This is a genomic window from Defluviicoccus vanus (genome assembly GCF_014672695.1).
In the GTDB taxonomy this organism is placed as follows: Bacteria; Pseudomonadota; Alphaproteobacteria; order Rhodospirillales; family Defluviicoccaceae; genus Defluviicoccus; species Defluviicoccus vanus.
Window position 1 is genome coordinate 2,820,316 of record NZ_CP053923.1, and the last position, 57,671, is coordinate 2,877,986.

A 57,671-nucleotide genomic window follows, 5' to 3' on the forward strand; every position below is an offset into this window, starting at 1 on the left:
GAGGCTCACTTCGCCTCGATCTGCCGGTTCGGTTATTCCAACAAGCGCGCGCTGCACACGATCGGTTTCCGTGGGATCGGGTTCAAAAGCACGTTCAGCTTGGGCGATCGGGTCGAGCTTTTCACGCCGACCCTAGCAGTCGCCTTCGAGCGCACGCGGTTCACCCAGCCGCATTGGGTCGATAGCCGTCGCCTGACATCGGGAACTACGCGCGTTGAAGTGGCGATCGCCAACCCGCTGCTGTGCCGCGAGGTGGAGAAGAATCTCGACGAGTGGCTGAAGAGTCCGGTGTCGCTGCTGTTTTTCAAGAAGATTCGCCGCCTGCGGATCGGCGACAGCGAGGTGCATTGGCAGAGTCTCGGGCCTGGCCCCGTCGCCGAGAGCGAATGGATGGCTTTGGATGAGAAAGCGGACGATCCCTTTCTCCTCGTGCGGTCAGGGGAGGAAGCCTTCCCGGCCGAAGCGCTCGATGAGATCCGCAAGGAGCGGATGCTGGGGGCCGAGGATGGCGGCGATTTTCCGCCCTGCCGCGTGGAAATCGTGCTGGGCGCGAAGGGCCGGCTCTATGTCGTGCTGCCGACCGGCGTGGAAACGACGCTACCTTTCGCCTGCAACGCGCCCTTCATCCAGGACCCCGCTCGTCTCAAGATCAAGGACCCGGAAACCTCGCCGACCAACCGCTGGCTCCTGAACCGCGCTGGAGAATTGGCCGCCAGCGCCATGATGGAGTGGCTGGAGCAGACCAAGACCAGCGCGCGGGATCGGGCAGACGCCTATGGCTTGCTGCCTGACGTCGACCGTGAGGCGGCCACGCTCGAAGGGGCGTGCGGCGCGATTGTCGAGCTGGCGTTTGACGCGGCCATCGAAGGCCGACCGATGCTTCTGACTGAAGAGGGACGACTGGTCGACGCCAAGGCCGCGATCACCGTGCCGCGGCCTGTCTTCGACATCTGGCCGGCGGACCAGGCCATGGCGCTGCTCGACGTCAAATCCCGGCCGGCGCTGTGCCAGCATGTATCGGCCAAGAACCGGACCAAGCTCGTTCACTGGGGTCTGGTCGAGGAGTTCTCGAAGTCCGATCTGCTCGAGCGCCTGCGCAGCCATCATCTGCCGCGGCCTGCGACCTGGCGGCACCTGTTGAATCTGTGGGCCTATATCGCGCCCGAGGTGACGGGTTGGCAGTGCCACGACACCGACGGCCTGCGGATCGTGCCTGTGCAGGGCAAGGAGGTGCTCTACGCGGCGTCGGAGATCGTTCGGCTCGGCGAGAAGAAGCTGCTTCAGTCGGAANNAGAGGATTGGGAGTTTCTCGCCAGCCATTTGATCGTCCTCAACCAGAACTGGACCCGGTTCCTCGCCGAGCAGCGCCGTGACAAGGCGGAGGGAGAGAACCGCAAAGACCCGGTTGAGGCGGCCTTCGCGGTGCTGGAGGAGATCGGCCTCGACGGGACGAGCGACGTCAACGCGGTGATCGAGCGGGTCGCCGCCGACTATTTCGCGGCTGGCCAACCGAAGCTCGCCGAGTGTGTCCAGCTCGCCCAGATCGCGGCCAAGCTGGGCGTCACCATTGGCGACGCCTTCCGATATGCCTGCGCCGACTTGAAACTTCGGCCGATCGGCAAGGGGGTGTTGTTCGACGAGAATGGCGCGCTCGAGGAGTTGCTGCCGGAGTCCGTCCGAAAGACGCAGCTCCTGCACGGTGATTATGTAGCGAGCTTCAAATCCTGCACGCGGGAGGATTGGCTGCGCTGGGTATCGTCGGGCCGTTCGGGGCTTCAGACGATGGCGCCGCTCGCGCAGAAGCGGACCAGCCTTTACGGACGTCAGCGCGCGGTGACGGAGGCGCAGGCGCGCGGCCAGCGTCAGGGGCTTTACTACGCCTATGTCACGGAGAGCTTCGTTCTCGATGACTGGGACTTCTCGGCCGATTACTGGCGGCATTGGGAGGCGTTGTCGAAGGCCGATCCCGGCATCTGGGCCAAGGTGGTTGGAAAGATTCTGGAACAGCGTGACATCTATTGGTCGCGGGCGTCGAGCGCTCGCCTGTTGCAGGTGGCGACAACCGGATCGACGCGAGCAGTCAGCTCGGAACCGTTGCTGGCGGACTGGTTGCTGAAGTTGCGGGCCAAGCCCTGCCTTCCCGACACCCGCAACATCATCCAGCTCCCGGCCGACGTGGTGCGCAGGACACCGGAGACGGAGGCGCTGATCGACGTCGAGCCCTTCGTGCATGGCTTGCTCGATCGGGAAACGACGCGCCCGCTGCTCGATCTTCTCGGTGTCCGCAGCACGCCGAGCGGTCCCGGACGCCTGCTCGACCGGCTGCGCGCCTTGGCGAAATCCGACAAGGCTCCGGCGCATGAGGTGGAGAAATGGTATCGTCGCCTGGATCAGATGCTCGACGGGTGCTCGACCGCTGACGCGCAAAACATCAAGAACGCCTTCAAAACCGAGAAGCTGGTCCTCGCCCAGGACGGGACTTGGGTGACGTCGGCCGGCGTTTTCCTGGCCGGGGACGAGGAGGATGTTCCCGGCGCGGCGGTCGTCCGCGCCTCCGTGCTCGACCTCAGCCTATGGCATCGTATCGGTGTCGCCGATCGCCCGTCCGCGGACCTGGCGCTGCAATGGCTTGGGACGCTGGCCTCGGGGAAAGCGCTCTCGGCCGACGACGCCCGGCGTGTTCGCACCTTGCTGGTCCGATACCCGATCCGCATCTGGGAGGAGCGCGGGCACTGGCTGAACCTCGTGGGGGAGTGGGCGCCGGTCGAAACGCTTGCCTATGGCCTCAGCATGCAGACCCTGTTCCGGTGGAGCCATCTGCACGAATGGGTCAAGCGCAAGACCGCCGATTTTCAGCGGTTGTCGGGGGAGACGGTGCAGGCGCCGCCATTCTCGGCATTGCCGGCTTTGTCGGACCTCGTGGAGGAGCATTTCAACCAGCCGTCGCTGCTGGCCGGCATCGAAGATCGCCGCGCCTGGCTGACGGCGTTCGGAACCCAACTCGGGCGGATCGAGCTTGCCGATTCCACCGAGACCGAGCGCGTGCGGGCGCTGGCAGAAGCGATCGCGGCGACGAGCTGGGTCCAGACCCCCAAGCTGGAGGTCATTCCCTATCTCGACGGCGTGCCCGCCGGAACGGCGCGGCTCACCGACATCCTGTGGCTCGACGGCAAGCTGTTCGTTAGCCCGCTATCCAAGGCCAAGCTCGCGAAGCGGGTCCCGGAAGAGATCGGCAGGAATCTGAGCGCGGACATTCGCGCGGCGCTGGCCTATGCGTTCGAGCGCTCGTCCGAGGACATCAAGGAGTATCTCGAAGAGAATTTCACCCTCGGTCCTGAGCAGATCGTCGTCGCACCGATGGCCCAGCACGTCGTCGAAGCCGACGATGATGATGGTGTCGACGTGGTTGCCGAAGACGCGCACAGCGATGGTGAGCCGGTCGCTGCGAAAGATCTCCACCCCGACGAGGATGAGCCCGAAACGCAGCCTACAGCCGCGCCCTCGGCCGGGGAGCCAGATCGAGAGCTGATCGAAACGGAGGTGGCGACCAGGCCCCGGGCCGCGCCGAAACCGCCCCGTCCGAGCGTGATGGCGCGGTTTGCATTCGCCCAAGGCTATAAGGCCGATGGCGAAGATCGCTTTTTCCATGTGGACGGAAGCTGGATCGGTCGTGGCAACGGCGCGCGCTTTCCATGGGAGCGCCGCTCGGCCAGCGGCGAGATTCTGCGGCACTACTATCCCAAAGACCATTGCCTGGAGCACGAACCGCTCCAGCTCGAAGCTGACGTCTGGGGCCTGCTGGACCAGAAGCCGGATCTCTATTCGTTCATTCTCATCAACCCGGAAGGTGGTCCCGTCGAAATGACGGGCGCCCGCCTGCGCGCTCTACGCGACGGCGGCGAACTGACCATCCATCCCGCAACGTACAGGCTTGTTTATGACCTCGACGACTAACCCCAAGAAGAAACTGATCGAGGTTGCGATCCCGCTCGAAGCGATCAACGCCGCCTCCGCACGCGAGAAGTCGATCCGGCATGGGCATCCGTCCACGCTTCATCTGTGGTGGGCACGGCGGCCGCTGGCGGCCTGCCGCGCGGTTCTGTTCGCCCAGCTTGTCGATGATCCGTCGAGCGACCTCGACAAATTCCCCACGCACGAAGCTCAAGAGGCTGAGCGCAAGCGCCTGTTCGGCATCATTGAAGAACTGGTGAAGTGGGAGAACTCGACCAACGAGGAGGTGCTGGAGCGCGCCCGCGCCGAAATCCGCAAGAGCTGCGGCGGCGAGCTACCGCCGGTCTATGATCCGTTCTCGGGCGGCGGGTCGATCCCGCTAGAGGCGCAACGTCTCGGCCTGCCCGCCTATGGGTCAGACCTGAACCCGGTCGCGGTGATGATCGGCAAGGCGATGATCGAGATTCCGCCGAAGTTCAAGGACAAGGAGCCGATCCATCCCGGCGCGAAGGACCGGCAGTTCTATCGCAATGCCGAGGGGCTCGCAGAGGACGTCAAGTGCTATGGCGAATGGGTGCGTGAAAAGGCGTGGGAGCGCATCGGGCATTTCTACCCGCAGGTGGACCTGCCGAAAGAGCACGGCGGCGGCAAAGGGACGGTGATCGCTTGGATTTGGGCACGAACGGTGCCCAGCCCTGATCCTGCCTTCTCCAACGTGGAGGTCCCGATCGCGTCGAGCTTCCTACTCAGCGCTAAGGCTGGGAAGGAAACGTGGGTAGAGCCGATTGTCGACAAACAGGCGAAGACCATCTCCTATCGCATCAGGCATGGCGGTACAAAAGCCGAACTCGCTGCTGCAAAGGAAGGAACCAAAGCAGGTCGCGGTGCGAATTTCCGCTGCCTTATGTCGGATACGGCGATCACTCCTGACTATGTGAAAAGTAATGGTCGCGCTGGCAACATGGGTCAGACGCTGATCGCGATCGTTGCGGAAGGCAATCGTGGCCGGGCGTATGTCACACCTGCCGAAGCGCACGAGAATCTGGCCTTTTCGGCAAAACCCGACTGGAAACCGGAAACCAGCCTGCCGAACGACCCACGGAATTTCTGGACTGTGGACTACGGTTTGACGACCTTCGGTGATTTGTTCACCGACCGGCAATTGGTAGCGCTGAATACCTTCAGCGATCTGGTCCAAGCGGCGCGAACGCAGATCGAAGCCGACGCATTGGTCGCCGGGCTATCTTCTGATCCGACCCCGCTGCGCGATGGTGGCATAGGCGCCAAAGCCTACGCCGAAGCTGTCAGCGTGTATTTGTCCTTTGCGATTGACCGGCTTGCGGATGCTGGCAGTTCGATCGCCACATGGTCGTCATCAGAGTTCATCCGTTTCACGTTTGCTCGGCAGGCTATCCCGATGACTTGGGATTTCGCTGAATGCAATGTCTTCAGCGATAGTACCGGAAACTATCTCGGTGCCGTCGATTGGGTCTGGAAGGCTCTCTCTGGGCTAGTTCCAAACGCGGCTGGCACTGAGATTCAGCACGACGCGCAGAATGTACGTTTGCCGAGTGGAGCGGTCGTCTCGACTGACCCGCCATACTACGACAATATCGGCTACGCGGATCTGTCGGATTACTTCTATGTTTGGCTTAGGCGTAACATTAAGGATGTTTATCCTGATCTCGGGAGCACCATTTCAGTTCCTAAAGAAGAGGAACTGGTCGCGACGCCTTATCGACACGGCGGGAAAGCGAATGCTGAGGAGCATTTCCTGACGGGTATGACGGCGGCTATATCCAGCCTTGCCCGTCAATCGTCTTCATTGTTCCCTGCGACAATCTACTATGCCTTTAAGCAAAGCGAGGTCGAGCAAGACGGACTGAGTTCGACTGGGTGGGCAACCTTCCTACAGGCTGTGATTGAAGCGGGTTACGCTATTGTTGGAACTTGGCCCGTTCGCACGGAGCGCTCAGCTCGGACAATTGCTACTGGCACCAATGCTCTCGCGAATTCGGTCGTCTTGGTGTGCCGGAAAAAGGAGAGTACGGCCGAGGTCGTCACCCGTGCCGAATTCATCCGTGCTCTGAAACGTGAATTGCCGCCGGCGATCTCAGAGCTTCAGGCGGCCACCATCGCACCAGCGGATATGCCACAATCAGCCATCGGTCCGGGCATGGGCGTATTTTCGCGTTACAAGGCCGTGCTGGAGTCGGACGACAATCCGATGAGCGTGAAAGCCGCGCTCCAACTCATCAACAAGGAACTCGACGAATATCTGGGCGGTATCCAGGGTGAGTTCGACGCGGACACCCGGTTCGCCATCACCTGGTTCGAGCAGCACGGAAACGGCAAGGGGGACTATGGTGTCGCCGACAACCTTGCCCGTGCGCGCGGTATCGCGGTCGAAAGCGTCAAGCATGCCGGGATCGTCGACAGCGCCGCTGGCAAGGTCCGCATCCTCGCGCGTGACGAACTCGACGAGGATTGGGACCCGGAAGAGGACCGACACTTGACGGTGTGGGAGTGCCTCCAGCATCTGGTCCGTCTGCACGAGAAGGACGGTATCTCCCACGACACCGCCGTGCTTTTGAAGAAGATCATCACCCAGGCCGAGGCGGTAAAAGATCTCGCCTACTGCCTCTACGACATCAGCGCCAACAAGCGGAAGGATGCGAAAGAGGCCACGGCCTATAACGCCCTGATCGCCGATTGGACCGAGCTGACGAAGGCTGCGGCGGCCATCCACGACACAAGCGGCGATCGTCAGATCCGGCTGGATATTTAAGGGGAACGGAACGTGGCAAAAAGCACGCGCCAATATGTGTTTGAGGGAATGGANACGCTGCCTGCGGCGCTGATCCCCTTCGTCGAGAAGCGTCTCGAAACCTCGCTCAAGGGGCACTGGCAAGTCCAGGTGCTGGAAAAGCTGCCAAACCTGCGCCCCAACAGCAGCGGCGAGGTCGGTTGGGACCAGGCCGCGCTGTTCAACGCCATGGATCGCTTCTGGAGCGAAGCCTTCAAGGCAGTGCTCGGCCGTGCCGAACGCTCGCTGGTCAATGAACTGGGCGATGTCCGCAACAAGCTCTCGCACAACGAGACCTTCACCTACGACGATGCCGAGCGCGCTCTCGACACCATGCGGCGCCTAATGGAGGCGATCAGCGCCGGCGAGACGGCGGAGCAGCTCGGCAAGATGCGCGACACCATCCTGCGCACGAAGTTCACCGAGCTTCAGCGGAACGAGGAGCGGCGGAAAACCCAGCGTCTCGAAATCTCGGTCGAGACCGTGGCCGGCCTGTTGCCGTGGCGCGAGGTGGTCGAGCCGCATCAGGATGTTGCCACCGGCGAATTCCAGCAGGCCGAGTTCGCAGCCGACCTCGCCAAGGTGCATTCCGGCAGCGCGCCGCCGGAATACCGCGACCCGCGTCAGTTCTTCAGCCGCACCTATCTGACGGAAGGTTTGAGCGCGCTGCTGATCGGAGCCGCGAAGCGGCTGTCCGGCACGGGCGGCGATCCGGTCGTCGAACTGCAAACCAACTTCGGGGGTGGCAAGACGCACTCGATGTTGGCGCTCTATCATATGGCGGGGCCGACGCCGGTGCAGGACCTCTCCGGCCTGGACCAGTTGCTCGAAAAGCAGGGCCTCAGCGTGCCGAAGGCCATCAACCGCGCCGTGCTCGTCGGCACATCGCGAGGGCCGCAGGACGTGCTCCATGCCGAGGGCGACCGGAAAATCCGAACAACCTGGGGTGAACTCGCCTGGCAGCTCGGCGGCGCCGATGCCTACGCGATGGTGGCGGAGAATGACGCCAGCGGTATCGCGCCAGGCTCGAACCTGCTTGAGGCGCTTTTCAAGAAGTATGCGCCGTGTCTGATCCTTATCGACGAATGGGTCGCCTATCTGCGGCAGATCTACAAAGTCGAGGGGCTGCCGTCCGGCTCGTTCGATGCGAACCTGTCCTTCGTCCAGTCGCTGACCGAGGCGGTCAAGGCTAGCCCCGGCACGCTGCTGGTCGCCTCCTTGCCGGCCTCGCAAATCGAGGTCGGCGGTGAAGGTGGTCAGGAAGCGCTTGCGCGCCTCAAGCAGACTTTCAGCCGCGTGGAGTCCTCGTGGCGGCCGGCGAGCCAGGAAGAGAGCTATGAGATCGTCCGGCGGCGGCTGTTCAAAGACATCCCCGGCGACAAGTTCCATCATCGTGATAACACGCTGAAACAGTTCGCCAAGCTTTATCGGGAGAACGCCAACGATTTCCCGCAGGGCTGCGCGGACGAAGACTATCGGCGCAAGCTGGAGAAGGCTTATCCGATCCATCCCGAGTTGTTCGACCAGCTCTACACGAGCTGGGGATCGCTCGAAAAATTCCAACGCACGCGCGGCGTGCTGCGCCTGATGGCGCAGGCCATTCACGAGCTTTGGATGAACGCCGATCCATCGGTCATGATTATGCCCGGCAGCGTGGCCGTGAGTTCGCCGCGCGTGGAGCCGGAATTGCTCCACTATCTGGACGTGAGCTGGCAAGCGATCATCGCCGGCGATGTCGATGGCACGACGTCGACACCCTATAAAGTCGATCAATCCGCGCCCAACCTGAATCGCTATTCGGCTACCCGGCGCGTCGCCCGCGCGATTTTCATGGGAACCGCGCCCACCGCCCAGCAGCAGAATACCGGCCTCGACGACAAGCAGATCAATCTTGGTGTCGTGCAGCCCGGCGAGCGTCCGGCGATCTTCGGTGATGCCCTGCGGCGACTGACCAACCAAGCCAAGTTCATGCACGCCGATCTTGGGCGCTACTGGTATTCGATGTCTGCGAGCCTCAACCGCATCGCGGCGGACAAGGCGGCGCAGATCGAGGCGGCGCTGGTCGACGTGACGATTGACGCGGAACTCGGAAAATATGTGAACGGTCTCGCTGATCGCGGGCATTTCGACGCCGTGCAGGTCGCGCCGGCCTCGTCGGCCGAAGTGCCCGATGAAGCGGGTGGTGTTCGGGCCGTCGTGCTGGGCGTCAAATATCCGCACAATGGCCGCGACGGCTCGGAAGCGCTGGTCGAAGCGAAAGACATCCTCACGCAGCGCGGGAGCACACCGCGCGTCTATCGCAACATGTTGGTATTCATCGCCGCGGAAAGCCGTCAGCTCGATCATCTGAAAGACGCCGTGCGTGCTTCCCTCGCGTGNGGGGAGATCGTCCGCGACACCGAGCGGCTGAACCTCACCCAGAGCGACAGCGCGCTAGCCAAGACGAAGTTGGCCGAAGCCAACGAGACGATGAAGACGCGCCTCAAAGAGGCATGGTGCTATCTGCACTATCCGGCCCAGGAGAGCGCGCAGGCGGATTGGGAGTGGGTGTCCGGCAAGATTCCGGCGCAGGACGGGCTGTTGGCTCGCGCCAGCAAGAAGCTGGTGGCGGAAGAGGGCTTGCTAGTCGAGTTGGGGCCATCACGTCTTGATCGTGACCTTCAAAAATACATCTGGAACGACAAGCCGCACCTGTCGCTGAAAGATCTGCGGGAATACCTGAATCGCTACATCTATCTGCCGCGCCTCAAGGGCCAGGACGTGCTGGTGAAGGCGGTACAGGCCGCCGTGAGCGGGATGCTCCCCGGTCCCTTCGCCTATGCCGAACGGTGGGACGAAAAGTCGGACAGCTATCTGGGGCTGGCGATCGAACGTGCGGCAAACGCCGTGGTCGTGATCGACAGCGACAGTGTCATTGTGAAACCGGATGTGGCCGAGGCGCATCGTCCAGCGCCGGTGCAACCTGGCCAGGGTGACACGCCTGCTGGTTCTGGCGATGGCGCGCCACCCTCGGATGGACAGCCTTCAGAAAGCGGTGCGACCACATCTCCAGGGGAAAAGAAGCCGACACGCTTCACTGGGGCCGTGATGATCTCGCCGGAGCGGCCAGCCCGCGACATCCATCAGATTGTGGAAGCGATCGTTGAACAGCTTACGACGCTGCCCGGCAGTCAAGTGAGGCTCAGACTCGAGATCGAGGCGGACGTGCCCGGCGGTTTGGAGCGCGCCAAGGTACGGACGTTGGTGGAGAACGCCAATACACTCGGATTTATAGAAAAATCTGTGGAATGAGGTGTTGAATTTTTTGCCGTAAATGACCGTGCAGATTGAAACTATACTTATTCAGATACGGGGAACCATGGTGAGGTAAGGTGCTATTCGGCAAACTTGGAGAAAGGTGGCTCCAGTATGATCGAGTTGCGCCATATCCATTATTTTGTCGCAGCCGTAGAGCAGGGTAGCTTTCGCAAAGCGGCGAGGCTCTTGAATATTCAGGAGTCTGCGGTGAGCCGGCGCATCCGAGATCTCGAAGATCGGCTTGGAGCCTCCCTGTTTCACCGCCATTCCGGCGGCGTGGCTCTTACAGTGGCGGGGCAGCGCTTCCTTCGCCGTGTCCGCATCGCTCTCCAGCAGATCGAGGATGGCATTAATGATGTCGCTGCGATCGGCCGATCCGAGGATGGCATGGTCAAGATCGGCATCTTCTCATCGCTGGCATCCGGTTTCATGTTCGATCTGCTGAAGACGTTCGACGAGAAGCATCCACGGGTGTCAGTCGAGCTGATCGAGGGCAATCCGGCGGTTCATGTTGCCGCAATCCGCCAGCTTCAACTCGACGTGGCGCTCATAACCGGCACAGGCGATTGGCCCGGCTGCGAAACCGAACAACTTTGGACGGAAGGGGTATTCGCCGTCCTGCCAACCGAGCACGGCCTTGCGAAGAAGCAGAAGGTGCGCTGGCGCGATCTTGCCGAAGAGACCTTCATCGTCAGCGATGGGGCGCCGGGGCCGGAAATCCGCGACTATCTGGTCCAGCGTCTTGCAGACCTCGGCCGCCATCCGAACATCCACCCTCAATATGTCGGGCGTGATGTCCTTTTATCGATGGTCGCCGTCGGGCGCGGGCTCACTGTGGTCAGCGAGGCGGCGACAGGGGCGCAGTTTCCCGGCATCGTCTATCGGCAGATCGTGGATGAGGTCTTGCCCTTCAGTGCGATATGGTCGCGCAAGAACGATAACCCGGCATGCCGGAGGTTTCTCAGCCTTGCCCGAACATTGTCACGATCAGCAAGCGCGGCAATCACGCGGTTGAATGGGGCGTCGGAGACGACTGCCTCGCCTTCGCAAAGCCTCGATCTGTCGCCATGAAGCGCTCCAGCATGGGAACGATCAGGCGCACCGGATCGGCAGCTGGCTGTCCGGCCTCGCGGCCGAGGATTTCCGCGTAGGCGGTGAGATCCCGATGGAGCCTGGCGGGCAGCTCAAGCGTGATCTTGACCGGCTTGTCGTCAGTGATCGGACCAAGTTTCAGCTTCGCCATATCAGCCTCTGTAGGGTTCGAGCACCAGGTCGCGCGTAACGATGACGCGGACAGGAAAGCCGGGCCGGATAGTGAGTGTCGGCGCGATGTTGAGCTGGCGCTGGACGATCTGTTGGCCGGTCTGGCTGATGCTGTCAGAGGCGCCGTTGCGCAGAGCGCGCACGATGTCGCTTTCCTGCCCGGATGAGCCCGCCTCGGCGCCGACGCTGAGCAAGGTCGACAGCGCTGCGGCCTTGAACAGTTCACTCCAATGGTAATCGACGCCATCCTCAAGCCCGGCATAGCCTTCGGCGTCTGCGCCTGGCTGGCGCTCGAGAACGATGCTGCGGCCGTTCGGGAAGATCAGCCGGTTCCAGACCAGCAGGATGCGGCGCTGGCCGAAGCCGACGCCGCTGTCATATTGCCCGATGACGCGCGTGCCCTGTGGGATCAGCAGGATGCGCCCGGTCGGGCTGTCGTAAATGTTTTCCGTCACCTGCGCGGTGATCTGGCCGGGAAGGTCNNGAGCGCGGATGCCGGTGATGAGCGCCGCCGAGATCACCGCGCCGGCCTGAAGGACATTGGCCGATGCGGGGGCCGCGATCCGATCGGGCGAGACGGTACGCTTGTCGGGCGTCTGGTTGAGGAACGCGAGCTGGCGGTCCTGTGCCGAAGGCGTCGCCGGCTGTGGTGCGAGGCCGAGGCTGGTGAGGTCTGTGGCGGGTGTGGCTGCCGGCGCCGCCGTCGGCGTGCTGGCGGGTCTTGTCTCCGTGGTTGAAAACAGACGTGCAGTGCGCGCCGCCTCCAGTTCCTGTGCCCGGCGCTGTTCCTCCGGGCTGGGGCCGGCGGGCGCCGGGTTTGCTATGCCGGGTGTCGGAACCAGTTGGCCGCCGTTCTGCGCGTTGAGGATCGGTCGGCCGAGATCGCCGGGGAGCGGCGGGCCGAGTCTCGGAACCGCGGTATAGTCCCTCGGCAGACCGTTCAGGCCGTCCGGCGTGGTGCGGTTGTCGGTGGAATAGAGTTCCTGCCCCTGATTGCCGCCGTTGCGTGTCTGGAGCGCATAGACCAGCGCTCCGCCGACGCCGAGGCTGGCGACCAGGCCGAGACCGGCCAGCACCTTGCGCGACAGGCGGGTGACGCGCGGCGGTTCGGGCCGCAGCCGCATCGGCGCGGCCGGGTCGCCCTTGAGCGGCTGACTGTCATTTTCGTCTGCCGCCTCCGGCCTCGGCGCCCTATCGAGCGCCTGTCCTTCGTCCTTTTCGGGACCGCGTTCGTCGTTCACGATGCCGGCCTCCCATCGGTGCGGGAGATACGCACGCGCTTCTGGTTCTTACCTGCGCCGAAGCGCAGCTCGGCGGCGGCGAACAGTCGGTCCACGATCATGTAGTTGCCGCGCACGCGGTAGTTCACCAGCTCGGACGTGTTGCCCTCCGGCCCGACCACGAACAGTGGTGGCATCTCGCCCTGGCCGATGCCGCGCGGGAACTCGATAAAGACCTGCTTGCCATCGTCGAAAGCGCGCAGCGGCCGCCAAGGCGCACGGTCGCCTGACACCTCATAGCGGAAGTTGACGCGCGACAGGTCGATGCCGTTGGAAACCGGCTGCGCGGCCTGCGCGTCGGCATTCTGCCGCCGGAGCGCGATGAGCTGGTCCTGCGGATATTGCCAGGAAACCGAGGCCATATAGGTCGAAGGCGTCGAGCGCAGTTCCATGTGGTAGGTGCGACGGTCGGTGTTGATGATGAGATTGGTCAGCAGATCGGGCCGCGTCGGCTTGACGAGGATGTGGATTTGTTTGCCCGCCCCCGTGCCACTCTCGGTATCTCCGATGATCCAGCGCACCGTATCGCCGGCGGCGACGGGGCCGACGCCGACGAACTGCTCGCCGGGCTGGAGCGCGATGTCGGTGATCTGCCCCGGTGAGGCATAGACCTGATAAAGCGCGCCATCGACGAAGGGATAGACCTGCATCGAGTTGATGAAGCCATCGCGGACGGGCTGAACACGCGCGGCGGCGTTGGCCTGGTTGACGCGCACGGTCGNGATCGGCAGCTTCGGGGACGGGCTTGCCGTCCTTACCGACCGGTTTCAACTGGCCGGGAAGTGGCAAGGGCCTGGGCAGCTCCACCACCTGTACGGNNGCCTGGGCGGCTCGGTCGCCTGTACGGCGGGGATGGCGTTGTCATAGGCGATTTCCGGGGGCGGTGTGTTGGTGGCGCAACCGGAGAGCGCAGACGTGCAGAGCAGCAGAAGCGGCAAGCCGGATTTACGGAAAGCCGGACGCCCTGCACTCCAGGGGGCGGCTTTGTGGAGTGCTGGCGTCATTGNTCCAAGCTCCTTCGACCAGTTGATTGCGTTGACGTAGATCCCGAGCGGGTTCTTCTTCAGCGTGTCGGCGTCGCGCGGGGTCTGCACGGCGACGGTGAGGATGGCGGACCAGCGTTCGGTCGAGGCGAGAGAGCCGTCCTGATAGCGGCGCTCGATCCAGGCGATGCGGAAGCTCGATGGCGAGGCGCGGATGACCGACGACACCTCGATCGCGACCTGTTGTTTGCCGACCTTGGCGAAGGGATCGTTCGACCGGGCGTAGTCGTTGAGCGCCAGCGCACCGCCCTGCGTAGTGAAGTCGTAGGCGCGCAGCCAGTTCTGGCGCACGATGATCGCATCGGCCGGGATCGAGCGGACCTGCTCGATGAACCGCGCGAGATAGAAGGCGATCTGTGGGTCGTTCGGTTGATAGTCGGCCGTCGCCGGCGCCACGGCCTGCGCCTGGCCGAGCCGGTCGACCTGCACCACCCAGGGTACGATCGAGCCATTGGCGGATTGCCAGACCAGCGCGGCGGCAAGGCCCATCGACAGCGCCAGCGAGCCGAAGGCCATGAAGCGCCAGTTGCGGGCCTGCACACGGGCGGAGCCGATACGCTCGTCCCAGACCTGGGCGGCGCGCTGATAGGGCGTCTCAGGCTCGGGTGATTTGCCGTAATGGGTGGCCGGTCGTTTGAACATGGTCAGTCGCTTTCGGAAAGGTTGACGGAAGAGCCGCCGCCGTGGCTATCGCCGCCGCGAACGGCGTGAGCGGCGGCCTGGACGCCGTGTGTCATCTGCTGCGAGCGCTTCATGCGCTTGGCCCAGGCCGGCGGCCCGTCTGCGGAGGAAGATGAGGTCGAGGACGCACCTTCGGCCTCGCCGCCGACGGTCCCGGCGGTCGATGACCCGCCGGTTGCGCTGAAGGCGGTGCGCGCGCCGGATCGGTAGCTCTGCTTCAGGCTGTCAGCGGCGCGGCCAGCCGCGCGTTTGAGCGGGGAGGCGGCGGCTTGCGCGCCGGCGCTGGCGACATTGCCGAGGCCGGAGGCGACGGCGGCGGCGCCGGATTCCCCGGCTGCGCCAAGGCTGTAGGCGGTCGATGCGCCGCCAGCCAATGCGGCTCCACCACGAGCAGCGGCGGCCGCGCCACCGGCCAGGGCTGTGCCGCCGGAAGCGACGGCGCCCACTGCGGCAGCGCCGGCCGCGACCGCGCCGCCTGCGGCCAGGCCGGTGCCGATCGCCGCGCCAGCGCCGAGCTGCGGCCCGCCGGAGACGAGGCCATTGGCGATACCGGGACCGAAGATACCGAGGCCAAGCAGCGACAGGGCGGCGAGCACGATCGCCATCGCATCGTCGATCGACGGCGTGGCGCCGCCGAAGCCCGCGGTGAACTCGGAGAACAGGGTCGAACCGATGCCGATAATAACGGCGAGCACCAGCACCTTGATGCCCGACGAAATTACATTGCCGAGCACCCGTTCGGCCATGAAGGCGGATTTACCGAACAGGCCAAAGGGGATCAGCACGAAGCCGGCGAGCGTTGTCAGCTTGAACTCGATCAGGGTGATGAAGAGCTGGATGGCGAGAACGAAGAAGGCGAGCAGCACCAGCACCCAGGCGAACAACATGCAGACGATCTGGATGAAGTTCTCGAAGAACGACCAGTAGCCCATCAGGCTGGAGATGGAGTCGAGCAGCGGTCGTCCGGCGTCGAGGCCGGTCTGCGCCACCTTTCCGGGGCGCAGCAGGTCGGTGACGGTGAAGCTCGTGCCGGACGCCTTCAGGCCCAGGCCGGCGAAGCTCTCGAAGACGATGCGGGCGAGGTTGTTCCAGTTGCCGATGATGTAGGCGAAGACACCGACGAACAGCGTCTTCTTCACCAGCCGGGCGATGATGTTCTCATCCGCGCCCCAGCTCCAGAATAGGGCGGCGAGCGTCACGTCGATGACGATCAGCGTTGTGGCGATGAAGCCGACTTCCGGTTGCAGGAGGCCGAAGCCGCCGTCGATGTAGCGGGTGAAGACCTCGAGGAAATGGTCGATGACGCCGGTGCCGCCCACGATCAGCGTGCCTCCGGTTGAGCCGGTTCCACCTGAATGGTGGGCGCGGCGCTGCCAGGAGCCGTATCGGCGGGCGTGTTCGGGAACAGTGTGGCCCGACCGGACGGCGCTGTCGCCGGCGCGGGTTTCCCAAGGAAGCGCTGACGGCTCTCAGCCCAGGCGCGCAGACAGGACGGATCGCGCGGCCCGGCTTCGCCCATGCCGCTGCACCGCGCCAGTTCCGCATCGAGCGGATCTCGCTCCGTGATGGAACGCATCTGCGTCGTCGGGCTGTTCTGCCGGTCGTCCTTGCGGGTCATTTCGATCGCGGTCGCCGTCACCGCGATCGCGACGAAAACGACAGCGCCGAGGCGCGCGAGGGTCTTGCCGTCCATCGCCTTGCCCTCAATTGCCGTGGAACATCTGCGCGTTGCCGGGCTGATAGCCGGTGCCCGGCGTCAGGAAGCGGCGGCGCTGCTCGCGGCCTTGTTCGGCGGCTGCGGCCTGTTCCGCAGATTGCAGCGCCTGCGCCCGACCGTTGGCGGTGACGACGGCGGTGAGATCGGCGAGCTGCTGCGCCTGAAGGGCGAGAAGCTGATTGCCGGCCTGGGTGGCTTGAAGCGCGCCGGCTGCCGACTGGCTGGCGCCGACCAGTGCAGACATCTGCGTGCGGTTGGTGTCGATGTTACCGACGACGGTGGCCTGCACGCGCATGGCGTCCTGCAAGCCGCCGACTGTATTCTGCCAGCGAGCCTTGGCGTCGGCGATCAGTTGCGTATTCGACGCCGACATCGACACATTGGCGTATTTGGTCTGGAACGCCTGATCGATCTGCTGGACGTCGTAGGCGATGTTCTGCGCCTGCTGGAGCAGTTGTTGGGTGCGCTGCACCGATTGCTGAAGCTGTTGCAGCGACGAATAAGGCAGGCTGGCGAGATTACGGGCCTGATTGATGAGCATCTGCGCTTCGTTCTGAAGCGAGGTGATCTGATTGGTGATCTGCTGAAGGCTGCGCGCGGCCGTCAGCACGTTCTGCACATAGTTCGTCGGGTCATAGACGATCCATTGCGCCTGCGCCGGCGCAGCCCACATCGGGGCGAGAACGACAGGGGTGACGAGCAGCGCGGCGGCGAGCCGCGCCGCGCGGGAGCGCGGCAAGGTCATGGCAGTTTCTCCGTTGTGGTGTGTTGGGATGAGGTCGGCCGCCCAGCCGAGATCGCGGTGGCGGAGCCAAGCGGTGAGGAAGCCCGCCTGACCATGTTCGGCGAACAGCCGTGCGATCGCGGTCTGGTCGGTTTTGGAAGACGCGGCGCAGAGCGCTAGGGCGACGTCCGACAGCCCCAACTCGAACAGGCGGTTGCCGCGCCGGGACTGGCAGTAATAGTCGCGCTTGGGCATGGCCCGCGCGATGATCTCGATCTGCCGGTCGTTAAGACCGAAGCGGCGATAGATCGCGGTGATCTGCGGCTCGATGGCTCGCTCGTTCGGCAACAGGAGCCGGGTCTGGCAGCTCTCGATGATCGCAGGCGCGATCGCCGAGCCGTCGATGTCGGACAGCGACTGCGTAGCGAAGATGACGCTGGCGTTCTTCTTGCGGAGGGTCTTCAGCCACTCGCGGAGCTGGCTGGCGAAGCCTTCGTCGTCGAGCGCCAGCCAGCCCTCGTCGATGATGAGAAGGGTCGGCGATCCGTCGAGGCGGTCTTCGATGCGGTGGAACAGATAGGAGAGCACGGCGGGCGCGGCGCCGGTGCCGATCAGCCCTTCGGTCTCGAACGCCTGCACGGTTGCGGTGCCGAGATGCTCACGCTCGGCGTCGAGCAGCCGTCCGTAGGGACCGCCGATGCAATAGGCGCGCAGCGCCTGCTTCAGATCGTTGGACTGGAGCAGGACGCAAAGGCCGGTGATGGTGCGTTCCTCGACCGGCGCCGAGGCCAGCGAAGTCAGCGCCGTCCAGATGTGTTCCTTCACCTCCGGCGTGATGGCGACGCCTTCGCGTGTCAGGATGGCCACGATCCAGTCGGCCGCCCACGCGCGCTCGGGAACATCGTTGATGCCGGCCAGTGGCTGGAGGCTGACCGAGGCTTCCGCTCCATCGGACAGATCGCCACCGAGGTCGTGCCAGTCGCCGCCCATGGCGAGTGCCGCGGCCCGGATCGAGCCGCCGAAATCGAAGGCGAAGACCTGTGCTTGGCGGTAGCGCCGGAACTGCAAGGCCATCAGCGCCAACAACACGGACTTGCCGGCGCCGGTCGGGCCGACGATCAGCGTATGTCCGACATCGCCGACGTGAAGCGAAAACCGGAATGGGGTGGAGCCTTCGGTCTTGCCGAAGAGCAGTGGCGGTGCTGCAAAATGCTCGTCCCGTTCCGGCCCCGCCCACACCGCCGAGAGCGGAATCATGTGAGCGAGATTGAGGGTGGAAACCGGCGGCTGCCGGACATTGGCATAGACATGCCCTGGCAGGCTGCCGAGCCAGGCGTCCACCGCGTTGATGGTCTCGGCCATCACCGTGAAGTCGCGGCCCTGAATGACCTTCTCGACCAGGCGCAGCTTCTCGTCAGCGGTGCGCGGATCGGCGTCCCACACCGTCACCGTCGCGGTGACATAGGCGATACCGGCATAGTCGGCGCCGAGTTCCTGTAGCGCGAGATCGGCGTCCGCGGCCTTGTTCGACGCATCGGTGTCCACGAGAACGGACGCCTCGTTGGTCATCACCTCCTTGAGGATCGCCGCGACGGATTTGCGCTTGGCGAACCATTGCCGCCGGATCTTGGTCAGCAGCTTTGTCGCGTCGGTTTTGTCGAGCAGGATCGCGCGGGTGCTCCACCGATAGGGAAAGGCGAGCCGATTCAGCTCGTCGAGCAGGCCGGGCGTGGTCGCAGTGGGGAAACCGGTGACGGTGAGCACGCGCAAGTGCGATTGTCCGAGGCGAGGCTCCAGCCCGCCGGTCAGCGGCTGGTCGGCCAGCAGCGCGTCGAGATAAATCGGGGTTTCGGGCACCCGGACGCGGTGCCGGTGCGTGGAAACGCAGCCATGCAGATAGGTCAGCGTCTCGCCGTCATCGAGCCAGCGGCATTCCGGCATGAAGGCTTCGACCAGGCGCAGCAGCCGGTCGGTGCGGTCGGTGAAACCGCCCATCGCTTCGTGCGGATCGAGCCCCTTCTGGTCACGGCCCTCATAGAGCCAGCTTTCGGCGCGAGCCGCGTCTTCGGCCGGCGGCAGGTAGGTGAAGGTCAGGAAGTAGCTGGACTCGAAATGCGCCCCGGCCTCCTCGAAGTCAGCCTTGCGCTCGGCGTCGACCAGGGCGGAAGCGGCATCGGGAAAACTGCTGTCGGGATAGCGGTTCGAGGGATGGCGCTGCGCCTCGACAAAGATCGCCCAACCCGAGCCGAGGCGGCGGAAAGCGTTGTTGAGGCGACCGGCGACGGCGACCAGTTCAGCCGGCACCGCGGAATCGAGATCCGGCCCCCGGAACCTCGCCGTGCGTTGAAAGCTGCCATCCTTGTTGAGCACGACGCCGGTGCCGACGAGCGCCGCCCAGGGCAGGAAATCGGCGAGCCGGGTGTTCTTGTTGCGATATTCGGCGAGGTTCATCATCGTAGCGCGCTCCTTAAACCGAGAGGTGCGCGGGGATGCGCAAGTGTCGGCGGCCGACATCGACGAACAGCGGATCGCGTTTGGCCGCCCACACCGCCGCGAAATGGCCGATGGCCCAGACGATGAGGCCGACCAGCCAGAGGCGCAGGCCCAAGCCGAGCGCACCGGCCAGCGTGCCGTTCATGATGGCGATGGCGCGCGGAGCGCCGCCGAGCAGGATCGGCTCGGACAGTGCTCTGTGAACCGCCACGGTGAAGCCCGGCACGTCGTCGGCCACCCCGCCATCAGACGAGCGCCCCGCCGCCGAACGAGAAGAACGACAGAAAGAAGCTCGACGCCGCAAAGGCGATCGACAGGCCGAAGACGATCTGGATCAGGCGACGGAACCCCCCGGAGGTGTCGCCGAAGGCCAACGTCAGTCCGGTCGTGATAATGATGATGACGGCGACGATCTTGGCCACCGGCCCTTCGATCGACTGAAGGATGGATTGCAGCGGTGCTTCCCACGGCATGGATGAACCGGAGGCATGGGCGGGCGCCGCCATCACGACGGAGAGCGTGGCGACGGACAGCGCCGAGACGAGGCGATGGCGCGTTTGATGCAGGCGTTGGATCACAGGGTTTCTCCTTCAAGGCTGGTGGGGTTGAGAGAGGCCGCGCGGTCGTCGCTCCCGGAGGCTGGTGCGTCGGCGGGCGTGACGCGGTAATCGCCGTCCGGGCCGAGGCCCTCGACGCGGACGAGTTCGGAGAGGCGGCGTGCCGAGCCGCGGCCGGAGAGCACGGCTACGAGGTCGATCGTTTCAGCGATCAGCGCGCGCGGGACGGTGACGACGGCTTCCTGGATGAGCTGTTCCATCCGCCGCAGCGCGCCGATGGCGCTGCCGGCGTGAATCGTGCCGACGCCGCCGGGATGGCCGGTGCCCCAGGCTTTGAGGAGGTCGAGCGCCTCGGCGCCACGCACCTCGCCGATCGGGATGCGGTCGGGGCGCAGGCGCAGCGAGGACCGGACGAGATCGGAGAGCGAGGCGACGCCATCCTTGGTCCGCATGGCGACGAGGTTGGGCGCGGCGCATTGCAGCTCGCGCGTGTCTTCGATGATGACGACGCGATCGGAGGTCTTCGCTACCTCGGCCAACAACGCATTGGTCAGCGTCGTCTTCCCGGTCGAGGTGCCGCCGGCGACAAGAATGTTGGCGCGGGTAGCGACGCCGGCCCGCAGCGCCTCGGCCTGCGTGACGGACATGATCCCCGCGCGGACATAATCGTCGAGCGTGAACACGGCGACGGCGGGCTTGCGGATGGCGAAGGCCGGGGCCGCGACCACCGGGGGCAACAACCCCTCGAACCGCTCCCCCGTCTCGGGCAACTCGGCCGAGACACGCGGGCTGCCGGTGTGGACTTCGGCGCCGACATGGTGCGCGACCAGGCGCACGATGCGCTCGCCGTTGGCGGGAGACAGCCGCTCGCCCGTGTCGGCCAGCCCTTCGGCGAGCCGGTCGATCCAGATACGCCCGTCGGGGTTCAGCATCACCTCGACGACGGAGGCGTCTTCCATGAAGCGGGCGATGGCGGGACCGAGCGCCGTGCGNNCACGCAGCATCCGTGCGCCACGCGCCAGCCCTTCTGAATTGTGCTGAGAAATCGCCATCTGATCCCCGATCCAACCGGGATAAGCTCAGACGCTCCCCGGACGGGGATGATTAAAAGAGCCAGAAATCAGGCCAGTTCAACAAGAGTTGGTCGTAGTAGTAGCGTGGCGCGCAAATACAGGAGAAAGGCGGAGTTGAGTCTTTATGCCGGCCTCGTCTGGCAGCCATTCACCCCTGATCGGCGGCCTTGTCGCGGCGTGAGTCGATGTCGCGCGACAGATCTTTGAGGAACCGATCGCCGGTCGCCAGCTTCCGGCCGAGTGTTTGCAGGAAACCCTCGAACCGTTCCATGCCCTTGGCGCGCGCCGATGGATGTGCGGCGTCAGGCAATGGCGGGGTGAGAGTCATCCAGAAGCGGATGAACAGCGAGAGCGTCTCGCCGAGAATGGCGAGATCTTCGTCCATGCCGTCGATCTGGCGCCCGATCCTGTCCATGCGACGAGCAAAGACGGCCTCCAGCCGTTCGGAGGCGTCGGCTGAGAGGAAAGACGCGACGGCAGCTTCGATTACAGCGGACTTCGAGACGCGGCGCCGGAGCGCCAGCGCCTCGACCTTCCTCAACAATTCCGGCTCGAAATAGACGTTCATGCGGGTTTTGGTCTGCATGGTTGGCCCTGCTACAACTCGATGCCATCGGCCGGGTCCATTGTCGCCTGCCGGGCGATAGATGTGACCTGACGACGAAGGCTGCGGGCCTTGGCGGCGTCCGTGTCCGGCTCGTCGTCGAGCAGGGCGAACTCTCCAATTGCCGGACGCTCGGNGGGTGCGATCTCTTCATGCTCCGGCAATTCCGGCTCGCGGCGGATACCTGCATTGGCCGGATCGGTGATCGGGCCGGTTTCGGTATTGGCCGTTACGCCGGCCGATGCGGTCGGGATCGCCAGTGCGGACCAATCATCGGTGGGCGGCTTGGCCGAGCCTTTTGTGGCTGCGGATTTCGGCGGCGGCATGATCCGCTCACGGAACCGCGCATCCTCGTAGTAGCGGGCCTTCTTCGCGCGCACCGGCGGGACGCCCGCGACCAGCAGCAATTCATCGGCGGGTGGAAGCTGCATGACCTCGCCGGGAGTAAGCAACGGCCTGGCCGTCTCCTGCCGCGACACCATGAGATGCCCCAGCCAGGGCGAAAGCCGGTGGCCGGCATAGTTGGTGGAATCGCGCATCTCGGTCGCGGTGCCCAATGCGTCCGACACGCGCTTGGCTGTGCGCTCGTCGTTGGTGGCGAAGGCGACGCGGACATGGCAGTTGTCGAGCACGCTGTTGTTGGCGCCATACGCCTTTTCGATCTGGTTGAGGCTCTGCGCGATCAAAAAGCTCTTGATCCCGTAGCCCGCCATGAAAGCCAGCGCGGACTCGAAGAAATCCAACCTTCCCAGCGCCGGAAACTCGTCGAGCATCAACAGCAGCCGGTGGCGATTGGCCGAGGTCGTCAGGTCTTCGGTCAAGCGCCGCCCGACCTGATTGAGCAGCAGGCGGATCAGCGGTTTGGTGCGGTTGATGTCCGACGGCGGCACCACGAGGTAGAGGCTGACGGGCCTGTCGCCCGAGACGAGATCGGCGATGCGCCAGTCGCAGCGCGCCGTCACTTTCGCCACCACGGGATCACGATAGAGGCCGAGGAACGACATGGCGGTCGACAGCACGCCCGATCGTTCGTTGTCGCTCTTGTTCAGCAGCTCGCGCGCCGACGACGCGATGACGGGATGCACGCCGGCCTCGCCGAGATGCGGGGTATTCATCATGGCGCGCAACGTCGCCTCGACGGGTCGCTTCGGATCGGACAGGAAATTGGCGACGCCCGCCAGCGTCTTGTCGGCTTCCGCGTAGAGAACATGCAGGATCGCGCCGACCAGAAGCGAATGGCTGGTCTTTTCCCAATGGTTCCTTTTGTCCAAAGCACCTTCGGGATCGACGAGGATATCGGCGATGTTCTGCACGTCGCGGACTTCTTTGTCGCCGCGCCGCACCTCGAGCAGCGGATTATAGGCCGACGAGGTGGGATTGGTCGGATCGAACAGCAGCACGCGGCCGTGCCGAGAGCGGAAGCCGGCGGTCAGCCNCCAATTCTCCCCCTTGATGTCATGGATGATCGTGCTGCCGGGCCAGGTCAGCAGGGTCGGTACGACGAGACCGACGCCCTTGCCCGATCTGGTCGGCGCGAAGCACAGCACATGCTCCGGGCCATCGTGGCGGAGATAGTCGCGGTCATAGCGACCAAGCACCACGCCGTCCGCGCCGAGCAATCCGGCTGCCTTGATCTCGTTCAGCTCGGCCCAGCGCGCCGAGCCATAGGTGACGACGTTCTTCGCGTCCCGCGCTCGGATCACAGACAGGGTGATGGCGACGACGATCGAGACCAAGCCGCCCGATACCGCGATCATGGCGCCTTCGAGGAAAATCGACGGCGCATAGGCGTCGAACGAGAACCACCACCAGAAGAAGATCGGCGGGTAATAGACCGGCCAACCCGCTACCACGAACCACGGCTGTCCGAGCTGCGCCTGAAACCCGAGACGCCATGCCGTCCATTCCGTTGCGCACCATATCGCGGTGAGCACGATGGCGAGGACGATTGCGACTTGTCCCCAAAGGACACGGCTTCCAGACATAGAGGCTCCGACCGGCAAAAGAGTGGAGCCGATCAAAGAATATCCGTTATGGCGAGAAGCAACAGAAAATCCGAAGCGTCGAGATTTCGGATGCTGTGGCTGACAAATCGGACGGTCGACGTCCAGGCGCCACGCCTCGACTACTGTTCTGCTGCCCCGAAGGTTGGCCATCCCAGGCCGTCATCGGTTCAGATCGGTCTGCATCAAAGCCCCAATCCTCTCTGCCGCCCCAGTTGCCACGACACCGATCCCCCTCGCACGATGCCCATGACCTCGCGGCCGAGCTGACGGTCGATGACCGGCCGCCACGGAACAAGGGTGAACTCGTGTGACTTNNACTCGACGATGGCGAACTTGCCGCTGGCGAGCTGCGTGGTTCCAGTGAAGGCGCCGGTTAAGGTCTCGCCATCGGCGGCCTTTCGGAAGGGGAGCGACTTCTTTGCCGCCAGTTCTTCGCCCGCGCGGGCAACCTCGCGCTCCTGAAGCGTGGCGATCAGGTTGCGCCGATAGGCGACGCGGCCGTCCGGCTGACGGGCGGCGTCGCCATGCTCGATATGATGTTCGCGGCGGCGCTCCATGGCCGCGCGCATCTGTTCACCGAAGCCGGCCGGCGACAGGTCCGATCCGTCCGCGCTGAGGAGGCGCCGGTCCAGCCAGGTCGCCCCATCCGATCCGATCTGGCGTTCCAGATCGAAGGTCGAGAGGATGCGGATATTGGCTCGGCTACTCCGCCCTGCATCGTGGGTGGCGGCGCGTGCCTCGAAATCATCGGGGATGCGCCATTGGTCAGCGTCGATACGCTCCACGATCCCGGCCCGGCGCAACGCCTCCAGCCGCCGGACATGGGCGTCCACGAATCCCTGATAGTCGCCGTTCGGCACTTGGCCGTCGAACCGCGCCTGCTCCAGATGACGGCTCGGCCGATAGACGCCATCCGCGGCCATGCCGGCGATGGCGCGGTCGGATGGACGGCCGGCGCTGTCCGGTGGCCCGATCTCGATGATGCTGCCGATGCGGATGTCCTCGACCCGCGCGGCGTCGATACCGGAGACATGGTGCGTTCGCCCGTCGATGCCATCGACCACAAGCGTCAGGTGTTCGCCCAGCTCGTCGGACAGATGCTTGTCGATGACGCGGCCGATGATCGGCGTCTCGGGCGCGCTATCGTGAATCTGGAAACTCATCGGGTCGCGTTCCACGCCCTCGGCCAGATGCGCTTGCTGCATGATGCGGATGATGTCGCCGCGCTCTCCCATTTGGCGCAGCGTTGGTTCCAGCCGGTCGCTCAATTCCCAGATGCCGGACGCATGTTCCGTGGCAAGGCCCATGTCGTTCAGCTNTGAGAGACGACGTAGGCGCAGCGTCCGGTCGGACTGGCCGCGCAAGTCGCCCGGTTCATGGCGCAGGTCTATGAAGCGATCTTCCGCCTCGCCGATCATCGCCCGGTCGATGCGGGTGAGGCGGTCCTGGTCGATCTCGGCCAAGAGCTTGCGGCGGTGCTCGATCTCGGTGACGGGTCCGAGTTCCAACGTCGCTAGTTCGCTGGCCCGCTCGCGGATGCCATTGGCGAGATAATCGCCATTGATGACGAGATCCTCGTCGAGGGCGTCGCGGCCGTTGACGATGACATGCACATGCGGATGGCCGGTGTTGTGGTGATTGACGGCGACCCAATCCAGCTTCGTGCCGAGGTCGGTTTGGACCTGGGCCATCAGTTCGCGGGTGTAGCCGGTCAGGTCGGCAAGATCGGCGGCGTCTTCCGGTGACACGATGAACCGGAACTGGTGGCGGTCGTCCTGACCGCGATCGAGGAAGGCGTCGCCATCGGCACGGTCTTCCGTCGCCGAGTAGATCTGGCCGCGTTCGCCATCGCGAGCCGTCCCGTCGCGCTGGATGTAGCGCAGATGGGCGCCGGCCTTGCCACTGCGACCGGCGGCGCGAACCGACCGGGACTTGACGATCACGCGGCGGCTGCCGGCCTTACGATGGGTCCACCCGTTCGACAGGTTGCGGGCGCGAACGAAGGATGCGCCGCGCCCCCGCTGCACGCCTCGGCCAGAGGCGACGACACTCTGACCATTCATCGAGCGGCCGGAGCCACTGCTCTGGGTCGAGCGGTTGCGGCCGGTCCCGGCCTGTTGCTGGCGGGCGATCTTGCGAAGCTGGCTGAGGAAACTCTTGGCCTGTCCGGCCTTCGCTCCGTTGGAGCGGATGCGGCCGGGCTTCGGCCGAAAATGATCGTCGTCGCTCATGGCTCCTGATCCGCCAGAAACCGGCGATTTCGGGCGAGGGTGCCGTGAGAAACGCTGAAAATGTTGGGTTTCCGGCATCTCGCAGCACTACGGCGGCTCAGAGACGGTGCCGCCCAAAACAGTGTGCAGACAAGGGCTTGCCCCCGGATCGGACCCATGGGGTGCCGTCCGCTTTAATCTTGCCCTCCCGCCTTCCTCCCTGTTCCGCCCCCATTGCCCACGGATGAGACTGTCGCCAGCCCCATCCGCTGCACACTGAAACTTCCTGCCGGGCGGACCGGATCATGGGCCTCATGGCTGTCGTCCCGTATCCGCCCGCGCCACGAACAGACCGCCCGACTGCGGCACGATGGCGGAAACATCGCGCATGTCCGGGATCGTGTCCGCGTCATTGGAGGAGCGCCCGACCGGCACAAGAGCGGTTGACGTGCGACGCTCCGATTGCGCGATGAACAGTGGTGCTTGAGTCCAAGCGAGCGGATCGGCAGCGGCGACCAAAATCGGCGTCGGTGCATCGCCACCGCCAAGAGAGGGCGCGACATTGGCGACATAGGCGCGCGTTTCGGCCGGTAGGAGACGGCCCTTCAGCGAGTCCTCGTAACGTCCGGGACCGGCGTTGTAGGCTGCGATCCAGCCGGGCGAGCCGTAGCGGTCGTATAGCTCGCGGATATAGGCCGCGCCCGCGATGATATTGTCGTGGGGGTCGTAGGGATCGGCGCCGAGGCGGTAGCGATCCCGCAAACCCGCCCAGGTCTTCGGCATGATCTGCATCAATCCCATCGCGCCCTTGGGGGAGATGGCGCGGGGATCGCCGTTGCTCTCCGCCTTCATCACCGCACGAATCCATGCTGCGGGAAGCTCGAAGCGTTGCGCCGCCTCGGCGACGAGTTCGCCGAGAAAGTCACGGACGGGTGCAGGGGCGGAGTTCGACGGTTGTGCGAAGACTGGAACGGTCAGCGCGCAACCGAACGACAGACCGATAAGGAGAAGAAGGGAGGTACGCCGCATCGTCTCAGTCCCTTCCGTCGCGCTTCTGCGGACGGTTCCAATGCAGCGACCAGGCGCTGCCGGTATCGTCGTCCCGGAACAGGTTGGCGCGGATCGGCCGCGGCAGCGTGGGATCGTCGATCAGCAGGGCGATGTATTCGCCTGCGCGCTCGCCAGTGCGTTTCCAGCCCGCGCCGATCTCCGGGCCGTCATCGCCGCCGTGATGGATGCGATAGTCCGGGGCGTTCTCAGCCTCGGACGGCTCGGTAGGAACGACGGTGACTTCGCTGAAAAGCGTCAGGGTATGGATGCGCCCGACAAAACCGGATGTCTCACGGGTGAATGTGCCGATCTGTGACATGATGGTCTCCATGGCGGCGGTGTGGTTGAACCGTCGGCGGGCGCCGCTCCCGACGACGGGAAGCGGTCAGCGTGCCGTCGCGCGCCAGACGAAGCGGCCGTCGCCGGCCTCGTCGGTGTAGAGCGGCGTCGCCTTGCCGATGACCGCGCGCGTCGGAAGCGGGCCGAAGTAGCGACCGTCCAGACTGTCGTGCGCGTCGGGATTCATGAGGAAGATGTCGCCATCCGCGATGCGGCGGCAGCCTTGCCAGACGGGCAATGGGCGGCCGAGTCGGTCGCGGTCGAGCGCCTCGCCGAGCGGCACGGCATCGACGGTGATGGTGTTGCCGGTGCGGCAGACCCGTTGACCGGGAAGCCCCATGACGCGCTTCATCAGCGGCACGTCGCGGCCGATATAGCCGCGAGCGACCATGAAGTCGGACAGTGGCTTGTCTGGCATGGCCGCGACGAGATCGCCGACTTCCAAATGGCGCGTCGGGCCAAGGTCGTAGAGACCGACCGGCACGCTGGCCGAGGCATTCCAGACGAGGCGCGGCGCGATCGGGATGAAAGCGGCGACGGCGACGCCCATCGTCACGAAATACGTCACCATGACATAGCCGAAGCGAGTCACAGTTCGATCTCCCGGCGCTTGAGCCACGCCTGATGGCGCTCCGTCGAATAGGCGCGGGGCTGGTGCCCGGCGCCGATCCGGTTGCCGACATGCCGCCAATGATCGGGGGCTACGTCCCAGGCGTCGATGCCGAGGGCTTCCACGGCGTCGATGTGACGAAGCACCCGTTCGACCTTGGGCCAGCCCTCGATTTTCAACAGGATCTCGCCGCCGGGACGCACGAAGGGCAGCGTCTGGTAAGCTTCGCCCGGCGCAACCGCGCGCACGATGTCGATGCGCGAGATGATCGTGCCGAAGTCGTTGGAGGCCCAGCGCACGAAGGCGAAGATGCTGCCTGGCCGATAGGAGAAGACACGGCGGCGGCGGTCGAGCACCTGCTCATGGGCTTCGCGACCGAACCTGATCCAGTTCTCGATCCGCTTCTCGACGTGGGTCAGTTCGACATGGGTGAGGCTGTCGGCGAGATGCGCGCGCGGCATGGGGCCGCTTTGCACGCGGGGAACCGCGGCGTCGGTCATGATGGGTCTCCTTCGATGGTCGGGGAAATTCGCGCGCGAGCAGGTCGCGCAGCATGTCGGCGACGGTGACGCCGCGCCCGAACGCGACGATCTTGATGCGGCCGCGCTAGTGCGGGCGTTACGTCGATGGTCAGCCGGGCGGTGAAGCTGCCGGAATCGCCATCGCGCGACGGCGTATCGGTCGCCCTGACCCAGCGGTCGAGATCGGCAGGCCGGGACGCGAAGCCGTTGCGGGTTGGGCGCTGGCTCATCGCACCGACCTCCCGATGCTCAAGCGCGAGATCGCGTCCGCCAGCGCCGCGATCTCGCGCGCGGCGGGCGTGTCATCGTCCAGCTCGGAGACTAGGCGACCGGACTGCGCGGCGACCGCGAAAGCGACGCGCTGGCCGATGGTGGCGGCAAGGACCGGCGGGTCGTGGTCGGCCAGCGTCTCGGCCGTCTCACGGGCAAGCACAGTGCGCGCACCGCAGCGGTTCAGCACAAAGCGCGCGGCCAGCTCAGGCCGGTAGATGCGCGCCTCGGAGACGAGCGCCAGCATCTCGGCAGAGGCCCAGCCGTCGAACGGCGACGGCTGCACCGGGATCAGGACTAGGTCGGCGGCGAGCAGCGCCGAGCGCATCAGTCCGGCGACGCGCGGCGGCCCGTCAATAACGATATGATCGGCGTCGCGGGCCAGTTCGGGCGCTTCCCGATGCAAGGTGTCACGGGCCAGACCGACAACGCCGAATAGGCGCGCGAGCCCCTCGCGGCTTCGCTGCTGCGACCAGTCGAGCGCCGAGCCTTGCGGGTCCGCGTCGATCAGGGTGACGCGCTGGCCACGGCTGGCCCATTCGCCCGCGAGATTCAGGGCCAGCGTCGTCTTGCCGACGCCGCCCTTCTGATTGAGGAGAGCGACGATCATCGGCCGCCTCCCGGACGGAAGGGGAGCTGAGGAAGCGGATGCGTGTCGGCTGCCTTGGGGGTGTTGGTGCGCCGTTTGCCGGTGACGCTGAGCGCCTTCGTGGCTTGCCGAACGAGGTTTTCCACCTCGCGGGCGCGCTCTTCAAAGTTAGATTCTCTGTTGAACTCTAAGTTAAGGGCGCGATTTTCGCTTTTCTTGCCGTGGGTTAAGGCCGGTTTGGGTTCCCGTTGGCACGAGGGGGCGGTTCCTGATGGCACGGGCCTTCGGGTTCCCGATGGCACGAAGCCGCCCACAGGTTTTCCACAGGCCGGCGCCGGCTCGAAAGCGAGCAGCGTGCGGCCTCCCGCCTCGATCTCCAGGAACAGCCTGTAACCGGGGAGCGGCTGGCGGCGGATGATGTCGCGCAGCTCGAAGGCGAAGCGCTTGAACGGCGACAGGGCGCCGGACTTCTGATGAAGGTGGCGGAAGTCGAAGCGCCAGCCATTGCGCTGGCGACCGCCATGCTTGCGGACGATCCGGTAGAGCCAGCGGTCGAGCCCGCCCGTGAGATCAAAATAGGCTCGGTCGATCGTCAGCACGAGCGCGTCGTCGAGCACCGCTCGGTAGAACCAGTCGGGCACGATCAGCTCGATCCCGTCCGGCTTGCCGCTCCGGTCGGTACGTTCCTTCCATTCATTGATCCACGAAAAGCGGTGCCGCCGGCCTTCGGCGGCAGGTTGGCGGATGGAGGTGCAGATCGTCGTCGATTGCAGCCGGTCGAGCGCCGCCTTGAGGCGCTGATAATCGCGCAGCGACGTGCCGCGGCCGATGAACTTCAGGATTTCATAGGNGGTGGCGACCATCAGGCGCGAGGTGCGAAGCCCCGTGTCGCGCGCCTCGACGATCTGGCTCGCCGCCCAGATCAGGATGTCGGCGTCCCAGATGGTCGCCATGCCGTGATCGGCCACGGCCTCGACGCGGATCGACACGCCGCCGGCGTTGAAATCTATCGGCGCGGTGCGGTGGGATTTGGAAAGGGAGAAGAAGGGATAGGCCATGAGATCCTGCGCGTCTCGGGCAGCGAACTCGCCAGGGAGCGCCCGAAACAGGTCGAGCTGTCCGCGCTCCGATGGGTGTTGTTGCCGCGCCGCCATTGGTGGGTTTCGCCAGCGATCAGCGTGGGTATCGACCGGCATGGGCGGGCGGCGCCGGCGTACGACGCTTGGCGGGAAGGATCGAACCGCGCGGATCGGATGTCGAGGTGACGGCGCCGCGCGCCGCCCAGGCTTCGAGATCGTCGACGGCATAGACGACGCGGCCGCCGAGCTTGCGATAGGCGGGGCCGGTGCCATAGGTCCGGTGCTTTTCGAGGGTGCGGGCGGACAGGCTGAGGAACTCGGCGGCTTCCTTGGTGCGCAGGAAGCGTGGCGGGAGAACGGTGAGGTCGGGTCGCATGGATGGGGCCTCCGTGAGCTTCGTGAAGGCCGCTGGAGATCAGCGGCGGACGAAGGCCACGATGGCGAAGCAGGACCGGCGGGATGCAGGGCGAAGTCAGGGGGTATGAAATCGCCCACCGCTTACGGTGCCGGCGCGGTCAGTTCTGGCGGTGATGTCGGAGCAAGGCGCGATAGCCGCCGGCGATCATGGCGCGCGCATCCCGCAACAGGGATTTGATGGTGTGACGGGCGGAAGCGTCCTGCCATTCTTGGCGATCGAGTCGGGCGATGTGGAACACGACCTGCGCGATCTCCCTCTGCGTCGCGCCATCGCGGTGGCCATCGAAGCACTGCAACATCCTGCGCAATCGCAGGCGTTGTTGCCGCGTCAGCCGTGTATCCGGTGGAACCGTCCGGCCATGAAGGGCGGCCAGCAGGCGGCGAAGGGATTCGAGCCGGTCGAGCCCGTCCCGATCGAGCGGAATGATGGCGGCAAGCGGCTGGCCGAGCATCGCGTCCGGTTCGATGACGAGCTGGACGCGCTGGCCGTTGCCGAGATCGTAGAGAAGGACGTCTTCGCTATCGTCTGCAATGCGACCGGCGGTCTCGAACGTCGGCGGCAGTACGGCGTCCGCAGTCAGACCTGCGGGCGCTAACCCCAGAAAGAGGGTGCTCGTGTCGTCTTCGGGCAACCAAGCGATGTGGGCTTCAGATGGAGGCTCCAGCGGGTCGACGGGGAAATCGCAACCCCCACCGCCGCCGGATCTTGTCGGTCAGCGTCCGGACGTCGGTCTTTCCCGCGCGCAGCTCCTGGTAGTCTTCGTCATAGGCGTCATTGCGCCGGAGCCACTCCCAGGCGAGATCGGACGCGCTCATCTCGGCGAGATGTTCATAGGCGGCAGAAGAGCGCCAGCCTGCTGCGCTGGGTGTCATTGCGATCCTCCCTTCGCTTATGTGCTTGTGGAGGAGGAAGGATTCCTGACGGAACCGTCCGGCGGAAGCTGGACTATAGGCAAAGAGCGATGCCGCGCCGGCATCGGGCAATCAATGCGGGGGCGGGTCAACTCGCGATAGCCCTGTTCCGTCATCCAGCGCGCCCGCGCCAGATGCGTGTCGTGAACATGGCGGCAACGCTGTGGGTCGTGGGAGGGATCGAGGCCGAAGATGACCTGGACCGCCTCCTGCCAAGCCGCGCCGTCGCGGGCCGAGTCGAGCAAACGCAGATAAAGAGCCATGTGCTCACGGTCATAAGATGTGAGCGACTGGCTGATTGGTGGCTCGTCGAGGAACGACGACGTTTTCTGGCCCATAGAGCGACTATAATCGCTTAATGGCGTTTCGTTAACAGGATCTTGGGAAATTCTAGCGCAGCGCTTGAGGCGGGGCAGCCGACTAGCGCTTTGGCGAGAGATCCTTCCTGTCGTGAAGCAACAACACGCCTTCGCCCTTATCGGTCGATAGCAGGACGATCCCTGCGGCTTCCAGCGCCCTGCGCACGAGATCGCGCGTCGACTCATAGACCTCGAGGCCGCTTTCGGATTCGAGGCGCTTGAGCGCAGTCAGCGATGTCCGAGCCTGGTCAGCGAGCGTCTCCTGTGTCCATCCCAGCAACGCGCGTGCGGCCCGTGATTGTCGGGCGGTGATCATAAATGACCACCTCCCACCGGCCAATAACTACCTGCCAGAACTACGACTATTTTAGTCGCTCTTGGCGGCGCGAGGGGGGCTCGAAAACTTGTCGTCCGCTCTTTTAGGTCTTCGACGGCGCCACTGATTCGCGCGTAGGCAAGACAAAGGCCCCGGCCTGTCCGGCCGGGGCCTTGCTCGGTGGGTCAGTCCGCCCGGCGGCTCGGGCGGGACCAGATCAGCGAGTAGCCATCGCCGTCCTCGTCGTCGAAGAGGTTGGCGTAGATGGGGGCGTTGAAGCTCGGATCGTCGAGCTTGAGGCCCAGATAGTCGCGGCCCTCGTTGGAGCGCTTGGACCAGGCGGCGCCGATCTCGACGCGGCCGACCAGAACCCGGTGGCTGGGGGCGTTTTCGCCGGTGGCGCGCTGGTCAGGGACGATGCGCACGCCCTTGGCCTGGACGCTGAGGGTGACGATTTCGCCGCTGAACTCGTTCGAGGCGGTCTTCTTGAAGGTGCCGATGGTCGCCATTTTCAANNATCTCCGTTTNNGTCGTTTTCGAGCCCGCACCATTGCGGCCTCGATGGCGATCGACGGGCCGGAGGCGATCGACAGCGCACCCCGAAGGGGCCTGACAGCTAAGGAGGNACTTTGTTGTCCCGCGAGGAATGACGGCGCAGCCGGCAGGGGAAGAAAGTTTGACGCGGCTGTTGCGCCACAGGCGATCGAGGCGCAGCCGGCCTTCGGCCAGATCAAGCCATTGGAGAGGCCGTTTGGAGCGGTCTGGAGGCGGGCAGAAGCGGAGATGATGGTGGCCCTGTCGAGACCGGCGCCAAGACCTGCGCGATATTCACCGGCGTATCTCTCCCCCTTGTCGGCGGGCCTTGCGTTTCTCGTGTTCGCCCGACCTGCCACGGACGAAAACCTCCGCCGGTCAGTATCGATGGGCTGCGCCGGGATCGGCGCTCGGTCCAGGCGTGTCCCGAGGGGATGATTGAGCCGTGGTTCTCTGCGTGATCCGGGCACTGTCGTCCGCGTCGCCCTCTCAAGACGATGGTGTGGACAGAACGGAAGCGCTTTTCTGTCCCGCTATCCCGGCGGGGTGATCAGGCCCGAGCCTGGCTCTGGCCGGACGGGCCGGTGGCCGCCATGCCCGTGACGCGCGCGAACGCGGTGACGCCGACCGCGACCGCGCCGAAGACCGAGAATACCAACTGCCAGGTCTCAGATGGCATGGTGTGTTTCACGATGCCGTGCGTGGCGTGGTAGCCGGCGATAGCGGCCGGAGCGACGAAGGCGAGCGCGATCAACAGCCGCGCCCAGAGCGGGCGGACCAGCCCAAGCAGGAGCTGGCCGGCGCCGAGCGTTAGCCCGGCCGCGAGCGTGCCGATCAGGATCGCGCCTAGCCAGCCCGCGCCGGTCTGGTAGGCCCAGCCGCCGGCGGTGGCGCCCGCGAAGAGGGGCAGCGCAAAGACGGCGAGCGTGAACAGCAGCCAGCAGAAGAAGCCGATGGCTGCGATGGATAGGATTGTGCCCAGAAAGATCATGGTGGTGTCTCNCGAAAGAACGGTTCTGACGGTCGCGCCTTCCACCACCACCACGGCGCATCGAGAACTATAGCAGAACATCGANNCGCCGGCGGGAGCGGAAACCGATGAGGTTCCAGTCCCGCAGGCGATGATCTTCGACCCATCATGGGCCGAAGGNNGGTCGATCTCGCGGACGATCTGCGAAAGGTCGCCGTCATATTCGCTGGCGGGCGTGACCGAGAGCGTCCCGTCGCCAGCGCGGAAGATGACGATGACGGCCATCAGGGTGGTGGCGAGGCTGAAGGCGAAGGCGTGTGCGTCGTTGAAGGACATCGAACCGGCTCCTGTTTCGAGCGGAGGTCCATCCCCGCTGACAGGCGCCCGATGTGTTCGGCCGAGGGCCGCGATCACCGCGCAGGTGAAGCCGAAGCGGCGGCACGCGCAGCGTAGTCCGACCCTTTATGGGTTGATGGCGTCAGGCCCTTGGCGGGACCAAGGATCAGCGCATTTGAAGCGGGGTGGAGACTCGCTACGGGAGCGGTCGTTGTCCGATGGCGTCCATGCCGGATTGCCTCGCGGCCGTGTTGGCGTGTCGATGGAAATGCGGACGGCGCTCACGCGCCGCCCGTGCTGAACCGATAGACCGGNNGCATGCCGAGCTTTCTGGCCTTGTCGGCGAGATTGTCCTGGATGCCGGTGCCAGGGAAGACGAAGACACCGATCGGCATGATCGCCAGCATGGCGTCGTTGCGCTTGAACGGGGCGGCTTTGGCGTGCTTCGTCCAGTCGGGCTTGAAGGCGACCTGCGGCACCTTGCGGGTTTCCGCCCAGCGCGAGGCGATCTTTTCGGCGCCTTTCGGGGAGCCTCCGTGCATCAGCACCATGTCCGGGTGTTTGGCATGAACCTGATCGAGCTTGGCCCAGATCAGCCTGTAATCGGCGGTGTCGCCGCCTGAGAAGGCGATCTTCGGGCCTGCGGGCACGAGCACCTCGGTTTCTGCGCGGCGTTTGGCGGCGATGAAATCGCGGCTGTCGATCATCGCGGCGGTAAGGTGGCGATGGTTGACGCGCGATCCGTTACGCTGGGACCAGGNGGAGCCGGTGGCGCGGAGATAGTGATCGGCGGCGCTGTCGCGGAAGACTTCCAGGCTGTCGCGCCGTTCGATCAGTGATTGCCCCAGGTCGATCAGGCGTTCGAGCTGGACGGATTTGACCTCGGAGCCGTCCTGTTCACGCTGGAGGCGCTTCTGTTCCTGCTCGTTGTCGTCGAGCTTGCGGTCGGCCCGTTCGACGGCGCGGTGGAACATATTGACGGTCGACCAGAGGAGATCGTCGAGGTCGGGATCGAGGCTGGTTTCGGCCACCGTGGCGATCAGGGCGTCGAAGATGTCGGCCACGGCGCCTTCGATGATGCGGTCTTCCGGGACAGGCCGGGGATCGGCTTCGTCTTCCGAAGGTCGGTAGCCGTAGAGCTGAAGCTCCTGCACGATATGGTCGGTTGGTGATGATGCGTGTTCGGGTTCGTAGTCGTCATGCCCGTTCATGGGATGCTCCGTCGGTTGGACCGTGACCGTCGCGGCCTTCATGGCGACGAAGCCGTCGGGCGGGACGGACCTGCACCCGAAGCGAAGCGNCAGGGCCGAAGCGCAGCGGAGGATGGCGGAGGCCGGCGATTTTGCCTCGCGATGGAAAGCGGTCCCCCTTTTCTTTTTGGGGGANNCCGCGCCGGAAAATCGTCGGTCGCAGCCATTGCCGATCCGGCCTGGCTGACGGCCGATCGCCCTCTCGAAGGCCGAGGCGCGGTCCTCTCCGATGGAAGGACGCATCCNTGCGGGCATGATGACGGTGGCCCCGCCATCCCCATGCCGGCGACTATGCGGCTTGGAGCCAGAAGCGGGCGATGTCCTGCGGTGCGAGCTGCACCCTGAGATTGGCCCGGAACGCATCGAGGCCGAGGCGCCGGAGATCCTCGTTGAAATCCTCGAGCACCGGCGAGAGCACGATCACCTCGATCCCGGCCGCGTTCGCCCGTTCGACAAGGCTGTCGCGTGCGCCGTCACCTGCCGGGTCGTTGTCGCGGACGATATAGAGCCGGCGCAGATCGTCGGGGAACAGGATGGCGGCCAGATGGGCAGCGGACAGGGCGGCCGCCATCGNCGCCATGTGCGGAAGCGCCTGACGTGCGGACAGGATGGTTTCGATGCCTTCGCCCGCCGCCATCACCGCGCCGGCGTTCCCGAAGCGGACGGCGTGTCCGAGCAGGTCGCCCATCGCTTTGCGCGGCGTGTCGATCGGCGCCTTGCCAACCCGGATAGGATCTGGGCCGTCAGGGGCAAGCCAGGTGCGATGTGCGCCGGTGATCGTGCCCCGAAGATCGGTGACGGCGGCGATCATCGCTGGCCAGGTTTCGGTCGGGCCATGATCGTCCGGTCGATAATAGCAGCGCGGATGGAAGCGGAGGCTTCCGGTTCCGTGCAAAGCCGTAATGCCGCGATTGCGGAGATACGCTTCTACCAGCGTGCCGCCGATCGGCTTCGACATAGCGAACAGCCGCCTTGCCGCCTCGGCCGAGCCTGACGGGGCCGGCGTGCTCGGTCGCTTCGGGCTCGCCGGCGCGGGTTTCGGACGCGGCAGGCTGAGAAAGCTGCGGGCTTCCTCGACGACATCGGCGAAGTCGGTGAGGCCGCAGCTCTCCCGGATCACGTCGAGCAGATCGCCATGCTCGCCGGTGGCGGCGTCGGTCCATTTGCCCGCCGGCCCTTTCGCCGTCTCCTTGAGCCGGACGAACATCGAGCGGCCGGGCGTGTTGCGCGCATCGCCGACCTGCCAGTAATTGCCCTGACGATGGCCGGCGTCGAGATAGTGGCGGCACACCGCCTCGGNCCTCCCGGCCGAGACGCTGCGCCAGATCGGAAGCGTCGAGACGTGTCATCACGCCGCCTCGCGTTCGCCGATGCGCTGGACCGGATAGCGGCCCAGCACTCGCTCCAGCACCGCAAGACCGGCGCTATCGGTCGGCACGAACATCCTGAGCTTCCAGGAGATGATCTCGTGGAACAGTCCGTAGGCGGTGAGCCGCTCGCGCATCGTGTCGGTGAAACCCGACAGTTCGATGCGGTTGGCGCCCATCACACGGACGCGGTGAAGTTGAAGCCCCTCGGCGAGGTCGAGGATGGTGCGACCATCCATCAGCGCCATGAAGGCGTCGGCGGGCGCGAGAGTGGCTGCGCCGGTCGTGGTCGCATTGGCCGCCCAGGCGGGTGAGACCTTGCGGCCGACGATCCGCTCGCCCTCGTCGGTCTGGAGCCGATAGACGCGGGTGGACTCGTTCGGTAGCCGCTTCCAGATCGGCAGCAACAGGCCGGCGACGACATGGATCGTGCTGTCGGAGAACGCCGGCACGTCCGCGACCTCGGCGTTCCAGGTTGAGGCGAAGTCGATCCGTTCCGCCTCGGCCCAATGGGTCTCGCCCATCATCTTCACCGGAACGGTGTGGGATTCCATCGGCCGGATCAGCCGGACACGGCGTTCGATCTCGCCATCGTCGAGCATGACCGAGGTGGCGGGGATCTGCACCGCGGCGCGGCCCGACCGTTCGTTGACCAGCAGCCTGGCGCCGGATTCGCCGAGATGGGCGAGCGCGTCGTCCAGCGTGACCGGGCGGTTTCGGGTCCGCTGCGCGATGGTGAGGAGCCGGGTCTCGGCGCCCGTGCCCGGATGCGTATAGATGGTCTGGCGGCCGGTGACGGTGAAGCCTTCCGCCGTCAGCGTCTCCAGCCCGACATCGTAGATGCCAGCGGCTATGGCCCCCTCGATCTTGGCGGTGAGAAGCTGCTCAAAGGCGGTGAACAGGATGCCCTGAAGCTCGATGGTCAGGGCCAGCAGCCGATTGAGGAAGGTGGTGATCGGGGGCAGTTCGTCCTTGATGCCGTTCGCGTCCATCAGCTTCAGGCCGGTGGCGGACTCGAAGCGTTCGAGCGAGCAGCCTCCGACCTTGCCGCGCACCAGCAGGAGATAGAGCTGGCGGAGCGCATCGCGGGCGTAGGGGCTTTCCAGATTGTCCTCGGGGCGGAACAGGCCCTGGCCGCCGGTCTGGCGCTGGCCGCGGGTGATGGCGCCCAGCGTGTCGAGCCGCCGGGCGATGGTGGAAAGGAAGCGCTTCTCCGCCTTGACGTCCGTGGCGATGGGCCGGAACAGCGGCGGCTGCGCCTGGTTGGTCCGGTGCGTGCGACCGAGGCCCTGGATGGCGGCGTCCGCTTTCCAGCCGGGTTCGAGCAGATAGTGGACGCGCAGCCGGGTGTTCCGCGCCGAAAGCTCGGCGTGATAGCTGCGGCCGGTGCCGCCGGCGTCCGAGAAGATCAGAATGCGTTTGCTGTCGTCCATGAACGCCTGGGTTTCGGCGAGATTGGCGGCTGCGGCGCGGTTCTCGACGACGAGGCGATCGCCGCCGGAAGGCATGCTCTTGCGGACGATGCGCCGCGAGCGGCCCGTCACCTCGGCCACCAGCTCCGTGCCGAAATGCTGGACGATCTGGTCGAGCGCGCCGGGCACGGGCGGCAGGGAGGCGAGCTGCGCGATCAGCTCGTCGCGGCGCGCGACGGCTTCGCGGCTTTCGACGGGCTGGCCGTCGCGATAGACCGGCCGCGACGAGAGGTTGCCCTCGCTGTCGGTGAAGGGCTCGTAGAGCTGCACCGGGAAGGAATGGGCGAGGTAGTCGAGAACATATTCCCTCGGCGTGATGTCGACGCGAACGTCGTTCCATTCCTCGGTCGGCAGGTCGACCAGGCGGCGTTCCATCAGCGCCTCGCCAGTCGAGACGATCTGGATGACAGCGGCATGGCCTGCTTCCAGGTCGCCGCTGATCGACCGGATCAGAGTCGGCGTCTTCATGCTGGTGAGCAGATGGCCGAAGAAGCGCTGCTTGGCGCTCTCGAAGGCCGAGCGGGCGGCGGACTTGGCCTGCCGGTTCAGCGTGCCGGACGTGCCGGTGATGTTGGCGGCCTCCATCGCCGCATCCAGATTGTTATGGATGACGGCAAAGGCCCCGGCATAGGCGTCGTAGATGCGGGTCTGCTCAGGGCTGAGGGCGTGTTCGACCAACTCGTATTCCACGCCGTCGAAGGAGAGCGAGCGGGCGGTGTAGAGGCCGAGGGCGCGCAGGTCGCGGGCCAGCACCTCCATCGCCGCGACGCCGCCAGCCTCGATCGCCTCGATGAACTCGGCCCTCGTCGAGAACGGAAAATCCTCGCCGCCCCACAAGCCGAGCCGCTGGGCGTAGGCGAGGTTGTGGACCGTGGTGGCGCCGGTCGCGGAGACATAGACGACGCGGGCGTTCGGCAGCGCGTGCTGGAGGCGCAGGCCGGCGCGGCCCTGCTGCGAGGCGGCGACGTCGCCGCGTTCTCCCTTGCCGCCACCGGCGTTCTGCATCGCGTGCGCCTCGTCGAAAATGAGGACTCCATCGAAGTCGGAGCCCAACCATTCGACGATCTGCCGGACGCGCGAAACCTTCTCGCCGCGGTCGTCGGAGCGTAGCGTGGCATAGGTCGTAAACAGGACGCCTTCCGGCAGCGTGATCGGCCGCCCCTGCGGGAAGCGCGACAGCGGCGTGACCAGCAGGCGTTCCATGCCGAGCGCCGACCAGTCGCGCTGCGCGTCCTCGATCAGCTTGTCGGACTTGCTGATCCACACCGCCTTGCGGCGGCCCTGGAGCCAGTTGTCGAGAATGATCGCGGCGGACTGACGGCCCTTGCCGACGCCGGTGCCGTCGCCGATCATGAAGCCGCGCCGGAAGCGGGCGGCGTTCTCCGCATCCTCGCGCGCGGCGGTGACGATGTCGAAGGTGGCGTCCACCGTCCACGATCCGGCGAGATGGTCCGCGTGCGCTTCGCCCGCATAGATCACGGTCTCGAGTTGGGCGTCCGACAGCAGCTCATGGATGTTGGGCGGCAGGCTTGGCCGATAGCTCGGCTTGGGCGGAGCGACCGAAGCCATTGCGGCCGACTGCACCAGCCGGGTCGGATGGGCCTGGGCGCCGGCGATACGGATCGCCTGCAATCCGTATTCCTCGTAGATGCCCTCGGACAGGCGACCGCCTTCGCCGGCGAGCCAGTCCTGGGTCTCGTAGGCGAGCGGCAGGCCCTCCGGTTCGGCCATCGGCGCAGTCGCCGGGACGGCTTTGGCGGCGCGGTTGATATAGCCACGCACGTTGCGAGGGGTGGCAGGCGCGATGGCCGGGACCACGACGGAGGGATCGACGGCGAGCCGTTCCGGCGCTTGCTCGTCGATCCAGCCCAGCAGCGTGGCGACGTCCGACGCGACGCCGGGCGCTGCCGGAAACACGGCGGGATCGTCGGCGGGCCGCTTGTCGATGACAGTCAGGCGCGTCTCGATGGTGGTGCCGTGTTTGGCATAGACGGAGCCGTCGATGACGGCGGAGAAGACGACGCGCCCGCGCGCCTGCAACCGGACGAAGGCGTCCCGCCAGGCCGGATTGTCGGGTGCGAAGCTGGCGCCGGTGATCGCCACGAGCCGGCCGCCGGGGGCCAGACGCGCTAGGGCCGAGGCGACATGGCGGTAAGCGGCGTCCGCCATGCGGCTCTCGACATTGGCCATGACCGAGAAGGGCGGATTCATCAGCACGACGCTGGGCATCACGGCGGGATCGAGATGATCGTCGATCTGCGCCGCGTCGAAACGGGTGACGGAAATGGCCGGGAAGAGCAGTGACAGCAGATTGGCGCGGGTGTCGGCCAGCTCGTTGAGAACGAGCGCGCCGCCCGCGATCTCGGCGAGGATGGCGAGCAGGCCGGTGCCCGCCGACGGCTCGAGCACCCGGTCGGCCGGAGTGATGGCCGCGGCGTGGGCGGCGACCAGGCCGAGCGGGATCGGCGTCGAGAACTGCTGGAAGGTCTGGCTCTCCGCCGAACGCCGCGTATGCGTCGGCAGCAGGTTTGCGATTTTCGACAGCGCGGAAAGGCGGGCCGTCGGAGACCCGGCTTTGCGGAAAAGCGCACGTCCGTATTTACGGAGGAACAGGACGGTCGCCGCCTCGCAGGCGTCATAGGCCGTCTTCCAGTCCCAGGCGCCGGTGGTGTCCGGCGCGCCGAAGGCGGTCTCCATCGCCGCACGCAGGGCGGCGGCGTCGACGCGCTCGCCGCGTTCGAGATGAGGCAGGAGCTGGCCGGCGGCCGCGAGGAGGGCGGCTGCGGGTTCGGGATTGGAGCCGAGCGGAAGCGGCGCGGCGGTCGCCGCCGCGGATGCGGAAATCATGGTCATGGTGGGAACCTCAAGGAGAGCGGAAAAGGGCGAGCCCGTGCGGCGCTCTCTCTCGACCGCACCAGCTCAAACCCGTCCCGGCGGCTCTCTCACTCTCAAGGCGCCCGCACGGGAAAAGCGCCCGACCGTGAGGTGGGGCGCTTTTCAAGGGGATCAGTTCCAGAGCCCGTCCGCGATCTCGGAGGCGACGAGCGTGCGGGCCTTGCGGATCAGGTCATCGCCGCAGGTATCGACATGGCCGAAGAACCGCGCACGAGCGCCGTTCGCGGTCCAGTCGGCATAGGCGCAATATTCCCGAGCATCGGATCGAAACGCCCGCATGTCGTCGGCCCAGTGAGGCTTGGGCTCGACGACGACGGTGAGGCCGCCTCTGGTCTCCGGCCAGGGCAGAGACCGTTCATGCGGCGGATGCTGGCGATCCGCCGCGAAGATGGCGTCGATGTCGGTCATGACGCCTCTCCCGTCTCGGGCCGCACGAAGCCTTCGGGATCGTCGGGATCGGGCGGCAGATAGGCGTCGTAGGGATTGCCGTCGGCGAGATGGCCAAAGGGCGTGAAGACATAGTCGCCGTTGTCCCGCCCCACGGCGCAGATGACGTAGCGGGGGCTGCCCGTCACCGCGTCGAGGCACTCCATGAGGGCGAGATTGCCGTCGCCCGCCGCGCGCAGCAGGGTCTGGAAATTGCTCCGGGCATGGGAGGGAATGCTCACAGCGGACCTCCCTCGTCGGAGAGGGTCTGGGCAAGCCAGCCATCGGTGTAGATCCAGTCCACGGTCTCGCCGGTGGCGAAGTCGAGGACATGGGCGCCGCCGCCGAACCCGTCGAGACGCGGCCGCGAGCAGGTGTTGGCGTATTGGAAGCCCCATCTGCCTGTGAGGCCGAAATCGGCGGCGCAACGCTTCACGAACTGGATGAGGCGCTCGGGATCGCCGGTCACGTCGTCGCGCATCCAGAGTTCGGTGCCGCCGTATTGCGGCTCGATCGACAGAAGGAAGCCCTCGGAGGGTGGTTCCTCCGACGCGCCTTCCGCGGACAGCGTGTTGTAGAGATCGAGCGCGCGGGCGGCGTTCTCGGGCGTGCCGACGTCGAGCAGGCACGAGAAATGGGTGAAATAGTTGGCCATGACAGGCTCCTGAAACGAGAAAGCCCGGCGCGATGGCCGGGCTCGGTTGAGGGATGATCGAAGGGGTCAGTAGCCGAACCGCCAGGATGGCCAGGGCTGGCCATCGTCGGCGGCGGCGACGGCTTCCGGCAGATAGCCGCCATCGCCTTCGACCAGGGTTGGATCGCGCACCGGCGTTTCGTCGATGACGGTGACGCAAACGACGAGACCGTCTTCGACCTCGACGTGGACGGGCACGAGATACTGAAAGACGACGCGCGCGTGGCCGACGGGTCGGGTTCAATCATGGAAGGTCTCCTTGCGAAGATGCGGGGAAGCGACCTCTCGCCGCTCCCCCGCCGTGAGGGTCATTCGGCAGCGATCGTCAGGGCGTCCTCGTCCTCGATCTCTTCGGCATCCTCGTCGCCGTCCTCGCTGAGGAAGGCCGGCAAGGCGGCCTCTTCGTCGGCGTCGGCCTCCGCGCCCGGTTCGATGACCTCCCCGTCATGGGGATCGATCAGGCGCAGCGGCTCGGGCAGCCAGGCGGTGTCGGCCAGCAGGCGCTCGGCCTCCTTGGCCATGTCGCCCTTCTTCAGATGGTCGATGAGTTGGGCGGCCCGTTCGCCGGCGCCCTCCCGGACGGCTTCGAGGATGCGGGGCTTGGTGACGCGGCCGAGATAGTTGCCGACCGTCGGCCGCCAGCCCGCCGCCACCATGTCGAGGCCAGTGGCGCGCGCCAGCCGGTCGGCCTGGGCGAGGCGGACATCCAGCCCATGCTGGCTGACGCCCGATCCGTAGGGGTTCGGCCGCTCGAACAGCGCGTTCACGCCGAAGCTGACGCAATGGGCGAGCAGATCGAGGCGCGTGCCCGGATCGAGATCGGTGAGCCAGTCCCACAGCGCCTGGTCGTCGGCGGGAACGTGATCGCCCCAGCGCCCGTGCCGCTCGGCGATCTCGTGCGCCGTGCCGCTGTCCTTCAGCTCCTCCGGTTGGGCGGAGAAGAAGACGTGGCGGACGCTGGCCTCGAGGCAGCCCGTCGGCGCGGGTCGCCGGAAGGTATCGCTGACCAGCTTGTGCAGCAGCATGGTCATGGCGACGTCGGGATGCTCGGCGAGCGCGTTACGCAGCGCCAGCGTGCGATGCGCGGTCAGCTCGATGACGAGGCGCTCGGGCAGCGGCTTGATGCCGTCCTCCTCGTCGTCTTCCGGCTCCGCGGCCTGGCCGCCGACGGTGACGACGGCGCGTTGAACGGCGGGCGTGGCCGAATGGCCGGTGTCGCCGTCCGTCTCCGTCGTGTCGTCTCCTTCGGGGGCGACCGGGCGCTCGTCCTCGGGGCGGACATAGCCACGGTCGACCGACAGCGAGCCGTCGGCGTCGAGGCTGACGAAGACGCCGGCGGTGGGGATGTCGGCCGGATCGTAGATCGCCGGGCGCTGCTCGAAGGCGTCGAGCGCCTGCTCGATCTCTCCGAGACGCGCGTCGATCTCGTCTGGCAGCTCGTCGGCTTCGGCATATTCGGCCTCGAGCCGGTCATACTCGTCACGCAGCGCCTCGCGAGTGGCGCGCTCCTCGTCGGTCAGGTCGACCGCCGTTCCGGCAAGCTCCCGAAGCCCGTGCTCGTGGCCGTAGGGAAAGCTCAGGGCGGCCTCGACCCACTTCCAGCCTTCGCCCGCGATCTCGTCGGCGGCGGTCTTGAGCTTCTCGGCCACCAGGCGGTCGAGCAGGGCCGGGTCTTGCAGCCAGCCGCCGTCGTCGGACTGGAAGAGGTCGCGCAACACGATGCCGCCGGCCGCTTCATAGGCTTCGACGCCCACGAAGACGGCCCGCCTGTCGGAAGCCCGCACCGTGGTCTCGGTCAGCATCCGGCGGATGTGATAGGGCTCTTTCTGCCAGCCATCCTTGATCGCGTCCCAGACCTGCTCCTGGCGTGCATGGTCGGAACTGACGGTGAAGGCCATGAGCTGCTCGAGCGTCATGCCGTCGTCGGCGTAGATCTCGAGCAATACCGGCGAGACGGAAGCGAGGCGCAGGCGCTGCTTCACGATATTGACGCCGACGAAGAAGGCGGCGGCGATGGCTTCCTCGGTCATGCCCTTCTCGCGCATGGCCTGGAAGGCGCGGAACTGATCGAGCGGATGCAGCGGCGCGCGTTCGATGTTCTCGACCAGCGAGACCTCATCGACCAGGATGCCGCTGTTGGCGTCGCCGACGACGCAGGGCACCGGCGCGGTCTTGGCCAGACGCTTCTGCTTCACCAGCAATTCGAGCGCGCGATAGCGGCGGCCGCCGGCGGGCACCTCGAAGATCCCGGTTTCGGCGCCATCGGCGTCGAGGACGGGACGGACATGCAGGCTCTGGATCAGGCCGCGCCGGGCGATGGACTGGGCCAGCTCCTCGATCGAGACGCCGGCCTTGACGCGCCGGACGTTGGACTGGCTCAGCACCAGCTTGTTGAAGGGGATGTCGTGCGCCGACGACAGGGTGATCTTCTGAATGGCAGTCGCCATGATCGTTACTCCGCGACGGGCGGCCGAGAGCCTCTCTCTCGACCTCCGACCCGTCACGAAGCGAAGCGCAGCCCTCTCACTCTCAGGAGGGCCGCGCCGGGCGGGCGGAAAAGCGTGAAGCCGGAAGCCCGCCTCTCCGCCTTTCCGGTTTTCAGGATCATCACACGCCGCACAGGCCCTCGCACTCGTTGGGCCAGAGATCGAGCTGGCCGCGATCGCCATCGGTCGACAGGTCGACCTGGTCGAGCGGCACCGCGGAACGGTGGAGATAGACGTCACCACGAATCCNCCGGAATCCGGTGCGAATGGCGGCGTCGACCGATACGGCGTCGGCCCAAGCCTCGGGATCGCGGTCTCGCATCCGCCGCCAGTGATCGTCAGAATGGAACGGGCAACCGATGCAGGCGCTCTTGGGTGGCAGGGGGTAATCGTGCCGATCCAGCCAGCGCAGGCAATCCAGACGGGTCATGCCTTGCTCGATGAGCGGCCAGCGGTTGATCTGCCACGGCTCGAACGAAGGCTTCATGCGTAGCACCTCGTCGAGCGAGATCCCGATCCACTGTTCGGCGATGGGAGCCTTTGGCGAGCGCCGGCCGGCGATGCCGAGCAGCTCGCGGACCTTCCGGCGGATTGGCGCGATCTTGTAGTCGCCGGTGCATTGGCGGCGGATCATGCCGACTCCGACCCGTTCGGTCGGCACGATGCGGGAGCCGATGGCGACGAGATCACCGTTCTCGTCCTCATCATAGACGGGCAGCTCCGCGCCTGCCGGCGTCACGGTGCGGGTGAAGGCCGGGATCGAGGCCCATCGCTCGCCGCGCGCGCCGGCGAGAAGGTCGGCGCGCAGGTCTCCGGCCGAGACGATATGGACCGGGAAGGGCAGGACGTTGGGCGATCGCAGCCAGGCGAGATGCTCATAGACGGCCCTCGGCTCCCAGCCGGTATCGGCGAAGATCGCGCAATCCGGTATGGGGCCGATCTCGCCATGCGCGGCCATCAGGGCGAGCGTGGTGGACTGGACGCCGGCGCCCAGGCTGAGAACACGCAGGCGGATGGACGCCTGCTGTTCGGGGATGGCGCCAGTGGGGAAGACGGGGGCGTTCATCACGCCGCCTCCCGTTCGTCGTCGGCCATGCCGACGTCGGCGTCCGGCAGGAAGCCAAGCAGCCAGTCGGCCGCCCTGCTGGCCTGGGACGCGGCGCGCACGATGGCGCGATTGTCCTCGCGCAGCACTTCGAGCCAGGAGCCGATGTAGTCGGCATGTCGGACGGTGGNGGGCGTGATGCCGAGCGAAGCGCAGCAGAAAGCGGCGTTGATCTCGGCGACCAGCTCCTCGAAGGCGTATTTCTTCGAGCCGAAGCCGCCGGTGAGGTCACGGCCGAGCCGGGAGGCATGGCCGGTCGCGTGCCCCAACTCGTGCAGGGCCGTGCGGTGCCAGTTGATCGGCTCGAAATATGCCTGGGGCGGCGGCACCTGCACAAAGTCGTGCGCCGGCACATAGAAGGCGCGGTCGCCGCCGATGCGGAAGTCGATGCCGGTCGCCCGGATTAGGGTCTCGACCCGTGGCTCGATGAGGCCGGGCGGAGGCGGTGGGGCCACAATGGCGACATCCTCCGGCAGTCCGTCGCATTGCGCCGCGTTGAACACCGTGAAGCGCTTGAGGAACGGGATCGCGGCGGCTTCCTCGCCGGTCTCGCGGGCGCGGCGCTTCTCGTCCTCCGGCGTGAAACGGTCGGCATAGACGACGGTGGTGCCGTGTTCGCCGCGGCGGACATTGCCGCCAAGCGACAGGGCCTGGCGGAAGGTGAGCCAGCTCTGGCCGGGAAAGCCGTGCTGGATCACCGCGCCCCAGAGGATCAGCACGTTGATCCCCGAATAGTGCCGCCCGGTCGCGGCGTTTCTCGGCATGGCGAGGGGCGCCTTGACCGAGGCCGATCCCCAGGGCTGGACCCAGGGGAAGCGGCCCGCCTCCAGCTCGGCGATGATCTTGCTGGTGATGTCGTCGTAAAGGTTCGTCCGGCCGGAGCCGGCACGCCCGTTGCGGTCGTTCCTGAACATCGCGGTTCTCCGCGACGGGCGCCGGAGACCTCTTCTCCAGCCCTCAACCCGTCACGGAAACCCCGTCCGCACTCTCACTCTCCAGGGGGCGTTGCGGGGCAGGCTGTGCAAAAACTCATTCGTCTAATCCGCCGCCGCCAGCACCGCGACGCGCGTCTCACCCCGCTGGCGTCAGTCGCTCGGCACCGAAGGCATTTACTGCATGGAGGATGTTGAAGGCGACAATCGAGAGAGCCGCTTCGGCCTTTACCGCTCTGAGACCTCGCGTGAGGAACCTTCCGCCGCCGGACATCCGTTTAATCGTGCCGAAGGGGTGCTCTACAGTACATCGGCGGGTCACCATCAAGCTCGGATCCGCGTAGATTCTGGCCTCCATACGATCCAGCGCCGCCTGATCGAACAACCGATGGATGGTCCGTTGGGCGCCGGACGTGCATCGGCTCTTCAGCCGACAGTCTTTGCATGCGGGCGTTCTATATCGGATCGCACGGTTGCGGGTATGTTTGCCGGATGGTCTCAACGTCTTGCCGGCGGGGCACCGGATTGTGTCGGTCTCCTCATCATACACGAACTGCGCTGGCCGGAAAAAGTCGGTGCTCATGGCGCCGCGTTTGATCGGCGCCGCGACCTCAATATGGTCGCGCTCGCATTGCGCGACCGCCTGGGCGTTGGAGTAACCGCCGTCGGCCAGGACTTTGAGCTCGTCAACCTCAAGCACCTCCATCGTCGCCATCGACATTGGATGCAGGAGCTGGCTGTCGTTTGCCTCGTTGGTCACGTCGTGATGTATGATCAGGCCGCTATCTACATCGACCACGCTTTGCATGTTGTAGCAGGGTGTCTTGGGAGAACGTCCATAGCCCATCGGCCGCGCGTCGGACTCGCCAAAGACCAAAGCCGTCTCGTCGCGATCCTTCAGGATGTCCTGCCGGCGCACGAGCCTGTCTTTGCGGCGCCCGAGGGTCTCCATCGCAGTGGTGAACGCCTCCCGATGTTTGGGCTGATCGTCGAACCCCTGGGCCACTGCCTCATCTATGATGTCGAGCCGTTCAAGGTAGTAGGCGATCTCCTTTTCGGTGTGCGCAACGTCACGGGCCAGCCGGTCGGCGCCAGCGATGTTCTTTGGGCTCGCGACCGCGCGCATCTTCGTCCCGTCCAGCGCGACCAATCGACCGCTGATCAAGCCGGTTTCGCGGCAGAACTGGATGAATGCAGCGCTGGCGCCGACAATGGCTTCCGGATTGTCATGACGAAAGGAGGCGATCGTTCGGTAATCCGGGGCGAGCCGGCGCATTAGCCAAAGCGCTTCGAGGTCGCGGACACACGCTCGTTCCAATTGGCGTGAGGACCGTACCTGGTTGAGGTAGCCCCAGATGTACAGCCGGAGCATATCGCCTGGATGGTATCCAGGGCGGCCGGTGACCGCAGCGATAGCGCGACCGAAGCCAAGCTCAGCCAAGTTCAAGCTGGTAACAAAAGCATCGACGACTCGGACCAATGCGTCCGGGGAAACATAGTCATCAACACAAGGAGGAAGCAGGTTGACCTGATCTCGCGCGAGTCCCTCAATAAAACTCATGCACACCCCGGCGCGGAAGATGGGAAGATAATTGGATTCTACACTGACAGGTTCATTAGTAAAAGCTTGTTCTTGGCTTTGAACATCTGCGCTAGGCGGCGTAATAACTCATTACAGATGTTGCGGGCTTCCGAGAAGGATGAGGTCAGAATCGCCGGGTTCTCCGTTACGTCGAAGCAGTGGCCGCTTGCGCGTCGAGCTGCCACCCGTAGCTTTTGGAATCCGGTACGAGATCGGCGATGGTGAACTGATCGAGGTGTCGCGCGAAAGCTTCCAGCGCGCCTGCCAAGGCATGGCGCAAGCCGCATGCGGGCGTCACGACGCAGCTGTTGGTCGCCGCGTCGAAGCATTCGACGAATGTCCCGGTGTCTTCCATGATGCGCATGATCGAACCGACGTTCAGGGCATTGGCGGGCCGCGCCAGCTTGAGGCCCCCGCTCCGGCCCCGCACACCCTCGACAAATCCCTCCGCGGCCAGTCGCTGCGCCACTTTCATCAGATGGTTCTTCGAGATGCCATAAGCGTGTGCGATCTCGGCGATCGAATGATGGCCGTCCTTCACGGCCAGGAACATCAATGTGCGAAGGGCATAGTCGGTCTGGACGGACAATCTCATAAAAGATGCATATCATATATTGGTTTTATCCGCCAAGGCGCGTAAACCATGCACACATCTTAATCGAGTCGAGGCAGGCAATGACGTCGAACCATGCCGAGCAAGCGCGGGCACGCAAGATGGCGGATGCGCTCGCCTGCGGGATCGATGATGCGTTTATTTCGCAGCTTGTGGAGAGTTTCTACGACACCGTCCGCCAGGACGACACGCTCGGCCCGATCTTTGCGGAGCGCATCGGCGACTGGCCGCATCATCTGACGCGGATGAAGGATTTCTGGGCCTCGATCATGCTCGAATCCGGTCGGTTCAGCGGCAATCCGATGCGCAAGCATATCGCGATCGGCGAGCTTGATGAGGCGCATTTCGCGCGCTGGCAGTCGCTCTGGGACCAGACGCTTGCTCGGATCGCGCCGAACGCTGCGGTCGCGGATCGGTTTCGCGAAGCGGCACTGCGCATTGGCGAGAGCTTGCTGACCGGCATCAAGATCGACCGCGGCGGCCTGGCCGCCATTTCCGCGAGGGCCGCGTCGTGACACCGGTCCCCTACGGCGCATCGCCGATCTTCGATGAGCAAAGCCTACCCGACGCGCTGCGCAACGATCATCGCACCAAAGCAGGCACCTGGGGCCTCCTGCGGATGCTGGAGGGCGAAGTGCGGCTCGTTTTCGTCGATCCGCCGAGCGAGCAGCTCGTGACGCCCGACAGGCCCGCGATCATCCCGCCGCAAGCAACCCATCATGTCGTTCCGCTCGGCCCCATGACGATGCAGGTCGAGTTCTACCGGGAACGCCCAGAGCTTGTCGAAGACGCGGACCGTGGATGACTTCGCCCTTGCTCGCACGGTGCATGTCGTCGCGGTCCTGTTCTGGATAGGCGGCGTCGGTTTCGTCACCTGGGTGCTGATGCCGACGCTTAAGGCAACGGAACTGCCGCAGGATCGCTTGCGCCGTTTTCAGCAGATGGAGGCGCGCTTTGCCTGGCAGGCACGCCTGTGGGTTCTGCTTGCCGGCGCAAGTGGCCTGTGGCTGGTGGCGCGCGCCGATCTGTGGAGCCGCTTCCTCGACGGCCGGTTCTGGTGGATGCACCTGATGGTCGCACTCTGGACCGTGTTTGCGCTGATGTTGCTCGTCATCGAGCCGCTGCATCTCCATCGCCGCCTCGCCAATACACAGTCACCAGAGGCGGATTTCGCTCGAATGATCCGGCTGCATCAGTTATTACTTGCCGTCAGCATCATAACAATTTTGGGCGCGGTAGGCGGTAGTCACGGACTATTCTGAACGGAGGGGGTTTGGGGCATGAAGAGCTATCAAACGACATTCAGCATCAAAAGGCTGTGGATCATCCTGTCGGTCGGCATGGTGGTCATGTTCGGAATCCTACTGTTGCTGGGCCAGCAGATCTACCAGCAGGCGCCGCCCATTCCCGAAGCGGTGAAATCCCAAAGCGGCGAGACATTGTTCACGCGCGCGGACATCGAGACCGGCCAGAATATCTGGCAGTCGATCGGCGGCATGGAACAGGGCTCGATCTGGGGCCATGGCAGCTATCTGGCGCCCGACTGGAGCGCCGACTGGCTGCACCGCGAGGCGGAGGCATTGCTCGCCCTGTCGGCCTCGCAACCTCTCCCAGGCGTGTCCGCGACGCAGGCGGAGGCTATGCGAAGGGCCGGGCTGCAGGAGGAGATGCGTAGGAACACCTACGACCCTGCATCCGGCGTCATCACGGTCAGCGACACCCGCNNGCGCGCGATCCGGCAGGTACAGCAGCATTTCGTAAGCCTGTACGATGGCGGCGATCCTGCCTCGCTAAAGCTCCGCCGCGACTATGCCTTCCCGGTCTATGGCGAGCTGTCGGCCGCGGAAGCCCGGCAGCTTACCGCCTTCTATTTCTGGACGGCCTGNGGGGCGACCACCGATCGTCCGGGCCAGAACATCACTTATACCAGCAACTGGCCGCACGAACCCCTGGTGGGCAATAGCCCAACCACCGGTACATTGTTGTGGAGCCTTGCGTCGGTCATCCTGCTGCTTGCGGCGGCAGGCGCACTCATCGCCTATTACGCCAAGCAGTTCGACGTCTGGCGCGGCGACATCCTGCCCGAGGGCGGCATGGCGACCTCTGATCTTCTGGGACAGGCCGTCATCACACCGTCGATGCGGGCTACCGCGAAATATTTCTGGGTCGTCTGCGCGTTGTTCGTGGGGCAGGTGCTGCTGGGCATTGTCACCGCTCATTATGCGGTCGAGGGACAAGGGCTCTATGGCCTGCCTTTTGCAGAATATCTTCCCTACACGATCACCCGCACATGGCACACGCAACTCGCGGTGCTGTGGATCGCCACGGCATGGCTGGCGACCGGGCTCTATGTCGCGCCGATGCTCGGNGGACGCGACCCCAAGTTCCAGCGGCTCGGCGTCAACTTTCTGTTCGTCAGCCTTCTGGTCATCGTCATCGGCTCCTTTGCCGGGCAATGGGCGGCCGTCCACCGCTTCTTCACCAGTCTGACGGCGAATTTCTGGTTCGGTCATCAGGGCTATGAATATGTCGATCTCGGCCGCTTCTGGCAGATCTACCTCCTGATTGGCCTGTTCCTCTGGGTGGCGCTGGTGGTGCGCGCGCTCTGGCCCGTGCTGCGACGGGAAGGCGGAAAGTCCCTCATCTATCTCGTGCTGGTGTCAGCGCTCGCCATCGGGCTGCTCTACGGCGCGGGGCTGATGTGGGGCCAGCATACGAACATCGCCATCATGGAATATTGGCGCTGGTGGGTGGTGCATTTGTGGGTCGAGGGTATTTTCGAAGTCTTCGCCACGGCCATCATCTCGCTGCTGTTCGTCCAGATGGGCATCCTGCGAACCTCCACCGCCACCGTGATGGTGTTGTTCGCGACGATCATCTTCCTGTTCGGCGGGGTGCTCGGGACCTTCCATCACCTGTATTTCAGCGGCACGCCAACGTCGGTGATTGCGGTCGGCGCGATGATCTCGGCGCTCGAAGTGGTGCCGCTGCTGGTTGTCGGCTTCGAAGCCTATACGCGGCACAAGGTCGAGCATGAGGCCGAGTGGGAACGGATCTATCACTGGCCGTTTATGTTCTTCGCCGCCGTCCTGTTCTGGAATCTGGTCGGCGCCGGGCTGTTCGGCTTCCTCATCAATCCGCCGATCGCGCTCTATTACATGCAGGGGCTGAACACGACGGCGAACCATGGCCACGCCGCGCTGTTCGGCGTCTATGGCATGCTCGGCCTGGGGCTGACGCTCTATTGCATGCGTGGACTGACCGACGTCACGCGGTGGAACCAAAAATGGATCAGGATCTCCTTCTGGTCGCTCAATATCGGCCTTGGCATGATGACTTTCCTGTCGCTGCTCCCGCAGGGCATCCTGCAGACCTACGCCAGCATCGAGCACGGCTATGCCTATGCGCGCTCAGCGGAGTTCATCCATAGCCCGATCATGCAGGCGCTGGTTTGGGCAAGGGTGCCCGGCGATGTCGTGTTCGCTCTCGGCGTTTTCGCGTTNCCATGGTTCATGGTTCAGGCGTTCATGCACGGCAGGAAGCCGACTCCAGAAACGGCGGCCATTCCAAAGCCGGCGCTTTAGATCCGCCACTCCGCTTCCCGGCTGTACCCCGGTTTTCAACGGACGGCCGGCTAATTTCGGGCGTTGGTCGCTCCCGGCCAACGCCATTTGTCCGTGAAACGGCTTCAGGATCGCCGGACAGGCTTGCCTGATCCGTGGGTTTTAGCACAGCCTGGGGGTTCTCCCCGCAGAAGGGGTCGGCCGAGACCCTGGCTCGGCCGCAGGGGAAGGCTTTCCCCTATCCGGGTTCCCTTGAAAACTGTCAGAAACTCGCGTATATTTCCGACAGGAGAAAGATGATGACACGGCTGACCGAACAGATTCTGGCACATGCGACGGGACTGCCCGAAGGCGTCCCCGTGTCCGCCAAGGGCCTGCTCCACCTCGGAAACCGGGCGGCCGTGGATCAGGCATTGTCGCGCCTGTCGGAGCGCGGGCAGCTCATCCGCGCCGGTCGTGGCGTCTATCTGCGTCCCATCGCCAGCCGGTTCGGCACGCGCGCACCTTCGGTCGAGCAGGCTGTCGAGGCCCTTGCGACCCAAAAGGGGGAGATCATCGTCTCGAACGGCGCTGCCGCGGCGAACGCCCTTGGCTTGACGACGCAGGTGCCTGTCCGCTCGGTCTATCTGACCTCCGGGCGCAGCCGAAAGATGCACCTTGGCAAGCAGGTCGTGGAATTGCGGCACGCGCCTCGCTGGCAACTGGCCCTGGCCAACCGCCCGGCGGGGAGGCCGTGCGGGCGCTGGCCTGGCTCGGCCCCGAAAGGGCGGAGGCCGCGCTCACGACATTGAAGCGGAAGATGCCGCCCGGCGTGTTCGGCGAACTGGTCGCCGCCGCGCCGCAGCTTCCGACGTGGCTCGCGCAGAGCGTGGGAAGGGTGGCGTATGGCTGACGTCTTCCTCCAGCTTTCGGCCGAGGATCGGCGCGATGCGTTGGGCGTCGCCGCCGACCGCTCGGGCCGTCCGACCCATCTTCTCGAGAAGGATGTGTGGGTGGTGTGGGCGCTGGCGACCCTCTACGCCGCGCCGCTCGGTGAACATCTGGTGTTCAAGGGCGGCACGTCGCTGTCGAAAGCCTATCAGGTCATCCGCCGGTTTTCGGAGGATGTGGATCTGACCTACGACATTCGGGCGATCGCGCCCGATCTGGTCGGGGACAATGGTGAGGGCCTGCCGAAAACCCGGAGCGAGGAAAAGCGCTGGTCCAGCGAGGTCCGCCGGCGGTTGCCGGTCTGGGTCGCGGAGGCCGTGCAGCCCGTGATCGCGAACGCGCTGGCCGCCGAGGGGCTGGCGGCGGCTATTCGCGTCGAGGATGACAAGCTCTTTATAGACTACGAGGCGATTGCGGCCGGCTCCGGCTATGTCGCGCCCAGCGTCATGCTGGAGTTCGGCGCCCGCTCGACGGGCGAACCCGCGAGCCTGCGCGACGTCGTCTGCGACGCGGCTGGCCTGATCGACGGGCTGGTCTTCCCGACGGCGCGGCCGCGCGTCATGCACGCGGAGCGGACCTTCTGGGAGAAGGCGACCGCCAGCCATATCTTCTGCCTCCAGGAACGGCTGCGCGGCGACCGCTTCGCACGACACTGGCACGATGTCGTCCGGCTGGATGAAGCCGGCTTCGCGGAGGCCGCTTTCGCCGATCGCGAACTGGCCAACGCTGTCGCCCGCCACAAGTCGATGTTCTTCGCGGAGAAGGCCGCCGACCGCACGCCGATCGACTACGCAGCGGCCGTCAACGGCGGCTTGCAGCTCGTGCCAGCCGGCGATGGCGCGAAGGCGCTGGAGGACGACTATGCCCGCATGGTCGAGGATGGGCTGCTCTTCGATGACGCGGAGCCGTTCGAGGCGCTCATGGCGCGGTGCGCCGATATAGCCGCGCGCGCGAACAGCGCGGCCAAATAAGAAACTGGGGGATCGGGGGTATATGAGCGAAGTCGGAGACGAGCGAAAATTCCAGTTTCTGCGGAACGGCGATGCCGATCCATCGGAACTCGACTGGAACAAGGGGATCGAGAGCGCCCGCCAGGCGATTTCCGAGGCCATGAACGCCAAGAATATCGCGTTTTTGCTCGGCGCTGGATGTTCCTCCCTGATGAGGGACAAAAAGGAACTCGGCATTGCGACCATGGCGCCCCTGGCCAAGGAGTTCTGCGGGGAAACCCTCGAGGCGCGGGCGGCGGGATTCTACGGTGATCCGCCGGTCGTCGGCGCTGTCCCGGCGCCGTGGCGGCTGACCAAGGGCGAACTCGACTATCTCGATGCGCTCGGGATCGACCTGGCGAAGGACTACAGCCGGAACCTGGAACGCTTGATGGAGGTGCTGTTCGCGCAGCGGTTCGTGCTGCGCCAGAGCGAGAATCCCGATCTTCATCCCTACCGCGCTGTTCTCGACGGCATCATCAAGAAGGTCCAGGACTTCCTATGGACCCGTGTCACCCAAGGGGCCTTCGCCACGGAGGGCGACAGCACCGTGCGCGACCTCTACGAGCGGTTCTACAAGAAGCTGGTCCTGCGAGATCGGTCCTTGCCCCGGCCGTGGGTGTTCACGACCAACTACGATCATTTCAGCGAATTGGCGATGGATCGGCTGGGCATTCCCTATGCCAACGGCTTTTCCGGCGTCGTGGAGCGTCGCTTCAATCCGGCGATCTTCCGCTATGCCCTGGCCGAGCAGCTCGACGTCGCCAGCCGCAAGTGGACCGCCGTCGACGCCTTCGTCTATCTCTGCAAATTGCATGGCTCGGTCACTTGGACCGAGGACGATCATGGCCTGTTCCCGATCAAGGAGGTCTGGCCGCCGGAATCCACGAACCAGATGCTGATCTATCCGACGCCGGCGAAGCAGAACTCTTCGCTCGGCTCGCCCTACGCGGACCTGTTCCGGGAATTTCAGTCCCGGATCGTGCGCGAGCAGAGCGTGCTCATCACGGCGGGCTACGCCTTCGGCGATGAGCACCTGAACAATATCATCTACCAGGCGCTGACGATCCCGACGTTCCGTCTGGTAATCTTCGCGGCGCCGGATACGGCCGGTGAGATCGCCAAGCTACGGGCGCTGCGCGACCCGCGCATTTGGATCATTGGAGGCGACGGTCCTGCCGAGGGAACGAGGGCGCACTACTTCGACATGATCGTCGAGCATTTCATGCCGCAGCGTCCCAGCGACAGGATCGATGACGCCGTTCGCAAGGTCTTGTCCGAACTGGCGCCGAAAAGGGACGACGAGACGAAGGATGGCGAGGCATGAGCCACGACGATCGCAAACGCGCGATCGGCAAGGTGGTCTCGGTCGCGGCCGACCGCTTTGTCGTGGAGATGCACGTCGGCACCGACAACTTCACGGTCGTTGGCTTCGACGGCGTGCATTATGTGGCGCGGCTGGGATCGTTCCTGATGATCCCGTCGCAGTCGGAATATGTCGTGGTCGAGGTTGTCGGCTTGCGTGAGCGCGACGCGAGCACTCCATCCGAGCGAGGCGACTTCGATCGGGCTGGCTCCTCAAAATATCTGGACGTGGTGCCGGTCGGCATGTTGCCGATGCGTGGCGGCGCGTTCCGTTTCGGTGTGTCCGTTTTTCCGTCTCTGTATGCGGACGCACTCTATGCACTGGACGGCGAACTCGATCGCATCTTCGAGACCGAGGCGGCCGTCGAGCCGTCAGTCGGCCCGGATGGCGGCGCCTGCGAACCCGAAGGGGCCACGCGCTATCGGGTTCTTCCCATCGGCAAGTCGGTGGTGTTCGAGAACTACGACATCAAGGTCCGACTGAACGAGTTCTTCGGCGGTCATGTCGCCGTCCTGGGCAATACCGGAAGCGGTAAGTCCTGCACGGTCGCCTCGGTCTTGCAGTCCCTTTTCAGCAAGCCGGAGGAGCATCACGCCCGCGGCGCAACCTTCATCGTCTTCGACGTCAACGGCGAATATCACGCCGCTCTGAACGCTTCCGCGAAGGATGGGGCCATCGGGGTCGAGCGTGTCGTCCTCGACGGCACGGCGGCAGGCTTCCGCTTGCCGCACTGGTTTCTGGAACTGGCGGAATGGGAGCTGTTGCTGCAAGCCAGCGAGCGCACCCAGGTTCCCATCCTGCGCATGGCGCTCGGGCTCTCCACCTTGTTCTCAAATGCGGGGGCCGCAGAACTCAACAGCGTCCGCAATCATATCCTCGCCAAGTGCATCACCCAGATCATGCGCGACGACTCTTCAAGCCCGTCCAAGCATGATCGGATCATTGGTATCCTCCAGCGCTTCAGCACGAACGAGATCAACGCAGCAAATATCCGGCCATTCATTGCGATCAACTTCGGCCAAATGGCTAACCCTGCGGGTCTGGATGCTTATCTGGTTGGTCCAAATGGCTTCGAGTTGGAGGATCTGAAGCTCCCAGACTACCAGAACCTACCCTTTGATTTCTCTGCTCTCGGCGACGCAATAGACCTCGCCATCCTGTATGCGGAGGCGCACGGGAATCGGCAAATCCGCGATTACTGCTCCCAGATGGTGACGCGCTTCCAGGCGCTCGAAGATCGGCGGGAGTATGAGTTTTTGCGGCACGAGGCGGTCGGCGCGGCCGCCGACAATGGCGAACTGGAGTTTCTCACCCGGCTGGTCGGCCTGATTGGCAAGGGAGCCGGTCACACCAAGGCCAATCAGATCATCATCATCGACATGAATGATGTCGAGGACGAGGTGGTCGAACTGGTCAGCTCCGTGATCGCGCGGATGCTGTTTCGCCTGCTCCGGCGAGCTGATCCGCGCAATCGCTTCCCGATCCATCTGCTGCTGGAAGAAGCGCACCGCTACATCTCGGCGACGCCATCCCGCTATGCCGTGGACGCGACCAAGATATTCGAGCGCATCGCCAAGGAAGGACGTAAATACGGCATGTTCGTGCTGCTGGCGTCTCAGCGCCCGAGCGAGCTGTCCAAGACGGTCCTTAGCCAGTGCTCCAACTTCCTGGTCCACCGTATCCAGAATCCCGACGATCTCTCCCAGATTCGCCAGATGACGCCGTTCATCTCAGAGTCGGTCCTGAAGCGGTTGCCGTCATTGCCACGGCAGCACGCGCTGGTGTTTGGAACGTCGGTCAATCTGCCGACGACCTTCAAGGTCAGGGAGGCATCCCCGCGACCGCGGAGCGATGATACCGCCGTCGTCGATCTGTGGTTCCACGAAGAAGGTCGAGCCGCTGACATTCGCCTCGTGCTCCGTCCGGTCGACGCCGCTGCTGCGGCGGCTGGAGAGGAGCCGATGGCGGTAAACGAAGCGCCGGACGATGACATC

Annotated in this window: 49 protein-coding genes (3 of these 49 cut by a window edge); 13 read left to right on the forward strand and 36 right to left on the reverse strand. The window is 65.1% G+C overall.

The window, feature by feature from the left end:
* The 4 genes from HQ394_RS21210 to HQ394_RS12705 all read left to right on the forward strand — a co-directional run.
* A protein-coding gene (locus HQ394_RS21210; RefSeq protein WP_456151605.1) for a sacsin N-terminal ATP-binding-like domain-containing protein crosses the window boundary here: on the forward strand, window positions 1-3,954 show its 3' portion. 126 nt of this gene lie to the left of the window's left edge; the window shows 3,954 of its 4,080 coding nt (coding positions 127-4,080); its start codon lies off the left edge, out of view; it ends in the stop codon at window positions 3,952-3,954.
* Window positions 3,938-6,739: a DUF1156 domain-containing protein gene (locus HQ394_RS12695; RefSeq protein ID WP_012114972.1), complete on the forward strand. Its 2,802-nt coding sequence runs from the start codon at window positions 3,938-3,940 to the stop codon at window positions 6,737-6,739. Before HQ394_RS21210 ends, HQ394_RS12695 begins: the two co-directional genes overlap by 17 nt.
* A gap of 48 nt (window positions 6,740-6,787) precedes the next feature.
* Entirely contained in the window at window positions 6,788-10,048 is a 3,261-nt protein-coding gene (locus HQ394_RS12700; RefSeq protein ID WP_456151606.1) for a DUF499 domain-containing protein, read from the forward strand.
* 117 nt (window positions 10,049-10,165) lie between these two features.
* Window positions 10,166-11,125 (forward strand): LysR family transcriptional regulator, encoded by a 960-nt coding sequence (locus HQ394_RS12705; RefSeq protein WP_012114974.1) that lies wholly within the window; start codon window positions 10,166-10,168, stop codon window positions 11,123-11,125.
* On the opposite strand, the gene HQ394_RS12710 is transcribed toward HQ394_RS12705, so the two are convergent.
* The 36 genes from HQ394_RS12710 to HQ394_RS12895 form a co-directional block, all read right to left on the reverse strand.
* Entirely contained in the window at window positions 11,058-11,297 is a 240-nt protein-coding gene (locus HQ394_RS12710; protein ID WP_081437066.1) for a DUF2274 domain-containing protein, read from the reverse strand. The genes HQ394_RS12705 and HQ394_RS12710 overlap by 68 nt on opposite strands.
* Window position 11,298: 1 nt before the next feature.
* Window positions 11,299-12,441: a TrbI/VirB10 family protein gene (locus tag HQ394_RS12715; protein ID WP_223292101.1), complete on the reverse strand. Its 1,143-nt coding sequence runs from the start codon at window positions 12,439-12,441 to the stop codon at window positions 11,299-11,301.
* A 113-nt stretch (window positions 12,442-12,554) separates the two neighbouring features.
* The gene (gene trbG, locus HQ394_RS12720) at window positions 12,555-13,313 is read right to left on the reverse strand and encodes a P-type conjugative transfer protein TrbG (RefSeq protein WP_456151427.1); all 759 of its coding nucleotides are present in this window, start codon (window positions 13,311-13,313) and stop codon (window positions 12,555-12,557) included.
* A 51-nt stretch (window positions 13,314-13,364) separates the two neighbouring features.
* Entirely contained in the window at window positions 13,365-14,282 is a 918-nt protein-coding gene (gene trbF, locus HQ394_RS12725) for a conjugal transfer protein TrbF (protein ID WP_456151428.1), read from the reverse strand.
* A 2-nt stretch (window positions 14,283-14,284) separates the two neighbouring features.
* Complete coding sequence (gene trbL, locus HQ394_RS12730) at window positions 14,285-15,640, reverse strand: P-type conjugative transfer protein TrbL (RefSeq protein ID WP_012114978.1); 1,356 nt, start codon at window positions 15,638-15,640, stop codon at window positions 14,285-14,287.
* 2 nt (window positions 15,641-15,642) lie between these two features.
* Window positions 15,643-16,014 (reverse strand): putative entry exclusion protein TrbK-alt, encoded by a 372-nt coding sequence (gene trbK-alt / locus HQ394_RS12735; protein WP_012114979.1) that lies wholly within the window; start codon window positions 16,012-16,014, stop codon window positions 15,643-15,645.
* Window positions 16,015-16,024: 10 nt separating this feature from the next.
* Complete coding sequence (gene trbE / locus HQ394_RS12740; protein WP_190260572.1) at window positions 16,025-19,216, reverse strand: conjugal transfer protein TrbE; 3,192 nt, start codon at window positions 19,214-19,216, stop codon at window positions 16,025-16,027.
* Window positions 19,217-19,229: 13 nt separating this feature from the next.
* Complete coding sequence (locus HQ394_RS12745; protein WP_190260573.1) at window positions 19,230-19,493, reverse strand: VirB3 family type IV secretion system protein; 264 nt, start codon at window positions 19,491-19,493, stop codon at window positions 19,230-19,232.
* 7 nt (window positions 19,494-19,500) lie between these two features.
* Window positions 19,501-19,833, reverse strand: a complete 333-nt coding sequence (locus HQ394_RS12750; protein WP_012114983.1) for a TrbC/VirB2 family protein — start codon at window positions 19,831-19,833, stop codon at window positions 19,501-19,503.
* Window positions 19,830-20,864: a P-type conjugative transfer ATPase TrbB gene (gene trbB, locus HQ394_RS12755; protein ID WP_190260574.1), complete on the reverse strand. Its 1,035-nt coding sequence runs from the start codon at window positions 20,862-20,864 to the stop codon at window positions 19,830-19,832. Before trbB ends, HQ394_RS12750 begins: the two co-directional genes overlap by 4 nt.
* A gap of 169 nt (window positions 20,865-21,033) precedes the next feature.
* Window positions 21,034-21,471, reverse strand: a complete 438-nt coding sequence (locus tag HQ394_RS12760; protein WP_012114985.1) for a ribbon-helix-helix protein, CopG family — start codon at window positions 21,469-21,471, stop codon at window positions 21,034-21,036.
* Window positions 21,472-21,482: 11 nt separating this feature from the next.
* Window positions 21,483-23,645 (reverse strand): conjugal transfer protein TraG, encoded by a 2,163-nt coding sequence (locus tag HQ394_RS12765; RefSeq protein ID WP_456151429.1) that lies wholly within the window; start codon window positions 23,643-23,645, stop codon window positions 21,483-21,485.
* Between the two features lie 32 nt (window positions 23,646-23,677).
* A complete protein-coding gene (locus HQ394_RS12770) occupies window positions 23,678-25,804 on the reverse strand; it encodes a relaxase/mobilization nuclease domain-containing protein (protein ID WP_407644702.1) in 2,127 nt (708 codons plus the stop codon).
* Between the two features lie 213 nt (window positions 25,805-26,017).
* A complete protein-coding gene (locus tag HQ394_RS12775; protein WP_012114988.1) occupies window positions 26,018-26,734 on the reverse strand; it encodes a lytic transglycosylase domain-containing protein in 717 nt (238 codons plus the stop codon).
* Window positions 26,735-26,738: 4 nt separating this feature from the next.
* Window positions 26,739-27,074: a DUF736 domain-containing protein gene (locus HQ394_RS12780; protein ID WP_012114989.1), complete on the reverse strand. Its 336-nt coding sequence runs from the start codon at window positions 27,072-27,074 to the stop codon at window positions 26,739-26,741.
* 66 nt (window positions 27,075-27,140) lie between these two features.
* Window positions 27,141-27,686 carry a S26 family signal peptidase gene (locus HQ394_RS12785; protein ID WP_012114990.1) on the reverse strand — a complete coding sequence of 182 codons (546 nt, stop codon included), beginning with the start codon at window positions 27,684-27,686 and terminating at the stop codon, window positions 27,141-27,143.
* The gene (locus HQ394_RS12790; protein ID WP_012114991.1) at window positions 27,683-28,204 is read right to left on the reverse strand and encodes a DUF2840 domain-containing protein; all 522 of its coding nucleotides are present in this window, start codon (window positions 28,202-28,204) and stop codon (window positions 27,683-27,685) included. The genes HQ394_RS12785 and HQ394_RS12790 overlap by 4 nt, the downstream gene beginning before the upstream one ends.
* A gap of 247 nt (window positions 28,205-28,451) precedes the next feature.
* Window positions 28,452-29,105, reverse strand: coding sequence for a ParA family partition ATPase (gene parA, locus HQ394_RS12795; protein WP_012114993.1), 654 nt, complete (start codon window positions 29,103-29,105; stop codon window positions 28,452-28,454).
* Window positions 29,102-30,280, reverse strand: a complete 1,179-nt coding sequence (locus tag HQ394_RS12800) for a replication initiator protein A (protein ID WP_456151430.1) — start codon at window positions 30,278-30,280, stop codon at window positions 29,102-29,104. The genes parA and HQ394_RS12800 overlap by 4 nt, the downstream gene beginning before the upstream one ends.
* On the reverse strand, window positions 30,258-30,539 hold the full coding sequence (locus HQ394_RS12805) for a helix-turn-helix transcriptional regulator (RefSeq protein ID WP_012114995.1): 282 nt from the start codon (window positions 30,537-30,539) through the stop codon (window positions 30,258-30,260). Before HQ394_RS12805 ends, HQ394_RS12800 begins: the two co-directional genes overlap by 23 nt.
* Window positions 30,540-30,678: 139 nt before the next feature.
* Window positions 30,679-31,212: a DUF2285 domain-containing protein gene (locus HQ394_RS12810; RefSeq protein ID WP_012114996.1), complete on the reverse strand. Its 534-nt coding sequence runs from the start codon at window positions 31,210-31,212 to the stop codon at window positions 30,679-30,681.
* A 16-nt stretch (window positions 31,213-31,228) separates the two neighbouring features.
* The gene (locus HQ394_RS12815; protein WP_012114997.1) at window positions 31,229-31,453 is read right to left on the reverse strand and encodes a transcriptional regulator domain-containing protein; all 225 of its coding nucleotides are present in this window, start codon (window positions 31,451-31,453) and stop codon (window positions 31,229-31,231) included.
* 17 nt (window positions 31,454-31,470) lie between these two features.
* A complete protein-coding gene (locus HQ394_RS12820; RefSeq protein ID WP_456151431.1) occupies window positions 31,471-31,830 on the reverse strand; it encodes a DNA -binding domain-containing protein in 360 nt (119 codons plus the stop codon).
* A gap of 82 nt (window positions 31,831-31,912) precedes the next feature.
* Entirely contained in the window at window positions 31,913-32,167 is a 255-nt protein-coding gene (locus tag HQ394_RS12825) for an uS8 family ribosomal protein (RefSeq protein ID WP_012114999.1), read from the reverse strand.
* A 185-nt stretch (window positions 32,168-32,352) separates the two neighbouring features.
* Window positions 32,353-32,676 carry a DUF736 domain-containing protein gene (locus HQ394_RS12830; RefSeq protein ID WP_012115000.1) on the reverse strand — a complete coding sequence of 108 codons (324 nt, stop codon included), beginning with the start codon at window positions 32,674-32,676 and terminating at the stop codon, window positions 32,353-32,355.
* Between the two features lie 1,612 nt (window positions 32,677-34,288).
* The gene (locus HQ394_RS12840; protein WP_456151432.1) at window positions 34,289-35,620 is read right to left on the reverse strand and encodes a DUF2493 domain-containing protein; all 1,332 of its coding nucleotides are present in this window, start codon (window positions 35,618-35,620) and stop codon (window positions 34,289-34,291) included.
* Window positions 35,547-36,464 carry a DUF7146 domain-containing protein gene (locus HQ394_RS12845; protein ID WP_456151607.1) on the reverse strand — a complete coding sequence of 306 codons (918 nt, stop codon included), beginning with the start codon at window positions 36,462-36,464 and terminating at the stop codon, window positions 35,547-35,549. The genes HQ394_RS12840 and HQ394_RS12845 overlap by 74 nt, the downstream gene beginning before the upstream one ends.
* Before the next feature lie 141 nt (window positions 36,465-36,605).
* Window positions 36,606-40,949 (reverse strand): strawberry notch family protein, encoded by a 4,344-nt coding sequence (locus tag HQ394_RS12850; RefSeq protein WP_012115005.1) that lies wholly within the window; start codon window positions 40,947-40,949, stop codon window positions 36,606-36,608.
* Window positions 40,950-41,102: 153 nt separating this feature from the next.
* Complete coding sequence (locus HQ394_RS12855) at window positions 41,103-41,399, reverse strand: hypothetical protein (RefSeq protein ID WP_012115006.1); 297 nt, start codon at window positions 41,397-41,399, stop codon at window positions 41,103-41,105.
* Window positions 41,396-41,659, reverse strand: coding sequence for a DUF6117 family protein (locus tag HQ394_RS12860; RefSeq protein WP_012115007.1), 264 nt, complete (start codon window positions 41,657-41,659; stop codon window positions 41,396-41,398). The genes HQ394_RS12855 and HQ394_RS12860 overlap by 4 nt, the downstream gene beginning before the upstream one ends.
* Entirely contained in the window at window positions 41,656-42,072 is a 417-nt protein-coding gene (locus HQ394_RS12865) for a hypothetical protein (RefSeq protein WP_012115008.1), read from the reverse strand. Before HQ394_RS12865 ends, HQ394_RS12860 begins: the two co-directional genes overlap by 4 nt.
* Window positions 42,073-42,138: 66 nt before the next feature.
* Window positions 42,139-42,309 (reverse strand): hypothetical protein, encoded by a 171-nt coding sequence (locus tag HQ394_RS12870; protein ID WP_190260576.1) that lies wholly within the window; start codon window positions 42,307-42,309, stop codon window positions 42,139-42,141.
* Window positions 42,310-42,419: 110 nt separating this feature from the next.
* Complete coding sequence (locus tag HQ394_RS12875) at window positions 42,420-44,558, reverse strand: ParB/RepB/Spo0J family partition protein (RefSeq protein WP_012115010.1); 2,139 nt, start codon at window positions 44,556-44,558, stop codon at window positions 42,420-42,422.
* Between the two features lie 1,104 nt (window positions 44,559-45,662).
* The gene (locus tag HQ394_RS12885; protein ID WP_190260578.1) at window positions 45,663-46,616 is read right to left on the reverse strand and encodes an ArdC family protein; all 954 of its coding nucleotides are present in this window, start codon (window positions 46,614-46,616) and stop codon (window positions 45,663-45,665) included.
* Window positions 46,617-46,773: 157 nt separating this feature from the next.
* Entirely contained in the window at window positions 46,774-48,195 is a 1,422-nt protein-coding gene (locus tag HQ394_RS12890; RefSeq protein WP_012115015.1) for an IS1182 family transposase, read from the reverse strand.
* A 166-nt stretch (window positions 48,196-48,361) separates the two neighbouring features.
* Window positions 48,362-48,811 carry an RrF2 family transcriptional regulator gene (locus tag HQ394_RS12895; RefSeq protein WP_012115016.1) on the reverse strand — a complete coding sequence of 150 codons (450 nt, stop codon included), beginning with the start codon at window positions 48,809-48,811 and terminating at the stop codon, window positions 48,362-48,364.
* A gap of 80 nt (window positions 48,812-48,891) precedes the next feature.
* Between HQ394_RS12895 and HQ394_RS12900 the strand changes: the two genes are divergently transcribed.
* A complete protein-coding gene (locus HQ394_RS12900; RefSeq protein ID WP_012115017.1) occupies window positions 48,892-49,344 on the forward strand; it encodes a group III truncated hemoglobin in 453 nt (150 codons plus the stop codon).
* Complete coding sequence (locus tag HQ394_RS12905) at window positions 49,341-49,634, forward strand: DUF1971 domain-containing protein (protein WP_012115018.1); 294 nt, start codon at window positions 49,341-49,343, stop codon at window positions 49,632-49,634. Before HQ394_RS12900 ends, HQ394_RS12905 begins: the two co-directional genes overlap by 4 nt.
* Window positions 49,627-50,091, forward strand: a complete 465-nt coding sequence (locus HQ394_RS12910) for a membrane protein (protein WP_041575668.1) — start codon at window positions 49,627-49,629, stop codon at window positions 50,089-50,091. Before HQ394_RS12905 ends, HQ394_RS12910 begins: the two co-directional genes overlap by 8 nt.
* An 87-nt stretch (window positions 50,092-50,178) precedes the next feature.
* The gene (locus HQ394_RS12915) at window positions 50,179-52,413 is read left to right on the forward strand and encodes a nitric-oxide reductase large subunit (RefSeq protein WP_456151609.1); all 2,235 of its coding nucleotides are present in this window, start codon (window positions 50,179-50,181) and stop codon (window positions 52,411-52,413) included.
* 278 nt (window positions 52,414-52,691) lie between these two features.
* Window positions 52,692-53,183, forward strand: coding sequence for a DUF6088 family protein (locus tag HQ394_RS12920; protein ID WP_223291564.1), 492 nt, complete (start codon window positions 52,692-52,694; stop codon window positions 53,181-53,183).
* 93 nt (window positions 53,184-53,276) lie between these two features.
* Window positions 53,277-54,293: a nucleotidyl transferase AbiEii/AbiGii toxin family protein gene (locus tag HQ394_RS12925; RefSeq protein ID WP_190260580.1), complete on the forward strand. Its 1,017-nt coding sequence runs from the start codon at window positions 53,277-53,279 to the stop codon at window positions 54,291-54,293.
* Window positions 54,294-54,315: 22 nt separating this feature from the next.
* Window positions 54,316-55,638, forward strand: a complete 1,323-nt coding sequence (locus HQ394_RS12930) for an SIR2 family protein (RefSeq protein WP_190260581.1) — start codon at window positions 54,316-54,318, stop codon at window positions 55,636-55,638.
* Window positions 55,635-57,671 carry the 5' portion of an ATP-binding protein gene (locus tag HQ394_RS12935; RefSeq protein ID WP_190260582.1) on the forward strand. The gene runs 6 nt beyond the window's last position, so the window shows 2,037 of its 2,043 coding nt (coding positions 1-2,037); it begins with the start codon at window positions 55,635-55,637; the stop codon falls past the right edge of the window. The genes HQ394_RS12930 and HQ394_RS12935 overlap by 4 nt, the downstream gene beginning before the upstream one ends.
* A protein-coding gene (locus tag HQ394_RS12940; protein ID WP_190260583.1) for a 3'-5' exonuclease crosses the window boundary here: on the forward strand, window positions 57,664-57,671 show its start. 886 nt of this gene lie beyond the right edge of the window; the window shows 8 of its 894 coding nt (coding positions 1-8); the start codon lies at window positions 57,664-57,666; its stop codon lies off the right edge, out of view. The genes HQ394_RS12935 and HQ394_RS12940 overlap by 14 nt, the downstream gene beginning before the upstream one ends.

Bases quoted from the DNA above. Each gene is read 5' to 3' on its own strand.
- HQ394_RS12695 (WP_012114972.1), top strand. From the start codon at position 3,938: ATGACCTCGACGACTAACCCCAAGAAGAAACTGATCGAGGTTGCGATC.
- HQ394_RS12705 (WP_012114974.1), top strand. From the start codon at position 10,166: ATGATCGAGTTGCGCCATATCCATTATTTTGTCGCAGCCGTAGAGCAG.
- HQ394_RS12710 (WP_081437066.1), bottom strand. From the start codon at position 11,297: ATGGCGAAGCTGAAACTTGGTCCGATCACTGACGACAAGCCGGTCAAG.
- trbK-alt (WP_012114979.1), bottom strand. From the start codon at position 16,014: ATGGACGGCAAGACCCTCGCGCGCCTCGGCGCTGTCGTTTTCGTCGCG.
- trbE (WP_190260572.1), bottom strand. From the start codon at position 19,216: ATGATGAACCTCGCCGAATATCGCAACAAGAACACCCGGCTCGCCGAT.
- HQ394_RS12760 (WP_012114985.1), bottom strand. From the start codon at position 21,471: ATGCAGACCAAAACCCGCATGAACGTCTATTTCGAGCCGGAATTGTTG.
- HQ394_RS12775 (WP_012114988.1), bottom strand. From the start codon at position 26,734: ATGCGGCGTACCTCCCTTCTTCTCCTTATCGGTCTGTCGTTCGGTTGC.
- HQ394_RS12780 (WP_012114989.1), bottom strand. From the start codon at position 27,074: ATGTCACAGATCGGCACATTCACCCGTGAGACATCCGGTTTTGTCGGG.
- HQ394_RS12790 (WP_012114991.1), bottom strand. From the start codon at position 28,204: ATGACCGACGCCGCGGTTCCCCGCGTGCAAAGCGGCCCCATGCCGCGC.
- parA (WP_012114993.1), bottom strand. From the start codon at position 29,105: ATGATCGTCGCTCTCCTCAATCAGAAGGGCGGCGTCGGCAAGACGACG.
- HQ394_RS12805 (WP_012114995.1), bottom strand. From the start codon at position 30,539: ATGCGACCCGACCTCACCGTTCTCCCGCCACGCTTCCTGCGCACCAAG.
- HQ394_RS12815 (WP_012114997.1), bottom strand. From the start codon at position 31,453: ATGACACCCAGCGCAGCAGGCTGGCGCTCTTCTGCCGCCTATGAACAT.
- HQ394_RS12820 (WP_456151431.1), bottom strand. From the start codon at position 31,830: ATGGGCCAGAAAACGTCGTCGTTCCTCGACGAGCCACCAATCAGCCAG.
- HQ394_RS12825 (WP_012114999.1), bottom strand. From the start codon at position 32,167: ATGATCACCGCCCGACAATCACGGGCCGCACGCGCGTTGCTGGGATGG.
- HQ394_RS12830 (WP_012115000.1), bottom strand. From the start codon at position 32,676: ATGGCGACCATCGGCACCTTCAAGAAGACCGCCTCGAACGAGTTCAGC.
- HQ394_RS12850 (WP_012115005.1), bottom strand. From the start codon at position 40,949: ATGACCATGATTTCCGCATCCGCGGCGGCGACCGCCGCGCCGCTTCCG.
- HQ394_RS12855 (WP_012115006.1), bottom strand. From the start codon at position 41,399: ATGACCGACATCGACGCCATCTTCGCGGCGGATCGCCAGCATCCGCCG.
- HQ394_RS12865 (WP_012115008.1), bottom strand. From the start codon at position 42,072: ATGGCCAACTATTTCACCCATTTCTCGTGCCTGCTCGACGTCGGCACG.
- HQ394_RS12875 (WP_012115010.1), bottom strand. From the start codon at position 44,558: ATGGCGACTGCCATTCAGAAGATCACCCTGTCGTCGGCGCACGACATC.
- HQ394_RS12890 (WP_012115015.1), bottom strand. From the start codon at position 48,195: ATGAGTTTTATTGAGGGACTCGCGCGAGATCAGGTCAACCTGCTTCCT.
- HQ394_RS12895 (WP_012115016.1), bottom strand. From the start codon at position 48,811: ATGAGATTGTCCGTCCAGACCGACTATGCCCTTCGCACATTGATGTTC.
- HQ394_RS12900 (WP_012115017.1), top strand. From the start codon at position 48,892: ATGACGTCGAACCATGCCGAGCAAGCGCGGGCACGCAAGATGGCGGAT.
- HQ394_RS12920 (WP_223291564.1), top strand. From the start codon at position 52,692: ATGACACGGCTGACCGAACAGATTCTGGCACATGCGACGGGACTGCCC.
- HQ394_RS12925 (WP_190260580.1), top strand. From the start codon at position 53,277: ATGGCTGACGTCTTCCTCCAGCTTTCGGCCGAGGATCGGCGCGATGCG.
- HQ394_RS12930 (WP_190260581.1), top strand. From the start codon at position 54,316: ATGAGCGAAGTCGGAGACGAGCGAAAATTCCAGTTTCTGCGGAACGGC.